The following is a 57671-nucleotide window of genomic DNA, read 5'->3' as shown; positions in this document are numbered from 1 at the left end:
AGCCACTTTATTGTGCTTTGATCATCAGCATGATTCTATTGATTTTGGGAATCGCAACCTATTATAAGAAATTCAAATTGGAAGATCAAAGAGACTGGCTGGCAGTACTTGTTATGTTACTCCCGTTGACGTACGTACTATCATTGATTTCCGCTGCTTCTCATTATCTCGCGATGAATATGGTAGTTGTGCAGTGCATCTATGCCTCATTATTCATCATTACATTGTACGCCTTACGGGATCGGTTGAGCAACCGCATCATCCAGACGGCCATTATGACCATAGCCTACCTTATTATAGGCTTTGGGTTCATTAACTGGTTCGGGCAGTGGGTATTGGCTGGACGCTTGGTGGGTTGGTTCGCTGCTTGGGTACTTAACAATCGTTACATTGATGCGATATGGGTAGATGCTAACGGTCCACGTCTCACATCTGTCTTCCAGTACGCGAATACATACGCGGCGTTTTTGATGGCGTTTTTGTTTGCGGCTGTCTTTTGTCTGATGAAGTCAAAGACATGGTATGGAAAAGGGATTCACGGCTTTATGTTGGTACCTATTTTTATATCGTTGTTCCTAACTCTCTCACGTGGTGGTCTCGTAATGCTGCCCGTAGTATTTGTCCTGTTACTTTTGTTTTTTAAACCTGCACGACAAATTTTATGGATTTTGCATTTCGCTATAGCAGGTTTGGCCTCTTTTGTTATTTTAAGCCCGATTACTAGCTGGGGATTACAACTTATTCAAACCTACAACGGTGCAAAAGCTGCTCAAGCCTGGGGGGTACTCCTTACCACTTCTGCCGTGACTACTCTTGTTTTATGGTTCGTACAAAGCTATCTGAGTCCGCGTCTAGAAAAGGGTCTTCAAGGTCTGGCTTCACGCAAACTGTCTAATCTGTGGCTACCTATAGGAGCTGTGGTAATTACTGGACTTTTCGCGTTCCTGCTGGTTGGCACGGGACTGAAATCCCTTCTTCCAGCTAACATGGAGTCACGTCTGGAAAATATCAACTTCCGACAGCATAGTGTACTGGAACGTATAACCTTTTATCGCGATGCTTCCAAACTAATTGCTGACTATCCGTTGATTGGTGCAGGTGGTGGCGGTTGGGCTACGCTGTATGAAAAATATCAAGACTATGGCTACACAAGCGCACAAGCTCATAACTTCTTCATGCAGTATCTGGTAGAGGTTGGTATCATTGGATTCGTTATTTTTATGGCGTTTATCCTTTATATTTTTTATAAATATATTAAAGGTTACATCAAAACCGACGATGAAAACCGAGATAGCTACTTCCTATACCTGATTTTGGCGATGTCCATTTTGCTCCATAGTCTATTGGACTTTAATATGAGTTATGTGTTCATGGGCATACTAGTATTTGTGAGTCTTGGTGGTATGGCCGCTGCTATGGACAGCAAGTCGCTTAAACGCCTGTCAATGAGTGCTTCCGGATTCCGAATTATGTATAGTTCAGTCATTGGCATTCTAAGCATCGTGGTGCTTTTTGCAGGTCTCCGCTTCTTGCAATCGGCTAATGCTGCCACATATGCTAAACGGATCATGGCGGTCAGCACATCATTTGAAGAAATCCAAAGTGCTATTAATAAAGATCTTGCACTTCGTCCTACACACCCGGATTCTGTTCTGAGACTGGCTGCACTGTATAAGAATGTTTATGAGCAAACGAAAAAAGAAGAATTTTATAATGCTGCAATAGAGGTGCTAAATACGGGTTTGAAAGCAGAGCCGTATAACAAAACTATGATCAACTCTAAAGTTTCCCTCTTACAAATGAAAGGCGAGAATGAGCAAGCCTTTAGTATTTTGGAAAATAACATTTCCAACTTTAACTGGGACAATGACTGGTACAATATGTTGATTACCCAAGCTTACACCATTGGTAATAAGGCACGTGAGCAAAAAGACACCACCAAAGAACAGAAGTATTTCCAAGCAGGTCTTGCTGCTTATCAGAAGGTTCTGGATGGGGTAGCTCATATTAAGACGGTTCCACCTGAAATTGAGTTGACACGTACTTTTGAAGTGACTCCAGGTATTGCGCTCAGTACTGGTAAAATAGAGTTCATGTCAGGTAAGCCTGCTGAGGCTGCAAGCATCCTCAAAAGCGGCTTGAAAGACGACCTGAGTGATGCTACAAATCGTGAGGTCGCTCGCTATTATATCGTCGCTCTGCAACAGCAGGGACAAGATGACAAAGCTTTGTACGATAAGCTGATTAAGGCTGATCCGAAGGAAAAAGAGCAAATTGAGCAGTTAAAGGCCTTAAAGCTCTAGGTATACGTTTAACATTGAACGCAAATACAAAAATGCACCCACCAAAAAAGGAACGCAGAAGTTTTTCACTTCTAGCGTTCCTTCCTTTATATCCTAAGTTTTACTTCCTTCCGCTATGTGATTAATAAGCTTCTTCCCCAAATACTTTCCTCGGACTCTAGAGTATCTAGTAAAGTCATAACAATGCCTGCAACCCCATCCAATACGCCTACGAAATCCAAATGTTTGACCGATTGAGTATCCTTTACGATATCCCAAAAACCGAATGCTGCCCCTCTATCGAACATGTTAACGACTTCTAAAAGCAAGCCCTGAGCATAATCACGCAACTCGGCATCTCCCGTATCCAGATACATCTGATGCGTGAGCTTTATTAATCCCGAATATCCATGACATACCGATGGAGAATATATGCTCCAACGTTCACGGGGACGTGCGTATATGGATTTGAAAGCATCCACAGCGAGCGCCTCTAATTTTTCGTTCTCCAGAGCCCTCCCTGCTAGCCATAAGCTCCTGGCAACCCCTGGAGTTCCATAACACCAGGCTTCACGTTCTGTTTCATCGAAAATAATTCCATTCATATATTCTCTATAGCTTATATTATTGGGCCAATACCACCCAAAATCATTCTGTTGCTTCCAATGACTCAACCATGAACCGAAGCGTTCTATTGCCTTTTTATGTCCTGACACTCTCACATCGTGATGCCAAGCTATTGATAGTAAGGCCAACGGTCCAGGAATTCCATGAGCCAACCCCATGTTGAAGTATCCTTCAGGATACCTCTGCTGCTCATGTGGGGGCAGATTGTGAACGGGGATATACCAGCCTGGTAGAACTTCACCATTCCAAGCCCTCTCTTCACTTAACATGACAAGATATTCAAGAACATCTTTAAGGAGATCTCTCATCTCAGGCACATCTTTGAACAATAACAGGTATCTACCTATCCCACTCCATCCCGAAATAACATCATAGTCATGAAAAATGACTCCCGCTTTTAGATTATTTCTTGAACTTTCCAACAGAGCAGCACCATAACGAAGGATTAAATGATTGATCTGTTCAATAAAACTTCGGTATTTGCGCAGATTGTCAGACAGTGCGTAGGCCGTAAATCCAATACCCGATAGCCCGCTCCACAGCGATAAAGATATGTTTTCCTTCAGCTTGAGTGCTTCTCTTGTATTCACAAGATACTGATGTGCGTATCGGGTAAACGTCTCCTCGCGGAATACAGTACCCAGCCTTCCGTATAGTAGACTCACCGCTGGATAGCCACTCGCAAGACTAATCTCATCCCATTTGTAATCCAATTGTAAATCTGTTCGATTCGAGTCCGATGAGCACATTGCCGTTACGTAATCCGAATCTGCCAATCTTCTTCCAACCTCATGTACAATCTCCAAAATAGTCTGACGCAAATCTTCTGATATTCCCGTTGTAATCATGCCTCAGCACTCCTTATAATTCATTCGCTTTGTATACTTCTGAGCATGGTTTAGATGATAAAGAGCGTGGCTTAATAGTGACATTATTTTCGCCTCCTTCATTCGATCCGTGCCTAGTAATCTGTTCAGATGCATGTGAATAAAACTTTCCATAATATCCAATAAAGGTCCGTCCCAGCATGTTTCCTTTTTTTTCTGAAAGAACCTCTCCTTATATTGTTTCAGTTTTTCCCTTCGAGGTTGAAAGCGTTCTATCATAAACTCACCATAATTACAAGCTCTCAATGAACTCCATCGATCGGAAACATCGCATATCGACATGTACCATGTACGATTCTTTTGGAACTCTTTGATATGATGGTTATGCCACTCTTTCTGTTGGGACCATTCAACCTGCTTAGCTAGTGAAGGCATCCATTGATTTAACATATCAATCACACTAATCAATGCAATGTCTTCTAATGGCATATTCCATTTTTTGTTGTAGTGCAAATAAATGAATTCAGAAGCGAGCTTGGAATCTGCAGCAAAAACTTCCTCAGCCAGTTGAATGAAGCTTCCCCCCCCATATCTTTCCACCTCTTGCTCGTATGTATCATACACAAGTTGGTTTAGCAGTCCTTCCTTCTTAAGCTTGTTCGCCCACGTCTGAATAGCAGGAATCAGTTGCGCACACAACATCGCTGCATCCCCATGAAATCTCACTCGTACATGATCATCAGGATCTTTATATCGAATAATAAAATGTTGATCGACTATTTTTTGTTTTTCTGCCAGTTCACAAAAAGGTCTGAGATAATTTCCAATAAACTCCTCCTTCCGTTCAGACATACCATATAATTTAACGTACAGCCATTCACTGCCTGGAAAATAAACATCCATCGAACGGGTACTGATAGGGTTTTGCATCATATCTGGTTGAATAAGGTCCTTTGATCTCGATTGGCCTACTTTATTCGTTTTCACCAAAGGAATGACATACTCTGCAATGTGGTGTCCTTTCGTGGACTCTCCCCATACTTCACTCCACTCAAAACCGCATTCAGTCAACCATATGGAGGCTGAATCTGTAAGCTTTTGATATTTATCATATAGTTCGGATATGCAAAAATCATGTGTAGTGTCAATTAACAATCTGTTATCTGCAATAGTTATATACACGTATCTCGGAATACTCCATTCTTTTTTCAGCCTTTCAAATGCATTGCGCCAATCACTCTTGGTATGACAATTCTGGAAAGCCTTCATATCTGCATTTAAAGACCACGACGCTAATGACAGAATGGTATTGCCGTATCTTATGCGGGGAAGAAAAGGCAACTCTGATAAGTGATTCCCCCACTGAAACATTGAAACATTCCTCTGTCCTTCCTGCTCCATTTCACGCAAAAATCGATAAACATTCGGCGCTTTGTAGTAATTCAACATATTTGTGGCTACCGGGATTACCCTTTTATTCAAAGAGCGTGACATTAGATAAAAAGAGTCATGGGTACAACCTACATATAAATCGGCTAAAGAAATAGTAGACGCACGGTCATCTGTATAATCATTGGTCCCAAGGATAATCTGATGAGAACAGGAACGATTCGTTATCACAACGTTGGAATGTCTACTATTAATCGTAAGATAGATAAGCTCCGCAAAAATCACATTTGGATTTTGATCTGACTGTATTTTATAAATACTGGAGATTTGTTTTTGTGCAGAACCATCTAGAATCGGACCGAATCTCCCAAATGTTTTACCTGCACCTGTGCCGCCTGAATTGGGGTTAACAATCAATTTATAGTCCCCACCTTCGAGAGCGGTGGCATCCGAAGTGGCGACGGTAACGTACATCTCCAGTGATGGTGGAGGAGAAAGCTCCGAAGGGGCACATTCTATTTTTCTGATTTTTTCATCTGTAAGCTCAATTTCGATACTACCTTGTTTGATAGCTTCTGCAACCCAGCGTGCTAAATGTTTATCTCTGTCTGCATTCGCAGTAGACTTTTCCCAGCTACGTTTGCTCATAGGATATTTATAATCAGGAGGGGCTCCTAATCCCATATCTTCATCCAACAGTTCTAACAAGGGAATCTGACGATGTACTCCGTACTTCTCAATAAAGGCGCCTCGATAGGTCGCAAGATGCGGATTGCATACATTATTCGATAGTCTCCATAAGACTTCGGCCGCTATTGCGACCTCTTCCGCTATTTCGTGACTTAAAGTCGCGTTTGTTATAGCTGTTTCCATGTCAATTTGAAGCGGATCTTTGCTGGGGAACATTTCATTGATGCTGCTGCATATGTTCGTATATAGCTCTTCCCCCTCACCTACAGAGGTTTGATTATATTGCTGAATGTAGTTATAAATCTTCTGAATTGAGGCTTTGAGATCGTCTATGCCTGTCATGGATGCGAGTTGCCCTTTTATATATTCAAATGGCAATTCAGAATTACGTATGGATAAGGGGGGTCTTAAATTACTTATTAAAAACTCTTGTTCTACTAACTTCAATAACAAACCAAATAGTTGCTCTTGATTTATAGTCGGGAACTCTTCTTTCATTTTGTCCATTAGCTTTAAGATAGGAACGGGCTGTTTCGCGCAGTGAATAACATAGTCTACAAATTTAGAAATTCGGATTGAGCTACTTTTCATTTCATCAGAGGAATCAAAATGATCTATATAATTGAGATAAGGTAACTTCACACGTGAGCCGGAAGTATAGAGGATCGAGTTCGTACGAACTTCGACTTGTTCAACGACGTGCCTTATACGTTCCAAACCCTTTACAAGATCCATTAACCATTGCATATCTGGGCGTGCTATTTTTCGATGAAAGCTCAAGTCTCCTATTACCAGCCTGCTTTCACTTTCAAAAGAACCCATGGCAACTCCAGCAAAAACACCGTAAGGGGTAGCGCGTGTTGAAAGCCTAATCATATAATGAGCTATTGCTTTGATAATTTTATCTGCTTTCTTTGAATTTGAATTGTCCAGTATTTGATTAACAGAGTGCATTAATGAGGGACTTGCAATTAAAAGCGCTTCGCAGACAATTGGCTCTTTTACCATATGAAGCAACTTGTTACGTAAATTTTCATATGAAGGCTCATAAAATAGTTCATTGTACATCTCTACAGGCAACAACGGAATTCTAACCAAAAAAAAATCTAACGCTCTAAACAAATTCCTATTTTCATTCCTGTGTCTTATACCCTTCATAGCTAGTAGCCCTCCTTCTTTACATAAGAAAACCCCAGATATACAAAGCATATCTGGGGTTAGTTTTAACACAATTAACAGCAGTTACAAGTTACATAAGTATCGTAGCAAGCAGAGACAGCACAAGTAACAGTACCAGTACATGCCATAGTAACCGGTTCAGATGAGAAAGCATTAACCTGTAAGTCCAAATCAAGAGTGTCTTCTTGTTCCAAAACGAATAGTTCTAAAGAGTTCATCTTTGTTCCTCCTTCGATAGAATAAGAGATTATTTGGAATATTACTCTCTCATTTTAAAAGAAGAACTAAAAAATCCAAAACTTCTTTTTATCGCATACAATTACAATTTTGTTATATTTTCATCAATCCCTTCAATAACCTGTCTCATATAAGCCAGTACTTCATCCTTTATCTCGTTATGCTGTAGAGCATAATGAATGGTCGTTTCAATGAATCCCAATTTCTCGCCAACATCGTGGCGATTGCCATCAAATTCGTAGGCCAGAATGGGGCTCTTTTCTCCCAGTTTGGACAATGCGTCCGTCAGTTGAATCTCCCCGCCTACTCCCGCAGATTGCTGACCCAGGATATCAAAAATATCAGGCGTCAAGATATAACGTCCCATAATCGCCAAGTTGGAGTTGGTTTCTTCCTTCTTTGGCTTTTCTACCAATCGTTCCGCCTCAGAGATTTTGGAAGTAAGTGCATGGCCTTCAACTATCCCGTAACGATGTACCTCGTTCCAATTTACTTGTTTTACACCTACAACAGAACGCTGATACTCATCGAACACGTCAATCATCTGTTTGAGGCATGGATTCTCAGACTCAACGATGTCATCCCCTAAAAGGACGGCAAAAGGTTCGTCACCGATAAACTTACGTGCACACCATATGGCATGCCCCAACCCTTTAGGTTCCTTTTGACGAATATAGTGGATATCTGCCATCTCTGATGGTTTACGCACTTCATTGAGCAGGTTCCATTTTTCCTTCGCAGTCAAATTATGCTCCAGCTCAAAGGAGTAGTCAAAATGATCCTCAATCGCCCTTTTGCCTTTACCAGTAACGATAATGATATCCTCTATACCAGATGCAACAGCTTCTTCAATAATATATTGAATTGTTGGTTTGTCTACAATGGGAAGCATCTCTTTAGGCATCGCTTTCGTAGCAGGAAGGAACCGGGTTCCTAATCCCGCAGCAGGAATAATCGCTTTACGGATTTTCATAGGTTAAACTCCTTTGTCATCAATATAACGGTAAGATATACTGTCTATGATTATAACAGGAAGGTCAATTATTGTAATAGATTAAAGAAGAAGACATCTTCCCTCAAAGAGAACATGTCTTCCAATCACTAGCTTTCTATATAAATATATTATGCTGCCGGAATCTTTCTGGCTCCCGAACAAATATACAGTTATTTACTTCACCAGCTGACCACGTGTAACACCCAACTGATTCGTCGCTTTCAGCGTCTTCCATACTTGTGTTCCGCTGATTTCTCCGCGCAGGGCACGGTTATAAAGATCAATAACCTCATGCACTTGCTCCGGTGTCTCCTCCAAAAATTCCACGCGGTAACGGGACACGCCCAGCTCCAGGAAGTTGGACAGATATTCCGCGCCGGATTGCTCAATCGCGTTGTACACCGTGTTGCGGCAGCCTTCGTCCACACGGACCGGATGAGACATACCAATTCGATCACGCAGGGATGCGCGATGGTCCTCACATGGACGTCCACAGTTAGTGTAGTCGGTGCCTTCACTCATAAAGGTGCAGTATACGCAATGTTCAGTATGGAACATGGGCATATGCTGCTGGATCACGATCTCCAGCTTATCGGTACGCGTACGTCTGAGCATATCGACCATTTGCTGGATGTTCAGATCGTACGAAGGCGTAACCAGGTCGCAGCCGGAATCCAGGAACAGATCAGCCGCTTTATGGTTGGCTATGTTCAGCGAGAAGTCACCAATCAATTGCGGGTGATGTGCGTCCGGGTTCTCCAACCGATGTCGCAAGTAGAAATACAGTGCCCCTGGATTGCGTACCAGCACAGCATCCGGCTTTAGGCGCAGGATGTTGTTGTGGTAGCCATTTTCACCCGGCATGTGAATACGCGGGGTCGCCAGTGCAATTTGGCGGCCTGCAGCGTGCACTGCCTCTACGGCTGCCGGGAATTGCTTGATGAACTCGAAGTCGGCGTAGATGAACTCCACGCCGGCCTCGAGCGCAGCCTCCACCTGAGGGAGGCTGCGGCACAACGCGGTCAGCTCTGCCTGACCGCGTGCCACAGACGATGCCGGAGTCGATGCATCGTCATACACCTCGACCGCCCGTTTCGTGTACACGGGCGGTTTGGGACGCTCGCCCGCGAGCAGTTCCACCGCCTGACGGCGGATACCGTTCAGCTCGCGCATCGGCACGATGACGTCCCCATGCAGATGGACGTCCAGCTCTTCCAGCTGGAACACCGTTCCGCCCAGTCGGCCGAACTGCTCTTCGAGCAGCTCGTGCGTCATCGGACGCTTCTGGGCAATTTCAAGTTCCAGCTCGGAGTCCACGCGGACCGTTGTGCCTTTCTGCACGTCGGTCCACCATGTCGACAGCGGTTGTCCTGGGGAGCCGCTGACCCGCACATGTACTGGGAAGACCCGGTACGGCTTGTCCGTGTCGTACGACTGGCGCAGACGCTTGTCCAGCGCCGGGTCGTTGGTCTTCCAAATGCGATCGCCCACGTGTACACGGCGCAGATCAACATCGTTGCGTCCCGCTACGATGTCAATGATCCAGCCTTCTCCGGCTTCGCCTTCAATCTTCACGCCCTTGCGACGGATATCGTATACGCGTCCGCCTTCTTCTTTTTGCGTGGGATCTCCCGCATCGAATACAATACCATCGCCACGCTTGAGCGGTGCATCAATACGGCACACTACGCCATCACGAAGGATTTGTTCCACTCGGCCCAGATACACCCCCCGGCTTTTCGGGAACGTCCCGTCAACCAGCTTCTTGTTATTGGTTCCTTCGAGAAAACCGTGCGTAAAGCCGCGTGAAAAGCTCTGCTGCAGCTCGCGGATATCTTCTTTGCTCGTCTTGGACGTATCGCCATCAAAATACTTATCAATGGCCTTGCGGTACTTGCTGACCACATTTGCCACATATTCAGGTGTTTTCAGTCGACCTTCAATTTTAAAAGAAACCACACCCGCGTCGATCAGTTCAGGCATCAAGTCAATCGCTGCTAGATCCTTAGGCGACAGTAGATACGTCACATCCGCCATTGGTTTCTGCTCTCCATCCACCATCAGATCGTAAGGCAAACGACATGCCTGTGCACACTCACCACGGTTAGCAGAGCGGCCGCCCCACATTTCTGAAGTCAGGCATTGGCCAGAATAAGATACGCATAATGCTCCATGTACGAATACCTCCATTGGAAGTCTCGCCTGATCGCCTATTTTTTGGATCTGTTTCAGGTTGTTTTCACGTCCAAGCACGACCCGTTCCATATTGTACGGCTTTGTAAACTCTACCGCTTCCGGCGAGGTAATCGTCATTTGGGTAGAACCATGAATCGGAAAATCCGGTGAAATGTCGCGGATCATTTTCACCAGGCCCATATCCTGGACAATTAAAGCATCGACTCCAGCATCAATACAGGCATCGACCAGCTCCTTAGCGTCCTCCAACTCGTTTTCAAATACCAATATATTGAATGTTAAAAAACCTTTAACCCCATAGCTATGCAAAAACGCCATAATTTCAGGCAGTTCCTCCATGCGGAAATTATTCGCCCGTGCCCGTGCGTTGAACTTTTCCACCCCGAAAAAGATCGCATCAGCCCCGTTTGCCACCGCCGCACGCATACAATCCCAGTCACCGGCTGGTGCCAGAAGCTCAACATCTTCTCTTCGTACTACTGATTTCATTTTTGTCCTCCCTATATGGAGAAATAACTGATTAACCTTGAGTTAAACGTTATTTTCCAGAGCAGCGATGCTGCTTATTTTATAGCCCTATGAATTATCATCCTATCCGATCATCCCCACTCTGAACCACTGGCTCGAGGGATAAATGGCATCAACTCAAAAAATCCGCATCACGAACATTTGCGGCATAGTTATTCTTATCTTGTAACTAATCTAGTGTACCAGACTGCGTCCCAAGCTTCTACACTTTCCAAGCGATTCCTCATAAAAATCCTCTTACTAAAACATAAAAAACACCCCCATTCCCGTCAAACGGTACTTTGGAGGTGAAGAATCCTATAAAACAAGAGGAACAACGAAGTAATCAGTACTATCGAGCAGGAAGCCAAATAGTGATGAAGATTAGGCACTTTAGCGCGCTAGTAAGCTACACCAGCCTTTTTAGAATACGGTATCCTCGTTGACGCTAACAGCGTACCAGACAATGAATCCGAGAAAAAGGGGTTCGTATTGGCTGATCTAAGTACCGTAAATATCTGCCTTTGCTCTTCCCTGCTTACCTCACTCATCAAAAGATTGGTGGTATTTGGCGGGCGCCAGCGAAGCAGGCCATTTGAATCCGTAGAAGCGTCAGCGTTCGCCTTTGACCCGGGATTCTTACATATTAAATCCTTATACAATCCAAGAATCCCGGGTCAACAGCGATCGTAGGATCAAATGGCACGCGTAGCGCTCTCACCATAACTCGCTAATCTCTTACCTACACCCTCTTACTTCACAAAATTAAACGAATTCAACGTCGAATCCAGTGCGTTAGACTGTACAGCCGTGTTGTTCGCATCATTCAATGTCGTTGTCACGGTATACGTTTTTCCATCACGTTCTAAAACCAATTGGTGGCCTGTGTAGCCAATGCCTTCCTCGATACGATGGAATGTAAAGGACACTGCCGGAACACCAGCAAATGTTACGTCCTTAACTTCCTCAACTTTGAGGTTTTTGTAGTTCTTTGCTTGCTTATCGTAGAAGTCCTTGAGCTGGGATACCGTTAGTTCAAATGATTGGTCGTTGTCGATTTTGATGGAAAAGCGTCCTCCGGTAAACTGGTACTCTACATCGCCCAATTCAAATTGATCGCTAATCGCGGTCCAATATCGTGGGATATTCACTGTATATTCATAGGCTTTTGACGTCTTTTTGACCGTTTTCGTTTTGTCTGTCAAATAGTCGTCTTCTTCCAACTGTCCAAAGTTACTCGCTACGGTTTGAAAATCGATTTGAAGCGAGGAAATGAGCGCGTTGAACTGATCATTTCCTTTGCTTACTTTTTCAGGCACTGCGTATTCAGCCAAGTAGCGGTATCCATTTTGCTGAATCAGCACATTGTACTCTTTGACCCATCCATCGCCAAAATTATAGCGGTACTCCTGTACTAACCCTTGAACGCCTGCAACCTCCAGCGGATACGTCTTCTGTGCCTCATAAGCCGTGGACACAAATGAATCGCTCAGCCATTTTTGCAGCTGCTGGCCCCAGTTCTCCAATTTTCCATCTGCTGGAGCTGAGGTTACTTTCACACGGAAGCTCGATCCATCATTACTTTCATATTGCATCCGTTGATCGTCCATTTTCCAGCCTGCGGGTATGCTGAGTGACACACCGTAGTCTGGATTCCCGGCCTCGCGTGTGCCTCCTACGACAGTAGACAAGTCTTTAATACTTTTATCCTGCGCATTAAAGGAGGTCTTGAAGGAATTTAAAAGTCCCGCATACTGGGCCAGATCTTTATAATTCGTTGCTTTAGCATCGGAAAAATAAACTACATACAATCGTCCGTTGTCATAGTACTGACGATTTTCCCACAGCACGCCGTCCCCATCCTTCGTAATGACACGAGCATAAGGTACCTTCGCTTTCGGGAAGGATTTTCGATCGATCACAGTTTCTCCCGTTTCCTTGGCTGCCTGCACCAATTGTTGCAGCAGATCGTCCGCATTCAGTGGAACCGGCTGTGACGCTGTGTGCACTTCCATATAATACGCACTGTTCTCGTCCATAAATGTGGAAATACTCTCATCTCCACCTCCCTGACCGATGACGAGCCCTGTTGGATAGTTCATAGACCAGTCATAGTAACTGTTCCCGATCTGTGTCTTACCCTCATCATTATCAATGTTCGGTGTCTCTTCAGCTACCGTGCCTGCCTCTTCTTGTGCTTCCATCCGAATAATGATTCCGGCACCATTCTTCTCCAACTTACCGCCAAGCCCTTCTGCTACTTGACGCAGAGGCACCATGAGAATACCTGATGACATTTCCGGTGGAGCTGGAAGTGTCACCTTGTGACCTCTCACCCACGCTGTACGGCTACCAATGGTTAGCGATACAACATGAGTTCCGCTAGTGATTTTAACCACATTATCTTCAGCTAATCGAATTTTGCTGTTAAATGCCTTTTTAAACACACCAGCCGGAACCATCAGTGCACCACTTTTGGAATACGGCTTCGTAATATTGGCATTATGACCGTTCACGATGGCTGTATTGCTGCCGCTTTGCAACCGTAATTCCAGCATGGTTTTATCATGATCTGCTGCAACTGCTGGCAAAGCGGAAAGCAGAAGGGACAATGCGACAGCGCCGACCCCCAGCTTACGCATCATTTTTCTTTGAATATGCTTCACAGTAAATCTCCCTTTAGCTTTATTTTATAGATTCAAGAGGCATTATTGTTCACTTTCCAGTAGTTGCTCCTTGAGCTGGCTCCGATGCTTCCTTAGAAGGCGCTACACCACCATCTTCAGCGGCTTCCGAACCGTTCGAATCTTCACTATCTTCTCCAGACTGAATGGACTCATAGATTTCACCATTATCCTGTGTCAGTACCAGCTTGCGCTTCACAATATCACCGTCAGACTGCATAAGTACACTCACCGTTTGACCTGGTTGATAGTTTTTAAGCAGTTCATTGACATCAATAGCGGAAGCTACACGCTTACCGTTAATACTATACAGCTCATCGCCTTCCTTGATTTTGGCCTGAACGGCATTGGCTGAAGTAATTTTCGTAACTTTCAAAGGATCCTCGGTAGGTAATCCGACGATAGCTGACCAGCTTTCTTCCAGCCCTAGACCAAGACTAGCGCGCCGAACCTCTCCGTATTTGAAAAATTGGCCGATGACATATTTCACCGTATCCGCCGGAATCGAAAAGCCCATATTTTCAATGCCGACCGCCGAGAATTTCATCGTATTGATCCCAATGACCTCACCCTTGAGATTGACCAGCGGACCGCCGCTGTTACCAGGATTGATCGCGGTATCACTTTGGATCAAACGATAAGCAGCGTTGACACCACGGTTCAGCCCGCTAACCACACCTGAGGTTGCCGAATTGCGAAGTGAAAAGGATATAGGCGTACCAATAGCCACTACCTGCTCCCCTACCTGTAGACTGTTCGTTGAAGCTGCCAAGGTAGCGGGTTTGAGGCCGCTTGCCTTGATTTTAACTAATGCCAAATCACTGATCGGATCGCTATAGCTGTCGGTGATTCCGTAAGATTTTCCGTCCGAGGTTACGACCACGGCATCACCTAATCCTTCGATAACATGCGCATTCGTCACAATCCATCCATCTGTACGAATGATGACACCCGTGCCGTGAGCCAGGTTGTATCGATCTCCTCCTGCTACGGTCTCTCCCGTGGCTGAACGGCCAATAATACCGACCACAGAAGGAGATACATTTTTAACCACCTGCGGCACACGACCGGCCGATAACGTATATGTACCATTTGCGCTGTTATATGCGCCGCTGGTTCCTAATGCCTTATTCATATCGCTTACGTTAACATAGACCCCACCATTAATGACTTTGGCCTTTAACGCAGTCCCACTGCTGGCTGCACCTGCCGTACCAGAAACACATAGAGCGCTGCCCAAAGCCAGAACAACTGCCCTTTTCCCCATCTTACGCATATACTCACCATTCCCTCTCTTACATGACCCTGTTCTATCAGTTAGTCCAAATCTACCATAGAGGGGACACGTATACAATCGCTTTAAGCCCTATCTTTTTCTAAAAGGCGCCGTTTGCTGCATCCCTGTCCTCTCATGCTATTTATATTATAAATTTTCCAAATCCTTATATCAAAAAAATAAGCAAAAACGATAAATAATCGTTATACCGTTTAGGTCATTCCTTCATTTACGGGCATAACCAACTATGATACCATCACATTATATCTTAGTTTTATTGTCGGAAATAAAGAATAAAATCATGAGTCCTCTATCCAAAACACTAAAGTATAAATAAGCACCTACAGGAGGTTAAAAGAATGGCCTACGAACCAATCTGGAACGCTCATCCCGATAAGCTTAACAAATTCGAGTTAGTCAAGCTGGAAAAGGACGGTCTCGACGTTATCCGTACCATTATTGAAAACTATGCCAACGAAGGCTATGACTCGATCTCTGCGGACGATATGGATCGTTTCAAATGGGCTGGGGTATATCAGCAAAAGCCCAAGGATGGTCATTTCATGATGCGAGTCCGCATCAACACAGGGATCATGACTTCAGCACAAGCACATGCACTGGCAGACATATCCGCGCTATACGGACGCGGTCTTGTGGACGTCACCACTCGCCAGGCGATTCAATTCCACTGGCTGACAGTCGAAAGCTTGCCCGATATTTTTGAAAGACTGGAAAAAGTCAACTTGTATTCCTTCGAAGCCTGTGGAGACTGCCCGCGTACCATTGTCGGTAATCCGCTGGCTGGTATTGATCCCAATGAATTGGTGGATACCCAAGAGATTGTAGATGAAGTAAACCGTTTTTTCTTATTAAATCGAGACTTCTCCAATCTGCCGCGTAAGTACAAAATGTCTATCTCCGGTAATACGTACAACAATGCACAGGCTGAAATTAACGACCTGTCCTTCACTCCGGCCACCAAGATCCTCGACGGAAAAGAAGTGATCGGCTTCCATGTGATGGTTGGTGGAGGTTTGTCCGCCAAGCCGCATATGGCACAGTCTCTGGATTTGTTTGTTCGTCCAGAGGAAGTGCTGAAGGTTGCTATTGCTGTCACCACCATTTTCCGTGATTACGGCTATCGGGAAAAGCGGCACCATGCTCGCTTGAAATTCCTCGTTGTCGATTGGGGCCCAGACAAATTTCTGGCTAAGCTCACCGAGTATATCGGTGAAATGCCCGGAAGAGGCGAGGACAAAACGATTGGCTGGCAAGCCGCCTATTTTGACGGTGTGCATCCTCAAGCCCAAAAAGGCCTGAACTATGTCGGTCTGAACGTGCCTGTCGGTCGCCTTAGCGCTGACGAGTTGCATGAACTGGCCGAACTGGCTGACCGCTATGGCGATGGTCAGATTCGTACCACGATGTCGCAAAATATTTTGCTGAGCGGCGTGCCGGATGAGCAAGTGGATGAACTACTGGAAGCTCCCGTGCTGCAACGCCTGACACCACGACCCAAGCATTTTATGAGTCGTACGGTATCGTGCACAGGAAATGAGTTTTGCAATCTGGCGATTGTGGAAACCAAAAAACGGGCGGTTGACGTTGCCGAGTATTTGGATCAGCACGTACAATTGGATGAAAAGGTGCGCATTCATTTTATCGGTTGCCCAAATTCCTGTGGTCAAAAGCATATTGCGGACATCGGTCTGCAAGGCTCGCTCATAAAGACACCGGAAGGCTTGGTCGACGCGTTCGACATCGCTGTCGGCGGAGCGCTTGGGGCAGGCGCCCAGTTTAACAAGGCGCTCAAAGGTCGCGTACGTGGGGATCAGGTTGGACCTGTGCTGGCGGAGCTCATTCTGTTCTACAAAGAAAACAGGAGCGCTGGCGAAAGCTTTTACGCATATGTACAGCGTGTAGGTATTCCGACTTTCCAGGAAAAGCTGTCTGCCATTTTACAGTCCAGCCACGTTGCATCCTAAATATAGAGCCTATTAACAGCCTGCTTGTATCCCATATACAAGCAGGCTGTTTCTTATCGCCATACAGCCCCGCAATATCGTCTCCCTCACTTTCACAAAAAAAAGACACCGGATTACTCCGGTATCAATATTTTTGCAAAATCAAGCACTGTCGGTTTATGAGCGCCTGTTGTAGATGTCACCACCGCGTAGCCTGAAGGTATCTTATATATCAATCCCGTATCATACCGGATGCCGAAGGAATTGTCCTCCTTATAATGAGTCCTCGTTTCCCACACCTTCGTACCGTTTTCTTTCAAGCCTGTAATGGTGATGCCATGCATCTTCGTCGTTTTCCCCAGTGGATCATATTGATCACTGAACTGGACATACAGCTGCTCCTCAGGCAGATACACCTGGTCAGCCCCGTAGTCCGCTGTATTGCTAAATAATTGCAGACTATTACTTAGCACCTGTGTACGCTTGCTGTTTCCTTTAAGCCCTGTTACAGCAATATGACCGCTCGGCAACTCACGTACTGCGGCAATTTCTTTACCTGATCCCAAGTCCAGATGGATGTCACGGATATCGCGACCATATACATCTGCTTGTACCCCCACGGGACCATCTGAGCTGTTCAAAAGCGCATAATATCCATTGTGACTGCCGACCAGCCAACCCGAGGTCACTCCGGCCGTCGTTCGATTCCATTGTATATCGCCAGTTTCAGTGTATTTGAGTACAGTGAAGGACTGTTCCGCAAGGTTCAGATAGGAGACCAGGAAACCGCCATCCTCCAGTGGCTCCAAGCCAACCTGAGAATCCTCCCCATGAGATATCAAGCCATCTGTGGGTAATGTTTTGGACCACAAGGTGTTTCCATCCTCGTCCAATCGTGAAGCCTGCAACTCTCGTATTCCGTTCGGTTTTGTATATTCAATCAGAAACAGCAAGCCACCATCCGACGTCTCCCGCTGGACTCCCCTGCTGCTTGTTCCAGGCTGTACGTTCAGATCCTGCTGATGTTTCCATACAGCCTCCACAGAACTGTCCAGCTTGCCATATGTGACGTGTACTACACTTGCTTCTGTATCGTCCTCGACGTTCAGCGTTAAAAACCCACCATTTGCTGTGGGTTGAATGTAATTGTGAGCGTTTCCTAAATCCTTAATACTGCCAATGGCCGCACTTGTTTCGATTTCGGCTTGTTTGGGCACAAACGCCTCGGACACCTCGGAGGCATAGGACGGTGCAGCACTATATCCCATCAAGCATGCCGCCAAAGCAGCTCCTGCTGCCCATGTATACACACGTGTACGTAAAACTCTACTTTGCTTAACCTTCAAGCGTTCCAGCTCCCTTCATGACTTCCTCAGAGATGTTGTATGAACCTTAGATGTGATAAAACTAGAGACGGTTTCGCTTCAACTTGTAATGGTGTCACGTGGGCACGGAACTTTGTATGATGCTATGACGATTTATATATTTACCTCTTCAAGTCCGAACCTAAACATCCAAAACTCCAAAATTTAGAGACTACTCAGAGACTTTCTGTCGATGAATATACGTATAGATTTATTATCCCAGCGCTTGGTAAACTACGTGTCACATGCTTTAACGCAGGAATTTGATAAAAGTTTTCTTTTTTTACAAAAAAAATAAAGCCCTGCCAAGGCGAAGGCATAAATACAGTAGTTCGTATTCTGCCTTCCTGCCTGTGCAGGGCTTTTAAAGCGTACGTTAAACGATATCTATAGATCGACTGTCTGAAGCGCTTGGCTACGCTCTGTATCCCGTTCAAGGATCGGCTTTAAGTATCGACCTGTATAGGATTCTTCGACTTTCACGAGTTGCTCCGGTGTCCCGGTAGCCAAGATCGTTCCACCGCCACTTCCGCCTTCCGGTCCCAAATCAATCAGATAATCGGCTGTTTTAATCACATCCAGATTATGCTCAATGACCAGCACCGTCTCTCCTGAATCAACCAAACGATGCAGCACCGTCAATAATCGATCAATATCGTGAACATGCAGACCAGTTGTCGGCTCATCCAAAATATAAATGGTTTTGCCTGTGCTGCGACGATACAATTCGGAGGCCAACTTCACACGCTGTGCTTCACCGCCAGACAAGGTAGTCGCAGGCTGACCCAGCTTGATATACCCCAAACCTACATCCATCAGCGTCTGGATCTTGCGATGAATCTTCGGAATATTTTCAAAAAACTCCGTCGCATCCTCTACCGTCATCTCCAGCACATCGGCAATACTTTTTCCTTTGTATTTAACCTCCAGGGTCTCCCGGTTGTAACGCTTGCCTTTGCACACTTCACATGGAACATACACATCTGGCAGAAAATGCATCTCAATCTTGATGATGCCGTCGCCTCTACAAGCTTCACAACGACCTCCCTTAACGTTAAAGCTAAAGCGGCCTTTCTTGTAGCCTCGTACTTTGGCCTCGTTCGTCTGCGAGAATAAGTCACGGATATCATCAAATACACCAGTATACGTTGCAGGATTGGAACGCGGTGTACGGCCAATTGGCGATTGATCGATCTCAACAACCTTTTCGATATGCTCTAGCCCGCGAATTTCTTTGTGCTGCCCTGGACGCACTCTCGCCCGGTTCAGATCACGCGCCAACGTTTTGTACAAAATTTCGTTGACCAGCGTCGATTTTCCAGAGCCGGATACACCAGTAACAGCCGAGAAAACACCCAACGGAATTTTGACATTCACATTTTTGAGATTGTTCTCCTTAGCTCCGCGAATCTCCAGCCACTTATCAGCAGGCTTGCGCCGCTCGGTATTGACCGGAATGAACTTGCGTCCGCTCAAATACTGCCCGGTTAAGGAATTCGGGTCTTCCATAACTTCCTGCGGGGTCCCCTGCGACATAATCATCCCACCGTGGATTCCAGCTCCCGGCCCGATATCAATGATATAGTCCGCCGCCATCATCGTATCTTCATCATGCTCCACCACGATCAAGGTATTGCCAAGATTCCGCATATGCTCCAAAGCACTAATCAGACGATCATTATCTCGCTGATGCAGCCCGATACTAGGCTCGTCCAAAATATAAAGCACACCCATCAGACTGGACCCGATCTGTGTCGCCAATCGGATACGCTGTGCCTCACCGCCTGACAACGTGCCTGCCGCACGGCTTAAAGTCAGGTATTCCAGACCCACGTTAACGAGGAATCCCAGTCGGCTGTTAATTTCTTTTAAAATGAGATTGGCAATCGACTTCTCCTTCTCACTCAGCTCCAGTGTATGGAAAAAGTTTGAGGCTTCACCGATAGACAGGGCTGTTACATAAGCAATATTGCGCTCTTGAATGGTTACCGACAGGCTTTCTTTTTTCAGTCGATGTCCCTTACAGGTGTTACATGGCTTTGCACTCATAAAGCCTTCAATAAATTCACGTATGCCCTCAGAAGCCGTATCACGATACCGACGCTCCAAGTTGGGGATAATCCCCTCAAAGGTCACATAGGCTTCCTTACGTTGACCAAAATCATTTTCATAGCGGAAACGGATCTTCTGCTCACCCGTTCCATGTAAAATGAGGTTCATTTGTTCTGTCGTCAATTGACTAACAGGAATGTCCTGTGGAATACCGTAGTGCTCGCATACTGACTGTAAAAATTGAGGATAATAAGTGGAAGTTCCCCCACTCCAAGCCTGAAACGCCCCATCTTCCACACTTTTTTCAGGATCGGGAATGAGCAAATCAGGGTCAACCACCATTTTAACTCCTAACCCATCGCAATCCGGGCAAGCGCCGAACGGACTATTAAAGGAAAACATCCGCGGAGACAGTTCATCTATGCTGAATCCACAAATAGGACATGCAAAGTTGGAGCTGAACCGCAACTCCTCTTGCCCCATAATGTCTACAAGCAACTGCCCGCCTGAAAGATTCAATGCCGTCTCAATAGAGTCAGACAGACGCGCACGCACATCTTCCTTGACAACGATGCGGTCTACGACCACTTCAATCGAGTGCTTCTTATTCTTTTCCAACTCAATCTTCTCAGACAATTCACGCAGTTCGCCATTCACACGTACCCGCACAAAGCCCTGCTTGGCTATATCCGTAAACAGTGTTTTATGCTCACCTTTGCGACCCGATACCAATGGAGCTAGGATTTGCAGTCGTGTCTTCTCAGGATACTGCAAAATGCGGTCTACCATCTGTTCGACGGTCTGTGACGTGATTTCAATGCCATGTTCAGGACAATGAGGATGACCCACCCGGGCAAACAACAACCGCAGGTAGTCATAGATTTCGGTAACTGTTCCGACAGTAGAACGCGGATTCCGACTTGTTGTTTTTTGGTCAATGGAAATGGCAGGAGACAGACCGTCAATCGAATCAACGTCCGGCTTCTCCATTTGCCCGAGAAATTGACGGGCATACGCAGATAAAGATTCCACATACCTCCGCTGCCCTTCCGCATAGATCGTATCGAAAGCCAGTGACGATTTACCTGAGCCGCTAAGCCCTGTCAGGACGACGAACTTGTCCCGTGGAATCGTCACGTCAATATTTTTGAGATTATGCGCGCGTGCGCCTTTGATGATGATGCTTTCATTCGCCAAATGTTTCATCTCCTTAGCCGTAGTTCACGTCATGCTATATCGCATTGGATTATCCCATGGAAGTGATATATCGCAAAGAGAACGACCACATAGGCCGCCCTCACTATTTTTAAAAGCAAAGCAATCAAACATTTTATTTTCATATGTTTTGCTTCTAGCTTATTCTCAATGTTTAATCAGCTCGCAACTCCAGCAAAGCATCACGCAGCTCGGCTGCCCGCTCGAACTGTAGGTTCTTGGCGGCGTCTTTCATCTCTGCTTCCAGACGCTGAATGAGTGATTGGCGCTCCTTCTTGGAAAGTTTACCCGTCTCATTAGGAAGGTAATCATTCTTCGATTCTGCCACCTTAGTTGCTTCAATAACATCACGAATCTTTTTACGTATGGTTTGCGGGGTAATCCCATGTTCTTCATTATACTGAATTTGAATCGCACGCCGACGTTCCGTTTCCTTTATCGCTTTATCCATAGAATCGGTAATCTTATCGCCGTACATAATAACACGACCGTCACTGTTCCGTGCTGCCCGTCCGATTGTCTGTATCAGAGAGCGCTCAGAACGCAGGAAGCCTTCTTTGTCTGCATCCAAAATCGTGACCAGAGATACTTCCGGCAAATCAAGACCCTCCCGCAAAAGATTGATCCCGATTAGCACGTCGAAGGTCCCTAGACGAAGATCCCGCAAAATAGCCATCCGCTCCAACGTCTTAATCTCGGAGTGCATATACCGGACCTTGATGCCTACTTCTTTTAAATAGTCAGTCAAATCTTCGGACATCTTCTTCGTAAGTGTGGTCACCAGCACCCGTTCTTCACGTTCTATGCGAAGCCGTATTTCATTAATAAGATCGTCAATCTGCCCCTTGCTCGGACGCACCTCAATAATCGGATCAAGAAGCCCGGTAGGACGAATAATCTGCTGCACCATCGTTTCGCACTTCTCCATCTCATAGGGTCCTGGAGTAGCTGATACATAGATAATCTGACTTACCTTGTCCTCAAACTCTTCAAACTTCAACGGGCGATTATCCAATGCAGACGGCAAACGAAAACCATGATCCACCAGTACATTCTTACGTGCTTGGTCACCGTTATACATGGCACGAATCTGCGGCAATGTAACATGGGACTCGTCAATGACGATCAGCATATCATCCGGGAAATAATCCATTAGCGTATATGGTGTTGCTCCTCGCTCACGGAATGTCAGTGGACCTGAATAATTCTCGACACCGGAACAAAAACCAACCTCTTTCATCATCTCGATATCATAGCGGGTACGTTGCTCCAAACGTTGCGCTTCTAACAGCTTCCCTTGCTCCTTCAACTCTGCTAACCGCTCTTCAAGCTCACGTTCAATGTTGACCAATGCTACCTTCATCGTATCCTCATGAGTAACGAAGTGAGATGCCGGGAAAATAGCAATATGATCACGTTCACCGATCAATTCACCTGTAAGCACATTAATCTCGGTAATTCGTTCAATTTCATCCCCGAATAGTTCTACACGTATAGCATGTTCCCCATGGGAAGCCGGGAATATTTCAACAACATCCCCCCGTACACGGAAAGTACCCCGCACGAAGTTGATATCGTTCCGCTGATATTGAATATCGACCAAGCGGGACAAAATCTGATTGCGGGGTTTCTCCATGCCAACTCTAAGCGAAAGCAGCAGACTTGAATATTCTTTCGGCGAACCCAAACCATAAATGCAGGAGACACTCGCTACAATAATAACGTCACGACGCTCAAACAGAGAGCTTGTCGCTGAGTGGCGAAGTTTATCAATCTCCTCATTGATGCTGGAATCCTTCTCAATATACGTATCGGAAGACGGGATGTATGCTTCCGGTTGATAGTAATCATAGTAGCTGACAAAATAATCGACGGAGTTATTCGGAAAGAATTCTTTAAACTCACTCGCCAGTTGAGCAGCCAAAGTCTTATTATGTGCAATAACCAGCGTAGGCCGATTTAACTTGGCAATGGTTTGTGCGATGGTAAACGTCTTACCTGTTCCCGTAGCACCCAATAGCGTTTGATGCTTCTTTCCTTCTGCAATTCCCTCTACCAATTCAAAAATGGCCTGGGGCTGATCGCCTTGAGGTTGGAATTCCGACTGAATTTCAAAAGTCTTATCGCTAACAACGATATCACTCATTGCCCTGCATCACCCTTATCGTCTAAAATGGAAACATCATGATTTTACACCAGTCGAGCTTTAACGTCTTTACCTGTAACTCTATGTCGATATTTCCCGAGCAATGATACTTGGGAAATATGGTTGGATAAGAATGTTTGTTCCCGTATTATACCTCTTTCTTACTGCGGATGCAAACGATAAGTCTTGAATAGGAGTGAATTAAATTTTGGATATCACCATCGTATTGGGCATCATCGCAGGAATCATAGCATTAATCGGTGGCTTCTTATGGGAAGGCGGCGAATTTACCGGGCTGCTTCAAGGTACATCGGCTCTCATTGTATTTGGGGGAACTTTCGCCGCAGTTGTGATCAGCTACCCCGCTTCCAAGCTGAAGACGATCCCCACCGCTCTACGGATGGCATTTAGCCGTGAGGACAATCCTACGGAGCAATATATAGAAGATTTGGTTTCCATGGCTGCCACCTCACGCCGATCCGGTGTGCTTGCGCTAGAGCGTATTTCGTCAGAGCATCCGAATGCATTTTTGCGCGAAGGTCTTCAGTTGGTCATCGACGGCACCGAGCAGGAACAGATCAAACAGATTTTAGAGCTTGAGTTAGATGCCATTGAACACAAACATGAGGGGTACGCCAAAATATTTGAATCCGCAGGCGGTTATGCCCCTACGATGGGGATTATCGGTACTGTCATGGGCCTGATCCATGTACTGGGCAGCCTGACCGAGCCTACTGCGCTTGGTCCGTCCATTGCTGTTGCCTTTATCGCAACCCTATACGGCGTTGCTAGCGCCAATCTGATCTTTCTGCCCATCGCATCCAAAATAAGAGCAGCCAGTGAGAGTGAAATTATCACGATGGATTTACTGCTGCAAGGTATTCTGGCTATCCAAAACGGAGAGAATCCAAAGCTTGTACGCAAAAAGTTGGAGTTCTTTATCCGCTCAGAGCAAAATATAGATCGCAAACCGCCTCGTCGCTCACGCACTGAGGACGCATCTCCAAAGGAGGACTTCCATGAGAACGCGCGGTAAGCGCCGTGGGGGTCAAGGAGGCGGCGGAGACCATCGTGACCGCTGGATGATTACCTATGCCGATCTAATCACCCTGCTGCTCATATTTTTCGTTGTGATGTATGCCATGAGTAGTTTGGATGCTAAAAAATACGATGTCGTTGTTCAATCCCTTCAGGATACGTTCCACAAGGGAGATTCTATTTTGGAGCAAGGCTCGGGCATTACAGGTACTGCCGATCGTTATACCAGCAAGAATCCACCCACGACCAAGCAACCAGCAGCCGATAAAAAGGAAACTGGATCGACAAAGCTTACCGAACGTGAACAAGCATTCCGCACGCAGGAAAAAGAGCTGCAAAATTTAATGGGTGTCATTCAAGAATATATTACGGACAACAAACTGGAAAATCAGATTTTTGTGTCAGACCAGCCGCGTGGTATTGTCATTACGCTGAATGACCGCTTTTTATTCGATCAAGGTAGAGCTGCACTCAAGCAAGGCTCTGCCAACACACTATCCAAGTTGGCCAGTCTATTTCGAGATTTGAAAACACCGATTAGCATTGAGGGCCATACGGACAACATTCCGTTCACGCGCTCATCGAACTCATCGATGTATAAGGATAACTGGGAGCTTTCCGGCGCACGGGCACTGTCTGTACTCCGATTCTTTCTCGACCGAGAGCAACTTTCACCCTCAGGATTTCAGTATGCAGGTTATGCAGATACCCGACCGGTTGGTGACAATAGCACCGAAGCTGGACGACAAAAAAACCGCCGTGTCGAAATCACCGTACTACGCCAACTTCAACAGTAAAACCCAAAAACCTCCTGAGTCACGTAATAACGTGAATCGGGAGGTTTTTTTGATACATATTCATCATTAATACATGGCTTCCGCCTGATGTAGACGCAGAACAATAAACCGTACGAACAACGTGGATAAGAGCAGCGTACGAGATGCAATAGAGATTATTTTGTTTATTCTATATCCCACTATGTATTAGAAGCCCTGGTGAAGTTAGATTCTATCTTGTCATGATGCTTGAAGATTAATAAGATAGGACAAGCTCGTGTTGCTTCTCTTGTATTTGTGAACTTTGGGGGATGCTCTGTTGTCTACGATAGCTATATTTCCAGTCGCTGTATTTATTAAGAAGTCGATCTAACTCCATGGACTTGATTAACACCCGCCGATCCTTCAATCCCACCTCATTCGCCAAATCATTTAGTTCCTTCCGCTTTTCTTCGATGCATTCCTCCAATTGTTTCCATTTCACATCAATAAACCTCCTGTTCGGTGTGGTATTTACATTAGTTTACAAGCTGATACCTTCCCCACAGGTTAAAAATATAATAAAACCCAATTCATCCCTTTAACGGGATAAATCAAAAAAGCCAATCCATAGGAATTGGCTTCGAGAACGGTGGTTCTCTTCTATGAATTATACACATCTATACAAATTCAACCCATGCCATGATTAAATAATATAATTTCATTAGAACTTTCTACACTGCTTGGATTATAGAAAGGGAATATACTAAAAAATAGAATACCTAAGGCTAGTACCACTAAATAACCTTTTTTCATAGATATTCACCTCCTTAATTATATTTTCGTATCTCTTTGTTTGTTCATAAGTAGCAAATTCTCTGTAAACCTCAAACAACGCAACACATTGTTTAAAGTCACTATCATTCCGACTAATCAATGAAAGTGCAAGACAGTCTAGAACATAGTTTGTTCCTTTCTCCAAGCTATTACTTCTATACTCATAAATTGCCCTTTGATATAAAAAACAACAATAATAGTTTCTATTCTTTACATCATCAAGAAACTTGAACTGATCAATCTCTGCTGAAAAACTTTCAAGTACATAATCTACCGAGAAGTTATATTTGTTAGCTGATTCCAAGATAGTTAAAAGACCAGATAATTTTTCTTCCGGATGTTGATTGAGAAAAGAAATATATTCTACTAAAACATCTCTTTTTCCTAAAAGCATATCAAGTGTATAAGAGTTTGCCTTTGCCCAAAGGCTGAACATCTTTACATATTGCTCACCTTCTGAGTTAAGTCCTTTGAACCAACTTAAATCCGCGTAATATTTAATATAAGATTGTGCTTCCTCAAATTTCTCCATTTTTTGGAGAGCTGTAGATTTAGATAAATATCCGTAGCCGTAATAGAAAACAAGATTTTTCTCTGTTTTAAATTCGTCCTTAACACGTCTTTTAGTATTATTATTTTCATATCGATTTAAATAAACAGTTTTGGCGAGAGTACACAACTCATCTCCATACTTCTTAACGCTGTCCCATTTATGTAGATAAAAATATATATTGATAATTTTTAAAAGCCCATCTAGCTGATAACTCTCTGGTAAGCGATTACGATAAGGAATAAATCTCAGAACAGATTCCAAATTTTTCTCCAGATCTTGACCCACAGAAGCAACAAACAATTTATAATGGCTTATCGCCAATCTCTCAGAATGCTGATACTTTTCATTTTCAATGACACATTCATAGAAAGGAATTGCCTCTTGCAGCTTCCCCCCTTCGTATAACTCCTCTGCCAAAGCAAAGATCGTTGGAATGTGGTTAAGATCTTCCATTAAGCGTGAAAGCACTTTCTCAACACATCGCAAGTTCCCCACTTCAACACAACGAATCAGGAACGGCTTGACCCTTTTCCAATGTGGTCTTCCATCATAAAAACATTCATCCACATACAGGTCGTATAACCAGCCCTCTGGATAATTAAAGGCTTTGGTAATCAAGTCCATTTGTCTCACAGAAATAGGTTTAGGTGGATTTCCGTTAAGCATCGCACTAAATATGCCCCGGTTAAGCCCCGTAGCTTGTCCAAAACTATTAAACGTGTAGCCACCAAGTTTTAATTCTTTCTCAATTTCCGAACGAATCGTGGTTGCATTTTCCAATAAAAACACCCCCGGCATATTCAGATGATTTTAAAAAATCACCCTCCTCGATAATCAATTACAATATACTAGAAATTATATGAATAAATTGGATGATGGTCAACCCCTTTTCTACACTGTTTTATTATATTATGGTATTTGATGCTTTTTAAATAGTCCTCACAGAGACTAAATATATATTAATTTAGGCAATTTAATTACCTCCACGCCTGATCTAGCTTTGTCTACACTCATACTATAGGAGTGTGGAGGTCTATGGAAACGACGAAACTTATAGGAACGAAGATTCGCCAATTTCGAAAATTGCGTGATATTACTCAAGAACAACTGGCAGAAGCATCCGATTCAACAGGCTCCTACATAGGGAAGTTGGAACGCGGTGAAGTCAATGTACAGATTAAAACATTAGAGAAAATAGCAGAGGCGCTGAACACAAACGTATTTGCATTTTTTAACTTTAATTCATATGAAGAACTCAAAAGCCAGCCCTGGATATGGGGATGTATTCATATTCTTTCCCAGCAGAGTGAAGCGGAACAGAATAAAGCTTATCGCATTCTAAAGGAGCTTTTCTCAACAGAGAATGAGCTTTCTGAAAATAACTCTGATGATTCCAAAGGAAAAGGATAAGTTTAATATTGTTCTCTATTAGCCATCTAGGCTAAGAAAAATTAAAAAAGGCTACGCTGTTCTGCTCAATTAAGTAGCAAAATACGTAGCCTTTTTGTAGTTCAAGGAAGCATGTGTTTCGCATTATACTGTACTTCTTCAAGCAATTTTCCATATTCCTCCTGTTGTTCGTATGTGGAATGATCTTTATACTTTTCAAATAATAATGTAATAGACTTGATATAGTACGCTTTATCATTCAATTGAGAAGATGCTTTGAAGCTCTTCAGCATACCGTCCATAGCTTTCGAATAAGCTCCTGTATTGAAATAGTAGCGACTAAGCTCAAGAAAAAAACGAGAATAAGTGACCAGATTATAATTCGTATGATAGTAAGAAATATTTACATTTAGTTCTCTGAATTCATCAATTTTTTCAGCAAAGAGAATTAAAATATCATCTATTGGATAATTGTAAATATTAGCTGACTCAACAATAGTCAGTAGCCCATGTAATATCTCCTGGGAATTATCTCTAAGAAGCTCAACATAGGCAGGCAAGCTTTCCATATTCCCCATTAAGATTTCCATACTCAACTGATTTGCTTTTGCCCACACTTTAAATTTTTGTGCCTCTATTTTTCCTATATCGTCCAGTCCTTCAAAATCAGTTAAATCTGCATAGTAGGGGATAAATTCCATAGCTTTTTTATATTGCCCTTGTATCTCGTAGGCATTCCCTTTCAGTAAAAAGGACTGACCATAATAAACGATTAGACGTCTTTCTGTATTTAGAGGCTTAACTTCACGATTTTTTAATTTTCCTCTAACCTGCTGTTGATAGATACTCGTAGCTAGTACTCTTAGTTCTTCAGCATACTGTATAACCGTCTCACAATCATAAAGTTGAAAATAGGCATTAGCCAGTTTTAATAAAGCGTCTAATTGGTAATTTTCAGGAAGATTCCTTCGAAACGGGGCAAATTTTATAGCTGCTTGACGATTATTATCCAAATCAGTATTTAGAGAATAACAAAACAAACGATATTGGCTGATCGCCAGCCTCTCCGAGTGGTAATATCTTTCGTTCTCTACCACACATTCGTAAAAAGGGACAGCTTCTTTTTCCTTACCTGCTTCGTGTAGTTCTTCTGCAAGCTCAAATATCATCGACACATAGGACAAATCCTCGGTCAGTCTCGACAATACCTTTTGAATACAGTCTACCTTTCCTAACTCTACACAACGCAATAAAAAAGGCTTAATCCGTTTCCAGTGCCCTTTTCCCTCGTAAAAGCATTCATCTATGTACAACTCATACAGCCAGCCCTCGGGATATTCCAATGCCTTGGTAATCAGGTCCATCTGCCGAACGGAGATTGGCTTGGGTGGGTTACTGTTCAGCATGGTACTGAATGTACCACGGTTAATACCGGATATTTTACTGAAGCTGCTAAATGTATAGCCTCTCTGCTTGAGTTCGGTCTCTATCGTCGAGCGGATCGTAGGTGTATGTTCCATTTCAATCCCCCTCAATATAGTTACAGATATATCGTAAGTCATACTTAACATGTGATTTCGACCATAAGAACTTCATTACATTACAAAATAATTAAAATAGTGAAATATATGGTCTATAAAGTCATTTTATTTTATGATGCCTTAGAAAGAAGTCTTTTTTTAATGAATTCCGTGATAATTGAAAAGTTGAATGAAGTACATCTGGAGAAGCATAAAAGCAAACTCCAAGTTTTTTTATTTGAGTGTCACAAATGTATATCTTTTTCAGTTATATAGGCAGAAAGGGGGGACGTTAATGGAAAAACTAAATGCAAATAATCAAAACGCAGATATCAATCTTGTCATAGAGCAGGTCCAAGCAGGCGACAAACAAGCATACACACATATCATACGACGTTATCAACAACAGATTTTTTTATACTGCTACTACCTACTTAAAAATCGGGAAGAAGCAGAAGATGCAGCTCAAGAAATATTCATTAGAGGGCTTGAACATATACATCATTTTGTACCTACCGTCTCTTTTTCAGCTTGGCTTTACAAAATCGCTCAAAATCACTGTACTGACTTATTAAAAAGAAGCGCTAGAACATTCAAGTCCTTCATTCAGTACAAACTGAATCTAAAGCAACAGCCAATACACGAATATACAAATTTAATTCACGAGTTACTGGATCAGCTAACATTAAAAGATCGTCAAATTTTATTATTACGTTCACTTGAGGATTACAACTACGAAGAGATTGCTACAATTATGGGGCTGAAATCATCCACGATCCGAAAAAGATATGAGCGACTCCGTAAAAAGCTAATCAACTACAATGAAAAGGGAGGAAAACAAATTGAGCACTCATTTAAACCCGGAAGATAAAGAAATTGAGCACTTACAAAAGCTTATTCGGAATACTCCATTACAAGTGGATTTAATTGATAGAACCATGGAACGCTATAGTACAATGAAAACAAGACGCTATAAGCGCTCTAACTCCCGTTCGAAAAGGGTTCGCAATACCTTTCTCGGAACCTCCGCCGCACTTGTAATGGCGTTTGCACTTGTCGTTAGTACTGGATTTATTTCACCAACAATGGCTGCTTCCTTGAAACAAATTCCAGGTATAGATTCTATATTCCAGCTTGCTGGTGATCTTGGTTTACAAACAGCGGATGAAAAAGGGCTAGTATCCAAACCAAATCTTAGTGACACTCACGATGGCCTGACTCTCAGCGTACCGGAAGTTATGTTTGATGGAACACGTATATCCATTGCCTTAGAACGACAAACCACTGACAAAAGATTTTTAAACACTGAATTACCCTTATTACTTGATGATTTAATACTTTCCATTAATGGAGAAGACATACACTCTTATGCACCTGCTAACACTAGCAACTCCATTGATCCTTATACGATACCTGGGAAAAATTCTAATTCAACAATTATACAATTTTCAGATTTACGTAACCAGGGAGGGAAGCCTTTCCCAGATAAGTTTAATTTAACAGTCTCCATGCCTGTCTCCGGCATTAAGCAACCATTTAAAATAGAAATTCCTGTGGAAAAGAACACCAAGAATAACTTTGTTTTTACACCGTCTCTTAAGCGAAAGTATTCAAACATTGACTATACCCTAGAAAAAGTTGAGCTCACACCGATTACAACCAGCATCACAACTCGCATAAAGCTACCTACTAATTCGAAAATTTCGTCACTTCCTTTTTTGGAGTATGAAATTTACGATGATAAAGGAAAACAACTGAAATCTATTAGCAGCAATGGTTGGAGTGCTACGGATGGCAACGTTCTGATAACTGATTCAAGATTTGAACCTTTCACCTCTCTCCCCAAATCAATTACTATAAAGGTCGACAAGGTTATCTTAAGAAAAGATGATAAGAGCAAATTTGAATTAGACAAAGATGGAAATCCAAAAATAGAGTATTTCCCTGATCTAGAGATTACTTACCCAATCAATCCATGATAATAAATAAGTGAAGGAAGTGAAGCGTACTTCACCTCCTTCACTGCATATAAATACTATCTTTCAACCTTAAAAGTATAAACTCCAAGTTTGTCTCCATTAGATTTAAAGGCTTCAACCTGAGCTGAACCATAGCCAATCATCTTAGCTTTATTTCCATGAAGTTCGACAACATCACTTCCATACAAAATCATCCAGTTAGAACCTTCCATAGCATATGAGCTACCTATACCTAATTTAAGTGTGGTATCCTGCTTTGTAATAGGTGGCTTTTCTCCGTTAGCAGGACTAAAGGTTACAGTTACTTTTGCTGGAGTTACAGCTGATGCCGTTGAGCTTACCGGTGAAGCGGAAGCTACTCCCCCTAAAGATAAAGCTAACGCGGAAATTGATAGTGCTAAGATCGCTCTTTTCATTTGTCATTTCTCCTCTTTAAGTATTTTACTGATTAAACATTAGACTTCCAAGCAATTGTAGACAGTAGACATCACCAAAATACTAGTTATTTCATTTCTTTCATCTCCTTCCTTCTAATTAATTCCATTCTAATTCTTGATGTGTTACAAAAAGAATAGAAATAAACATATCATTTCATTTTTTACAAAATAATCACATAAAGGTTTTCTCGTATAAAAAAATGAGCAGGTAGGATACTAAATCCCCCTGCTTATTTCAGCGATAGTATTTATATCATTTTAATTAGCTGTCGGTTCGGTTCCCCAGACAAGTACGCCATTGTGATACAACGTAGCTTTCGTATGATGGGCGAATGAAGTCTGCGTGCCTTTATACGAGTAATCGTCACTTTCGTTATAGTTCGACCAGTCTGTTTTATGAATACGGGTTTGAATTTCGCCCGTGCTTCCTCCAGGTGCTAACACGCCTGCATCCGGGTTGAAGCTGACTTCCAAATAATAATCAGCGCCGGTGACGGCCTTATCCATTTTAACCAGTTTACCATTCAGCTTTGAGCAGCTCAGCATTGCATAGTCGCAGTTGAATGTCTGCTCACGGTCACCGTCGATCGTGTAGTAGTAGCGAAGTTTCAACTCGTTGATCGGTACGGAGGTTGTACCTTTGTTTACAATTTGGAAATGCGGGTTCAAGTGATTGTCGTTCACATTTGTATCCGCTGCGCGATACTGGAGCACCAGTCCCGTTGTCGGCTGCTGAGTATCCGCTTTCGGTGCTGCGCTAGCCGTGTTCGAAACCGTTTGACCTGCATCGTTCTTCGCTACGACTTGGTAATAGTATATTGTGTCTGCCGTTACGGCTGTGTCGGTGTAGCTGCTTCCGTATACATCGCTCGCTACGGTGGCGAACGCGCCGTTTTCAGCCGTCGAACGCTTCACTTCATAGCTTGCCGCATTCGCTGATGCTGTCCAGCTCAGCTTTACTTTCGCCGTTTCGCCCGCTGCGTTCAGCGTGAAGCTGCCCGGTACTGATGGTTGCTCGGTAATGCCATACTTTTTTAAGTTAGTCGGGAGCTTTTCAAGCGTAATGACGTTCGGATGATTATACACTTTTTTCAGATGCTCCAGACTGTTTTGTTTGCCGTCTCTCAGGAAATCCCCATACCATGTAGCGAACCAGCTCCAATGGGCTTGATATGCCTTCATCAGATCAGGATCCGGGATAGGCCCATTTTCGCTCATAGCAACTAACTTTTTGTCCTTGCCCAATGTAACTAGGTCTTCGTATTTTGCAATTTGCGGACTGTAGTCGCCTGCCTGCGGATAAGAGTCAAAGCTCAAAATATCCACATACTCGTCTCCCGGATACCAATCAGGCGCTACAGAATTCCAGACCCAAATCAAATTGTTCAGTTTGTGCACATTCGTCAAACGGTCATGCATCAAAATATACAATTTTTTAACAGGCTCAGGGCCTTTGGCGCCCCACCAGAACCATTTGCCTTCCGCTTCGTGCAAAGGACGGAACAGGACAGGAACTTTCGCATCCTGCAACTTCTTCAATTGCCCCGCAATTACATCGATGTCGCGAATAAGCAATGTATAATCTTCGGACTCTGGATGATTCATCGCATATTCGATATCGAATGTAGTTGAATCGGCATAAAAGCCTCTCCACCATTCTTTTCCCTGCGTATCGATCAGACCTTTCGGCGCGTTCCAATGCCATGCAAAGGTAACAATGCCCCCTTGCTTATCCCATGCAATCGCTTTTTCCGTCTCTGTGGAACTAAGACCGTGTTCCGCTCTGCTTGGCGAATAGTCGATCAGGTCAAGCGCTGCAATTGCTGGTTTTTTACCTACATTGGCTTGAAGCCAATCAATTTCGTTTATCTCCTCCTGACCAGAGAGCATATTCTTCCCGTATTGATCAACCAGGTAGTTCATCAATGCTCTTGCTTCTACCGTCGCATTCGGATTAATGAGCGTTTTGGTTACCGCATGCGGTGGACGGTCAGTAGCTGGCTCCAGCTTGACATAGTCGATATCATACCAGCCCCAGCCTGTTTCAAAACCGATCGTATTGGCCCCTGCATTCAACAGAACCTTACCACCGGACGTCTCTTTAAAATCAGCCGTTTTCCAAAGTACCAGCTCGCCAGACGCTTTGCCGTTTAAAGAGAAGTTCGTGCGTTTGTCATCATGAGGCGAACGGTAGCCGATTGTAAGATTGTACAAGCCTGCCGCCTCTGCCTGAATCGTCATCGTCAGGGAATCCCCCGGATTGTGGAAATTAGTTACATAACCAGTACCTGAGAAGCCGGTTCCGCTGGATTCCACAATGGTTCCCTTCAGCGTGCCTTCTTCGGCTTCATAGCGATCCGGTCCGTCTACAGGCGTTCGAGGAACCGCTTTCAAAACGTTGGATTCGCTCGTTCCCGCCTTTGTTTGTGCGGTTATTTTATAATAATAAGAAGTGTCGTTCGTTACGTTCGTATCCGTATAAGACGTTTCGACCAAGTTGGATGCTACAGCAGTAAAAGGACCGTTTTCATACGTAGCCCGCTGTACACTGTACCCTACAGCTCCGCTGGAAGCGTCCCAAGATAAATCGACTTTCCCATCGCCAGCCTCAGCCCTCAGCGCAAAGCTTTCAGGACCTTCCACAGGTGGCACAGACGTATCATTGCCAGCAGTCAAGACGATATGATAAGCCGTCAATGGTGGTACTGTATAAGTAAAGCGGTTGCCTGAAATTTGCGTGATTGGTGCGGATCCCTTAATTTGCGAGCTATTTTTGTCGAAGCCCCATACTTTACCGGAACCGTAAGTCGTCTCGCCGGAAAGATCAAATTGGGCGTCGAATGCGCTGTCCATGCTTTTATTCATGACAACGAGGTGCAGTTCTTTGTAGGATGCATCTGTTACGGAAGCATGCACCGAGCTATTAACAATATCCGACGTTTGCGCGTTAACGCTGATATCACCGAAAGTAGAGCTTTTTCCGTCATAATTGCGATAAAGCTTGTAAGCGGCACTAACGTAGTTGTTGGCACCCTCCTTTAACTTCCAGTAGTTTGCCATATAAACGTCGTTTTTGCCCAAGATGCCCAACACATCGGCCATAGCGATACCGCCAGAAATATCATTTTCGCCGCCATAGCTATACTCAGTCAAAGCCAGCTTGGTTCCTGAATAATATTTATCCACCGACTGCTTTAATCGAGGCAGTAAAGGCAAGAATTCGCTGTTCCATTGAGCGATCCAGCTATCTTCCTTGTAGGTCGGATCCCACAAAGTACGAGGCGCCTGCATTCTGGCTTTCTTCGTTTCGTCATTGCCTACCTCATTCGTAATTCGTATGCCTCCGCCCATCGCTTCGGGATACCAGTGGACGTCGAAAACATCCAGCAATCTCTTGCCTTCAGCTTGCGAGCTAAGGCGCATTTGATCCAGGTAATAGTCCACGAACCAGCTGTAGTTGCCTTTTACAGAGTTCCAATCAGGTGCGGTTTGAAGATCTGTATAGGCGCCAAAACCGTAAAGAACGGGCCCAAAAATTTCCGCACCCGCGTCAACCGCTTTAACAGCTTTGGATAAACTTACCGACCGGTCTACCAACTCTTTGGCTCCGACCTTTTCACCATGAATGCGCGGATGCGTGTGCGACCAGAGAGCGGGTTCATTGTCGAGCGCATATCCTTTCACGCCCGTCTTTGTTGAAGCAACGCCGTACTTTTTCACTAAAAAGTTGACGAATTCATCCGCATAAACCTGATTGTCATTCAGATCAGGCTGTAGTTGAAACGGCGCATTTTTAGCGTTTACGACCTGATTCCAACGAGCAGAAGGGGCCTTTTCACTTTCCTGCACACTTCCGTTTCCATCCTTGGCCACATAACCAGCCATCGGCAGCGTGACTAAAGAATATGTGCCCTGCTTCAGCGATTGATCGTGAAACGAGGTTGCCACCGCACCTGGCTTTTCACATTCGGCTTTTGTCAATCCGGCGTTGTCGCATAAATAGCTATCGCTGGACTGCATCCAGTCACTTCCTGCATTGGACATATTGTTTTCCCAGTTATATCCGGTCATTCGATTGCCACCAAGTCGTCTGGCAGTCAGATTCTCATCGCCTGTCAATTCCTGATTCGTACCGTAAATATAAGGGCTAATCGGCTTACGATCCTTGGATGTATCGACTTTAATGGTAACGGTCTTTGCCGTTTGACCGTGAACTACAGTTGGAGTCGGTAGAGCCCCCCCTACTATAATCGTGCATGCCATGACGACCGGCAGCCATTTGGAACGTTTGGACCAAATACCACTACTATTTTTCTCCTTCATGCCGCTTTCCTCCTTTAAGTTTGAAAAGAGCGGCACCCATACGAGTGCCGCTCTACAAGGCTTTAAGGCTCCTGATTCCAAACGAGTTTATCGTTCTGGTACAGCGTCATATCCCTGCTTGAAATGTTCCAGCCGAAGACAACACCCTCTTTCTTTGAAACTGGATTTATAATATTACCTTAACACAAAGGTATATTGACATTTTTAACTATTGTTTTAATTAGCTAGTATTAATTTCTTAAATAACCATATTGCTTGAGTATCCCAATAGCTCTTGCTTATCCACACTCGTCTTTCCTACCGTACTTTATCCTTTTGAATAAGCTTATAATAGATGCGCGCAGGCTCTGATTCTCCAGTGGATAAAATGTATTCTGCCAAAGGTGCGCACAGCTTTTGGAGGTAAAAGGAGTATAGTAGCTCGGCCGTGTCAAAATGGATTTTCAACACCTGCTTCATCAAACCTTCGAATTTGGAGTAATCCAGTTCTTCCGGGGTAATATCAAACGGGTACTCAGGAAAGGTTTTTTTCTGAATTTCAACAAACTGCTCCCTAAGCTTCGGTTGATTGCCTGAACGGGCAGCCGAGAAATTCATCATAAAAAAAGATACAAAGTCCGTCTCACGATCACTTAACTTATAGTACTCACACCAACGCATGAATATCAGTGGTTTTACCATATATAAATCTCCTTTAACAAAAGTTCAGATTTATCATGAATCTTACAAAAATCTAGTGGGTTCCATCTTATGTAATATATAGGTTAAGCCCCATTTTAAAATATGATTCCTTAAATGAATTTTGCTTTTTAACATATCCCCTTCTTATATATCTATGAAAGTGGACAACAAAAAAAGACCGTTTCAGTATCTTAATGACGCTGACCAAGTCTTCTCATAATCATCCGTATAATCGCATTCGTATTTATTCTAATCTTCTACATAGCTGCAAGGTTACAGGCTGCACGTGAACACATAAGCGGGCGGGACATTGCAGTTTACCTTTTTAATCTGAATGTCAGCAAAAAAGGTGCGGAAAAAATTGTGTTTGACCTTGCTGTACTGGAACGTAATAAATTTGCCTTCCTGGCCCAAAACCTCAGCCGTTTGTCCCAAAATAAGGCTAGATAACGCGCCTGGCAGGCTGGTGAAAGGGAGCCCTGATACGACATAATCCACTTTTGGAACCTCATACTGTCGTATATACTGCGCTACATGCTCAGCCGATCCATGAATGATGTGTACCTTCTCCAAGTGTCCGTACTTGCTTTGTAGCGTTTTGTAAAACGATTCATTAGCTTCAATCACTAAAAGTAGCGTTTCTGGACGCTTGTTCAAAATCAGCTCTTGCGTAAACACACCGGTCCCTGCACCATATTCAATAATGCACGATGCTTTGTCAAAGTAAATCGGTGTGGCAATTTGTTTGGCCAACTGTCTTGAGCTGGGTATAACAGCGCCTACGCTGCGTGGATGCCTGATGTACTCTCGAATAAAGTGAATCGCGTTCATCTTTTCCTCTCCCTGCTTGACACACATGATAGACATTCGGTTCATCGACGCTTCTTATTACATATTCATTGTATACCGATCAGAATATTGATTTCAAGCAGGCTACTGTCGGCATATAAAAAGAGCGTAGCCTTATTCGACTCTAATCAAATAATGACTACCCTCTTATTGTAACATCTATTTGTTCATGGTATCCAACTGTGTACCCTCTGCCTGCGATGCCTGTCCAGCTTTACGTCGCCGTGCGCCTATATGCATGGCAACAATCCGATAGATGGAGGCCGGCTGTAGGGATACGGCCCAGCTCGCGTCTGCATCCGGTGCAAGCACGACCCCTAGCTGGTGATGATCGCCATCGTACATGCCTCGCTGCACAAACTTGCTCTCGCCTTGCAGATTGCGTACTTCCAGCTTGCAAAAGGCAGAATTGATCCGCAAGGCCTGGTGTAACTCGGCACGGGTATTCACAATAACTCCATTCACGCGGTAAATGGCCTCGCCCGGCAGTATGCCCATGGCTGTCGCCGGACTGTCTGGCAGCACAGCGAGCACACGCATCCCTTGCTCCGGATGGACAAACATCGGGCTAAGACGACTTTCCTCCATATTACCATACCAGATCAGTGCCTCATGAGCCAGAAAAGAGAATAACGCTGCTAACAATATCAGCGGACTCCACCATGCAGCCAGCAAGCTCAGCAGAAGTAAAGCCACACTGTACAGAAGCAAGCGGTTCGAAGTGAGTACCGCCTTCTGTCGTGGTAGCTGGCCTAGCGTCACGCTGCTGAAGCCCATCAGGACTGGTAAGGCTGCCAGCATATACCCGGTTCCGGCATCGCCGCCGAATAACGGTGTCCAGGGAAGCATGAATCCTCCCTGAGTGGGTACCAGCAATAACAACGGAATGGGCCAGAGATCTTCCATCCGATAGCCGCCAACCAATCTCCCCCGTTTGCCCTCGACAAACAGTGGAGTGGCAGCTTTCCCCCCTTGCCAGCAAACCAACAGCGCCTCAGCCACATGCAGCACGGCGACCAACACCAACAGTGCTGGAATATCCAATCCGCGGATAGCCGTTACTGAAGTTCCAAGCGCTCCCACAGGTTGCCAGCCACTGGCCACATTTAGGAAAAATTGAACCACACCTAGCAGACCTACCGAATAAGCGAGACACAGGTAACGGACGCGTACCAGCATGAGCAGTAATGTTGCTACCCACAGGCACACGATGGAAGCCGGGTTCAGATGCACGCTGACGAACATTCCCAGAGCGGATAGCGCCATTCCAGCAAGCAAACCACTCCATACGACACGCCAGGTCTCTGAGGCCCAGCTATGCATTTTAGTATGAAATAGCTTGCGCTCCAGCAGCATTTGCCGACGATAACCAAGTGCGACAATGAGTATTGAGATATAATAAAACGGCTGCATAAGCAGGTATAAGCAAGCATTCAAGACGCTCCATCCCCATTGTAATGCCCATTCCAAGTCCATTCACACTCCCTTATGCCCCTGGCCCGCTGTATAGCGGATCACGTACACTTCATATCCATTTATTCTATATGAAATTGCCAACGTAGGGAAGACAAACCGACAGACTGCAAATAAATCCCAATATAAAAGGAGGCTGTTTCCAGCCCCCTTGTTGTAGCCTCACTATTATTTCGCTACGCTTGTCTTCATTTCCTTCCGAATCTCTTCAATCCCCTGCTTGAGTTGATTATCATTTTTCGGATCACGAATTTTCTCAATCAGCTTGGCTTCCATCGCTGCTGCTGTCTTCGCATCAATGATGCCACTAGCCGTCAGCTTCGCTTGTTTTTGAAAAGCAATAACAGAGCTTTCAGTTACTTTGTCAAAATAGCCATCCTCGCGACCTGGTTTGTAACCCAAACCTTGCAGAATGATTTGTGCATTTTTCACATCACTGCTATTCATATTGTATTTCAAGGACTTTTCCTTGTTCAGCGGTGCTGCTGTGAAGTATTCAGGCTGTTCCACCGCGATGTTCGGCTTAATCCCTTTTTTATGAATCCACGTTCCATTTGGCGTTAACCATTTGGCAATCGTGATTTTGAGCAGGCTACCGTCACCCATTTGCTTGTCATAGCTGGTTTGTACAGTACCTTTACCAAAGGAGTTTTCCCCGATCAACACAGCACCTGCTGATTGCTGGAGAGCACCTGCCAGAATTTCGGACGCACTTGCGCTACCTTTATTCATTAGCAAAGTCACAGGGTAATTTTTACGTGAACCTTTGGATTTCTCTTCTTCACGCTTCTGATTCTTGTCTTCCACTTGTACAATCGTTTTGCCGGAAGGTACAAATTGCTGCGCAATCTCAATGACAACGGAAAGCACGCCGCCCGGGTTATTACGCACGTCAATGACGAGCCCTTTTAGCCCTTGCTTCTCGAGCTTCGCCAACTCTTCCTTGAATCGTTCTGCTGTATTCAAGGAGAACTGGGTGATCGTGATGACGCCTACACCGTCGCTTTCCATATGAGCTGTTACAGTTTCCATATCAATATTGTCACGGGTAATCGTGTATTCGAGCGGATCAGGAGAGCCACTGCGCTGAATTTTGACTTTCGCCTGACTGCCTTTAGGTCCACGGATTTTGGAAACGGCCTTGTTCAGATCCAATCCGTCCAGTGTTTCACCATTAACAGACAAAATAATATCCTTAGAGCGTAGCCCTGCCTTTTCAGCCGGCGAGCCTTTAATTGGCGTGACTACAACTACTTTTCCGTTTTCAGCCGCTACTTCAGCTCCGATCCCGGTAAAAGAGCCTTCTATAGATTGCTCGAACTGTTGTGCAGTTTCTTTACCCATATAAGAGGAATACGGGTCGCCGAGCGACTCCATCATACCATTGATGGCGCCATCCACCAGCTTGGTACGATCCACATCCTGATAATATTGTCCCTGAATCAGGTCCATCGCCGTTTCGATTTTGCGGATATCACTTCTGGAAGTAGAACTGCTACCTGTCACACTCGCCAGCAGTCCTTCGCCCAGAGCGCTGTTCCCTACTGTAGTCGTTCCAGTATAGGCAAAAGTGAGCAGACTGCCGCCAAGCAGCCCGATCACCATCAAGAGTATCGCTGTACTTTTTTTCAACATCTAATCGTCCACCGCCTTCTCATTATCTTGTATCCTATTGCCTTACAACGCATATCCATCCACGAAGTATACGTCTAGCTTGTACGGAATATGTTAATTGTATCCTACTCCGTGTCTCAATGCACATGTTCTTCATCGGATATTAACCATTACAGCAAAGCCCTATCTACAACCGTAATGGCTATAAATAGGGCTTACCTTTTTTACTATAAATAGTTCATCGGATTTACAGGTTTATTATTTTCGCGCACCTCAAAATGACAGTGAGGTCCCGTGGAATTGCCCGTCGAACCAACTTCTGCAATTTTTTGACCACGTTTCACAGTCTGCCCCGTATGAACCACCGTACCGCCATTGCGAATGTGTCCGTATAGGGTCCATAGTCCGTCTCCATGGTCAATTACAACTGTGTTTCCATAACCACTCCACCACTCGGCAACAATGACAACACCGTCTTCAGCTGCATGAATATCAGTTCCCTGCGGAGCCGCCATATCAATACCTGTGTGGCCTTTAAGCTTGCCAGTAATCGGATGTACCCGCATGCCAAAAGTAGATGAGAGTCTGTAATGAGATACAGGTAAAGCCAACGTACCTGATCCACCCGTATACGTACTGGCTGCCGCATGGCTGGAATTCGAGGCAGCGCCTGAGGAAGAAGATGCATATCGTTTGGCTTCAGCCGCACGTGCAGCCGCTCTGGCGCGTGCTGCTTTGGCAGCCTGCTCCGCTCTGAGCTTGTTCTTCTCCTGCACCAGACCCACACGTTTGTTCGCGAGGGCTACCAGCATGTCATTTTGCTCTTCGCTGATTTCATCTGACTCCGCAATATCATGATCATAATTGGAAATCAGTCTTTGCTTCTCTTTCTCCTTCGAATTCAGTTCTGCTTTGGCGCCCTGCTTGAGCGCATACAGCTTCTTGGCATTTTTATATTCCGTATCCAGCTGCTTCTTCTTACTTACGACCAGAGCCTTGTCCTTTTTATGCTCGTCCAACAGGATTTGATCCTGCTCCACGATCGTTTTCAGGGAATCTACCCGGCTAAGAAAGTCACTAAAACTGGACGAAGACATCAGCACGTCCATATATGAGACGGTTCCATCCGTATACATCAAACGCACACGAGTTTCCAGCATTTTTTCCCGTGACTGGATACGATCAATGGCCTCAGCTAAATCTTTTTTAGTCGCACGCAGATTATCTTCCGTTTGATCAATCTGAACCGCAACACGAGTCAGCTGATCACTGACACTGTTAATCTGAGCAAGCACAATTTTTAGGTTTTGCACGGTTTTATTTTTGTAATGTTGGGCATACTGTTTATCTTGAGCAGCCTTTTCCTGTTGTTGCTTGGCAGATTGGGCCTGCTTTTCCAATTTGTTCAGCTGCGAATTGATCTCACTCATGCTTTTGGCATATCCGTCAGAAGGCTGGATTAGCAATGCGGCTACCAAGGTAGCGGCCAACACAGATCCTGTTTTTTTCAACTTGCACTCCCCATCCTTTATCGCAAAATAACACCGGGCTTCCCCGTTCTATTAAATCGACCACGACGTCCAACCAGCGCTTCTTATACTTTTAAGAACTTGCGCATGGACAGGGTACTGCCAACAATTCCGACCAGCATCCCCAAAATAATCAGCAATGCACTCAACTGAATCCAAATGCCTTCAAGTGGCATAAGCTTCAACATATTCAGAGCTATATCGCCCTGAACGGCTGTGAGCAAACGCTGATAGCCAGTAAATAAAATACCTACGGTAATCAAGGAACCAATGAGACCGATAAGCGCTCCTTCAATAAAAAACGGCCAGCGTATAAAAAAGTTGGTCGCACCGACCAGCTTCATAATGCCAATCTCTCTTCGTCGTGCCAATATGGTCACGCGAATCGTATTCGAGATGAGGAACATGGACATGATCGCCAGTCCAGCGACGAATATAAAGCCTACATTACGAATGAGCTTCGTAATCGTAAAGAGCGTCTCTACGGTGCCTTTTCCATAACGAACCTTTAAAATCGGTTTCTCTGGATGCAACGTATTCAGCTTCTCAATCTTTTCGGCCACAAATGGAACCGTTGTTGGTTCAATAACCTCTACCACAATTTTGTCCGGCAGTGGATTGCTGTCCTTGTCAAAACCCTCCAGCAGCTCCTTGCCGCTGTCACCCAAATCTTTGCGCAGCTCTTCCAAACCCTGAGCTTTAGTCACAAAGGTCGTTTTGCTGATTTCTGGCATCGCCGCGATTTCCTTTTGCAGTGTTTCACGCATGTTTTGCTCTACATTCAGCTCCAGAAATACGTTAACCTCCACCTGACTATCTGCCTGATCAGCCAGGGAATTGACGTTGAGCACCAGCATGATAAATACGCCCAATATGAGCAGTGACACAATAATCGAGGTGACGGATGCCACGGACATCCAGCCATTGCGGAATATGTTTTTGAAACCTTCCCGCACATGACGTAAGAAGGTGTTAAAAGTCATATCCGTACTCCCCTCTTACCTGATCCCTTACGATGTTGCCATTTTCAATGGCAATCACGCGTTTACGCATAGAGTTCACGATGTCCTTATTGTGGGTCGCCATCACAATGGTCGTGCCTCGAAAATTAATTTCGTCCAGCAACTGCATGATCTCCCACGATGTTTCCGGATCCAGATTTCCCGTAGGTTCATCGGCAATGATCACGGAAGGATTGTTTACGATGGCCCGTGCAATCGCTACACGCTGTTGCTCCCCACCGGAAAGCTGGGCAGGCTCACGATTCATTTTTGTTTTCAAGCCAACCAGTTCAAGCACTTCGGGTACCCGTTTGCGAATCAGCTTCTTGGGAGCTTCAATAACTTCCATAGCAAAAGCCACATTCTCATAAGCCGTCAAACGCGGCAAAAGCCGGAAATCCTGAAAAATGACTCCGATGTTACGACGAACGTAGGGAATTTTACGCTGCTTGAGCTTCCCGATATTAAAACCATTGACTGAAATTTGCCCCTTGGTAGGTACTTCTTCTCTATAAATAAGCTTCATAAAAGTCGATTTCCCCGCTCCAGACGGGCCGACTACGTATACAAATTCATTGCGGTCAATTCTGACCGATACTCCTTGAAGTGCGTGGGTTCCGTTAGTATAGGTCTTCCACACATCCTGCATTTCAATCACTCGATCACTTCCCGTTGCTTAATCATATTACGCATAACCTAATATCCATTCGACATATTCCATGCATTTCCTTTAAAAACTTCTCTATTTCATCATACCGTTTATCATTGTAACAAATTTGTTACCTAAATAGTACCGAAAGTTTTCTGCTTTTGGCACATATATATGAATATTATGGCACACGAGTACGCTATCAAGCTTATCAGACAGGAGACATCTGCATTATGAAAAAAATTCATTTATCTGTCATTTGGATATGGTCTGGTGTTCTGGCGCTAGCCATGTTGTGGGGAGGACTTCATCTGTACGCCGACAGACAAACACTGCCGGAGGGAGTGAGGGTCGGAGGAATTAACGTAGGAAGCATGGATCACACAGCCGCTCTTCGGCTGGTGGATAAAAAATTGGATGCATTGAAGCAACGTCCACTACTTCTGACGGACAGTGACAGCAGTGCACAGGATATAAAAATTACACTCGGGGAAGCAGGAATTCATTATAAAGCGGAGGCATTTCGGAATGCCGTGACGGCACTCAGCTCGGAGCATCTATGGACTCGTGTGCAGACACGTTTTAGCTTCGAGAAGGAATGGTCTATCACATCTTTCCGACAGGAGGAGATATTAAGGGCCCAATTCGGAGCCGATTGGGAGGAGCAACGATATGGCATGCCTATCAATGCTGTGCGACAGATTGACGGGAATGATCAGGTTCGTTATATTCCGGGGCGCTCTGCCCGACGCCTAGATTGGCCCAGATTGGACGCCGCACTAGATAAGGCGCTGCCCAAGGATTTTACCGCTTCGGAAGAGCCCGTACGAGTGGAATTACCTTTCCGTCAGCTGGAACCGAAAATTTCGGTGGACAGTCTACGTAACGAAGGGATTGAGCGCAAAATTGTCCAGTTCTCCACCAGTCTGGGCAGCAGCTCGGAAGGACGCGTGTACAACGTTAACTCAGCGGCAAGCACCGTTGATGGTTTAATTCTCAAGCCGGGTGACATTTTTGACTATGGCCAATTGATTGCCAAGGCTGAGCGCACTCATGGCTTTCGTGAAGCTCCAGTGATCGTGAACGGTCAGTTGGAGTCCGGTATAGGCGGGGGGATTTGTCAGGTATCCAGCACGGTGTATAATGCAGCGCTGCGAGTCGGTTTGGACATTGTTGAGCGCCGCAACCATTCCTTGCCGGTCAGCTATCTGCCCAAAGGTCAGGATGCGACTTTCGCTACGGGGTCCATTAATTTCCGTTTTAAAAACAATACAGGCAAGCATTTGTTACTTCGTGCGGCTGTCCAAAACCGAACACTTATTGTTAAATTTTTTGGTACATTTCCGTCCAATGTTTCGTATGAACTGGAATCCCATACGGTTCGCGTACTTCCCATACCGGAGAAGAGGCTGCGTAATGACTCACTTTCCCCTGGCTTCTATCAAGTACTTCGGCAGGGCAAAGAAGGGTATGTGGTAGAAACATTTCGGGTAAAAAAGGTAGACGGAAAAGCCGTAGATCGCACCCGAATCAGCCGCGATACGTATCGAGCGCAGCAACGCATTATAGCTAGTTATGGCGGTGGCACATCGTCTGAGCCACAAACACGTGAACCCGAGAAGTCTATTGTCGAGGATGGTATAAGCGAATAAACGAAAAATCCCCCTTCCATTGTCGGCTGGACTTGTTCCAGACAGAATGAAAGGGGGATTTTAGCTATAAATTACTCGCTGCGTTTACCCAAAACAGAAATTTCTACAGGCTCACTTTCGTTACCGTCTGCATCTTTAGCTTTGATTACCAGTCTAACCGTTGCTTTTTGAGTAAGCACACTGATACTAAATGTGCCATCATCTTTGGCTACTGCACTACCGATAGGCAGTTCGTTGGAATAGGCGGTTACTGTGGAACCTGCTTTAGCTGTCCCCGTAATTGTACTTTCTCCGTCATACACATCGTTGACTTTCAGTACTCCCGTAGTTGCAACTGTGTCTGTAGTGCTATCTGTAGTCGTATCCGTAGTTGTGTCTGCATCTGTGTTGGTATCTATTGTTGTAGAGTTGTTCGTAGTCGTGCTATCTGTGCTGGTATTTGTGCTGCTATCTTCTGTTTCGCTGCCAGAAGTAGTCGACGTGTTACCATAAGTGGAATCTGTCACGTTGCTGTATGTGGAATCCGTTACCGTTCCACCAGGAGTCGTCGTCAGATTATCAACAGGGCTCAGGTTGTAGCCGGAAGCAGCGTCCAGAATAGCAATTGCCTCTGCACGAGTCAGCGACTTCAGTGGCTGAAATTTACCATCCGGATAACCGTTGATGATTTTTTGCTCCGCAGCTGCCGCTACACTTTTCTTTGCCCAAGATCCAATTTTGTCGGAGTCAATAAATTTAGTAACATCTGCTGCGTTACCCGCAGTGAGTCCAATAGCTTTGCCTACGATAGCCGCAGCCTCTTGACGTGTTACCTTACCATTTGGTTTGAGCTTGTTACCTGCATAGCCGCTTATGTAACCTGCATTCACGGCACTTGTCAGCTCGTTGTATGCCCAGTGAGAAGCTGGTACATCTGTGAACGTTCTGCCTCCATTACCGTTTACTTTTACACTGTCCGCATACGTTACGTCTGTCACAGCTGGAGTATCCTGCGTGAACGTACCCAAGCTGCGGTTCAGAAGAACAATAAATTCTGCACGTGTGATTGCCGCATCCGGTTTTACCGCGCCGTCCAATTGTCCTGTGGCTGACCAGCGTTGCACCTGATCTCCTGCCCAATGTCCATTTGTAGTTTGAGGAGCAGCTGCCGCTGCGCTGAATGCGCTAAGAATAAGACCTGTACTCAATACACCTGTAACTGTATTTCTTAACTTTTTTCCCATGCTATAAATTCCTCCTCTGATTGGATTCATCATTCTTTTTTAAACACTTTACCAGAAATCAAACCCAAATAACCCCCAAATTAAAAAAATCGTCCCATATAACCATACCCCCTCCTAATGTAGGATAAATAAGAAACGGGACTTAATACCTAGTCGCTCACTTGGATATGTATATTTAGACAGGCTAAGGTATACTGAATGAATACTCAGTCATATGCTGAACACCGCAATGAGGTCACAAACCCCTAGGAAAAGAGGTCTTCTTATGGCTCTTATTCAATGTCAGTTTTATTCGGAAGTTCTTGGTCTGAGCACATCCATGAATGTTATTCTTCCTCAGGCAACCCGTTCACAAATTGGACTAGAGGGCAAGCAAGGAACCGGGCCACATCCGACGCTGTATTTGCTGCATGGCCTATCGGACGATGATTCAACCTGGTTGCGTCGAACCTCCATTGAACGCTATGTGGCCTCATTGGGCCTGGCTGTCGTTATGCCCCAAGTACATCGGAGTTTCTATACGAATATGGAGCAAGGAGCGGCTTATTGGAGCTTTATCAGTGAAGAATTGCCGGCTTTGGCACGTTCATTCTTTCCTCTATCCGACAAGCGTGAGGATAATTTTGTAGCCGGACTTTCTATGGGTGGATATGGTGCTTTCAAACTGGCACTCCAGCATCCAGAGCGGTTTGCAGCCGCTGCCAGTCTTTCGGGAGTCATGGATTTACACGCATCACGCACCGATCCTATGCAAAATGCGATGAGTCCAGCGGAATGGCTTAACATTTTTGGGCCAGATGAAATACGCGGAACAGATCACGACTTGCTAGAGTTGCTACAACGTCATGCTGCCTTGGGGACCTCACTCCCCCGACTCTACCAATGCTGCGGTACGGAGGATTTCTTATATAAGGGGAATCAGACTTTTCGTGAAACATGTAGTACCGTCGGGGTTCCGCTGACCTACGAAGAAGGTCCTGGAGCGCATGAATGGGGATACTGGGACGCGAAAATTCAGGATGTTCTGGCATGGCTACCGCTCAAAGAGCACTAAACAGGTTAAAAAAATCCCCGTAGCTTCTCTCATCGCACCATGGCGAAGGGATAGGCTCGGGGATTTATTATATGCACATTAGGGATTTGTTGTGGTCTCCGTTGATGGAGATTCTTTAGTTAGTGACTTAGGCAGTACTTTATACAGGCGCCACTCGCCATTAAACTCACGTTCAAGCTGAACCCATGGGGCACCATGTTCATATAAGTTCGGATATACCATATTGATCTTACTCAGTGGCATGCCTGACATGATCTTAGGTACAAGGATATAATCCACATGGTGATCCTGCGGATAACTTAATGCCTTATTGAACGAATAATCGCTGGTGATCAGGAAGCGTTTAGGATGTTGGCTGTAAACAATCATGGTGTAGGCTGAAGCCGAATCGGTCATAATGGTAGACTTCGGCAGATGCTCATCCAACCAAACGGCAATCCTACGATCTGACTCCTGTCTCACATAGTTCACATTACCTGTCCGTGTGAGAAAGCTGTTCTCATCCGGTGCAATATCCGGGCGAGTCAACGCATAGGAAAGTAATCCAGCGGTAAGCAGCAGACTGACGGATACCAGGCCAAAGGCTGCCCTCCGCCATCGTCCCTGAAGCTGGCTCAACTCATAAGGCAACCAGGCTATGGTAATTGGGAATACATACATAAAATAACGAAACCATCCATACGAAGATTGCTTCATCATAAGTAAAAACTGCAATCCCGGCACTGATAGGAACAGCAGCAAAATAATCAGTGTTCCCCATCGGAACAAGCGTCCACTCAACAGACGAATGAACAGAATAGCAAACAACGGTACCGAATACCAAAGTGTTTTGGAAGCAATAAATTTCAAGGCCACCAGCGGATTGGAGAAAATCTCTACAAACTTATCATCATTCAGCAGCTCTGCCGATTGGGCCGTGTTCGAATACTCCGAATTCAGGAAGTAAAAAGCATTCCCCATAATGAGATAGTTAAAGAAAATCCATAACAGCCCGGAAAAGACCACGGGGATCAGAAGCAGTAACCACGTTGCCTCGACCTTGTGCAGTTTTTCTCGCAAGGCCAGCTCGCGTCTGCCCATGTTTCGATGGAGAAACAAAACCGCCAAGACCACGCCACCTGCCATTGCCACGCCCAGAGGAACCGCTTCATAACGAGTCCAGAACGCCATGGCAAGCGCTAATCCAGAAACAATCAGACTTGCCGTCATGCGATCCTTGAGCCACAATGCAAACTCAATCACCGTCATCATAATGAAATATATGTATAGCGAATCACTCAGCCCATTGGCACCAAACAGTAAAATAAACGGATTCAGTGCATACAACAAAGCCAGCAGCAAGCTCATACTAGAGCTAAGCCCTGTTCTGACACCCGCCCGATATAGCAACATAGCGGTCAAAGCAGAAAAGGTAGCACTCAAAATAACAGCAGCCAATCCATAGGTGGCTAATGCCGGAAAGATTGGATACAGCAGTAGAATCACCATTTCCAGAAGACTGGGTAGTGGATTCCAGATAAATCCGATGGCGCCCAGATGCGGGTCGCGGCTGTACAGCACGTAAAATGCGTTAGCTACGCGACTGAGCGCGTCTGTGTGCATATATCCCAGAACATAGCTGAAATAGATGCCCGCAGAAAGTTCCAATGCAAGTATAAATACAAACAGACCTATAGCCATCCATCTGCTTGCAGACCATTTGCGAAAGGACATTCCTCTCGTTCCCCCTCAAACTTCTTGCGGTGATACAGCTGTAGCCCACTCACACCCTACAGCTGTATTCTTCCCTCCGCTACGATGCACTAAAATATAATAATTATTTCGATTCTTCATGCTCTATTTTGTACAGTCGCCACTGCCCGTCAAAGTCATGTACCAACGAGGCCCACGGCGCTCCCTTTTCGAACAAATCAGGATAGCTCCGGTTTACCTGATCCAGCGGTACCCCATCCACCAAGCGCGTGACCAAGACATAATCCACCTTGGAAGCAGGCAGATCTATTAAAGATTCCCCAAAATCATAATCACTCGTAATCATAAACTTCTTCGGAATTTTGCTGCTCAAAATGATCGGATAGGCGGCATAAGAATCTGTCAAAATAAGAGATGAACCATAATACTCATCCAGCCACGACGCTATTTTCCGCTCAATAATTTGACGTTCGTAGCTTTCATTACCACTATGCGTCAAATAGCTGTGTTCATCTGCTGCAATCGCGGGGTTCGTCAGTGCGTAGGATAACAAGCCTGCTGTTACCAACATCCCTGCCGTTACCAGTGAGATTCCGATCTCCCGCATTTTCCCCTTCAACAGACTAAGCTCATACGGCAGCCAAGCAACCGTAATCGGGAATACATACATAAAATATCGGAACCAGCCAAATGAGGAATGCTTAAACATCAGTAAAAGCTGAAGCCCGGGTACCGATAAAAAGATTGCTAATAGCGTAAGCGTGCTCCAACTCCACAGACGTTTGTCCAATAGGCGTATAAGCAAAATGGAAATTAACGGAGCCGCATACCATAAGGTTCGTTGCCCGACAAACTTTAGCATCAGCACAGGGTGAGCAAACATTTCTACAAAGCGCTGATCCTCTAACAAAGCCGCTGATTGTGTGGAATTGGAATATTGCGAGCGTAAAAAGTAAAGCGGGTCGCCCATGATAATCCAGTTAAAAAAGAGCCACAGCAAACCGGAAAAGACAAGCGGCAGCAACAATAGAAGCCATGTCGCTTCTACCTTGTACAGGCGCTCTTTTAAAGACAATTGCGTTCTAACGCTCTCTCTGTTTGTACGCCACCGATGCAGAAAAAAGATCGTCAGCAATACACCCAAAGCCATCGCAACGCCAAGCGGAACCGCTTCATAGCGCACCCAAAAAGCGAGTGCAAGTGCAAAACCGGATACGATCAAATTCGCCGCCTTGCGATCCTTCAACCACATACAAAATCGACTCACTGTCAACAGGATGAAAAAGATATATGGCGAGTCACTTAAGCCGTTGAAGCCAAACAGAAACATAAATGGATTCAGTGAAAATAATAGCGCAATCAGCAAGCTGGTTGCACCGTGAAGCCCCAACTGTTTGCCCGTCGCATACAATAATGCCGCGCTCGCCCCTGCAAACAGGCTGCTCACAATCACTGCCGCCAGCCCGTGGGAAGCGAGTACTGGAAATAAAGGATAAAACAACAGCACGATCAGTTCCATCAAACTGGGCAGCGGATTCCATACAAACCCGATAGCACCCAAGTGTGGATCACGACTGTATAGCACATAAAATGCATTAGCCACTCGACTAAGCGCATCGGTATGCATATAGCCAAGATGCCATGCAAAATACACACCCACCGCCAGTTCAAGAGCAGCAATAAAAACAAACAATGACAGCAATTTTCCGTGTTTTCTTAAAATCATGAAACCTCTTTCTGACGCTGTTGCGGAACGGAGAAGATCCAGTAGCGGTTCCAGAAATAATTATGAACAGGCACGATGATGGTAGTTAGTACTTCACCGATCAGATACGACCAACCGATCCAGTGAATGGTCACGTACATCAGGGCGGCATTTAAGAGTAAGCCACAGGTACAGACCAATAAATATTTAAGAAACTGGGTGCGGCTTCCCTCACCGGTAGGCTCGAACGTCCAGTTTCGGTTCAGCACATAGGAAACGAGCAGCGTAACCACGAATCCTATTGTAGTAGCCATTACTGCAGGTACCGTAAACAGCTCCACCAGCAGCACAAGTACACCAACATGGATACCTGTACCCAGCAGTCCTACAATACCGTATTTAATGATTGGATACTTTAGATATGAACGTCTGATCATGTTGATTAAACTCCCTGTCCACCCACAATCGGTCAGCATTCGCCCGTTTATCTGCTATCAGATAGCGAGGTCTAGCTTTGACTTCGTGATATATGGCGGCAATATATTCTCCTACTACTCCGATCGACAGCATGAGTACACTGCCGATAATCAAGAGCAGCAAAATGACAGTGGTAAAACCGGTCACAGCGTCACCCATTAATTTACGCATTAACGTCTGAATCCCCAATACGACTGAAATCAGCATAAAAATGAGGCCCATCAGACTTACAACCCGCAATGGTACTGTCGAAAACGAAACGATCGCTTCTGCTGCCAGTCGAGTCAGCCCTAACGGACTCCAGCGGCTTGGACCCTCTTCGCGTGGAGCCACTCGGAATGAAATCTGGGTTTTACGGAAACCGAGCCAGGCCGTCATTCCGCGAAAAAACGGCATCCGCTCTGGCATCGCCATCCAGGCATCCACCACTCGTCGATCCAGTAGCTTATAATCGGAGGCATCCTTGAGATTAAAGCCCGTCAAGCGGTTCAAGGTCGCGTAGAACAAAGAAGCTCCAAGCTTTTTGCCCACCGACTCTTCTCCCCGGAATTCTTTCACACATTCGACCAAATCATAACCTTCATTTTGCCATAAACGCACCATTTCTCCAATCATCTCAGGAGGGTGCTGCAAATCACCGTCCATGACAATGATTGCATCGCCAGAGGCATTTTCCAGACCTGCGCACAACGCCAGTTCCTTACCGAAGTTCCGACTCAACCGGAGCGCGAGCAAAGAGGGCATTCGATGGGATAATTCAGACAATTTAAGCCACGTATCGTCCTTGGAACCATCATCTACAATGATGAGTTCATAGCGTGAGGTGACAACAGACAGTACCCCATCAATCACCTTAAGCGAACGCTCAAGATGCGAGCTTTCATTGTACATGGGAATGACGACGGATAAAAAAGGTGTTTTTGTCTCCATTCTTGCTCCTTCTTTCTTCATATTCAGGAGGACTGTGCCGGGGTATCATCCAAGTCGTGCATATCGGTCAGACCATGTGTCGTCTTTTCCCAATAGAACGGCTTGGTAATGAGCTGCCAAGCTGCTTTCACCGCAGCTATACTCATTAGTACCCAATATAACGGCGAGAGTAGCCCATATTTGACCATCGCGTATGAAAATGTTCGTTCACCGCGCTCTTCCAGTTCCCCGATGACCCAATACATTCCGGCCACGTTACTGAATACGAACAGAAAGTTACCGATATAAAATTCCGCGCTGGCCAGGTAATACACATATCCCGGGAACAGCTTGGGAATAAAGGACAATTCCCAGCCAAACCATAAAATAAGCAAGCCCCAAAAAATCGGATTCAGCAACGGCAACATTGGAGTTGCCAAAATCATCACCTGAAAGCCGAAAAAACCTTTCCAGCCCACTTCGCGCACCAGCTTCACCGGATTGCGCATATGAACCAGCCACGTCTGCATATACCCCTTGATCCAGCGTGACCGCTGACGAATCCAGTTGCCCACGCGGCTGTTAGCTTCCTCCCATGTACGGGAATCGACAATAGCAGTTTTGTAGCCGCCTTTATACAGACGTATGCCCAGATCGGCATCCTCGGTTACATTATAGGGGTCCCACGCATTAATATCTTTCAATACAGATACCCGAAAATGATTGGATGTGCCACCTAAAGGAATTGGGGTATCTAACTGCATAATACCCGGCAGCAGTAGCTCGAACCACATACTGTATTCTTGAGTGAACCAGCGGGTCAGCAAATTTTGTGTACTATTAAAATAGTTGAGCTTCGCCTGAATACACGCATAATGCTCAGGGAGTGAATCGAACGCTGCAATGACCTTTTTAAGCTGATCAGCGTCGGGACGATCCTCAGCATCGTAAATCACGACAAACTCGCCACGTGCCCGAATAAGTCCATAATTACATGCCTTCGGCTTGGTTTTCGGCAAACCGTCTGGAACGACCAGTGTCGTGTAATAGGCCGGCAGCTTCATTTCCCGAAGTAGCTCGATCGTCTCAATGTCATCCTCTTCAATCAGCAGCCGCACGTCCAGCTTGGACTTGGGATAATCCAGCTGCTCCAAATTTCGCAACAACATCGGAAGCACGCCCGCTTCCTTATACATAGGTACAAGAATGGTATAGATCGGCAGTTTCTTTTCATCCATGGCGTCAACCTCTTCCTTCGTAAAACGAAGCTGCGCCCCACGCCGGGAACCAAGATAAATAATGCCAAATTTAAATAGCGTCATCGCAAAATAAAACAGCTGAATCATCATATTGATGATCAACACCGTTTTCCAACTGTTCCAGAAGAGACCGAGCAGTGTAATCATACCCATGGCTGCGAACACCCAAAGTTGTCCCTTTGTAAAAGTCGTCCGCGCCGAATTGTGCGGTTCTTTTTCCAACAGCCCGGTCGTGCTCTCCTGCATCATTTCTTCACCGTAGATTTTACCCCAGAGCTGCTCCATCTCTTCCTTCGTAGCAAGCACCTGCTCTACCGGCATACCCAGAATTTCCTCCAGCTTCAAGCGTCGCTCTTCTGGCAGCGGATCGCTGACCGCCACAATATATCGGTTCATATATTGATGGATAACGACCACGCCATAAGCCATTGCCACTTGCTCGGGTAGTTTGTACGCCGCATCCAGCGCGAGTTCCTCACCAATACGCCCGATCCGGTTCTGTGTAGCAATCGCGCGGTACAAATCCGCAGGTTCCAGCATTTGCAATGACAGCAAGATGTCGCCCAGCAGCCCGCCGCTCTTCGCCTGGAACTCCAGTGCGCGTTCCAGTTGTTCCGGCAATATATAACCGGAACGAACCAGCATATCGCCTAGGCGCTCCTTGGACTCGTCGCCGCCAACCTGTTCCTGTAGCTGCTCGGCTGTAATGAAGCCCATTTCTACAAGAATATCGCCCAGCCTACCACCGTAGCGCTTCTGGTTGCGGATGGCATCTGTCAGCTGATCGCGGGTGATCATCCCGTTCTCCACCAGTTGATCCCCCAGACGGGCCTTGCCGTTTCGGCCGCTCCGCGTTCCTGTTGCGGCCTCTTCGCCTTCCGTACCAGGGATACTGGAAGCAGTGACCATAGCAGCTCCTGCTGCTGTCTGTTCCTGGCCAGATGCATATTGGACTTGAGCCTCCTGCGCCTGTCCATCCTGTATCCCTTCATCCAGCAATTGTTCCACAGCTGCTGCTGTATCATTGGCGTTCCGTATAGCCTCGATACGAAGTTCTGTATCCTGAAGTCGCCGTTCCAACTCTTCGATATGAAAATCAAGCTTGTACAGCACCGGAGCCTGCTCTGCCCGCTGAGCCTCTAGCTGTTGTTGCAGTTGTTCGATTCGCTGACGCTCTTCTTTTATTCTTCTCTTGGTTTGGCGAATTGAAACTCCTCCAACCTGCCACCTAAGCTTGTCACCCATGAATTCCCGCCCTTTCAATCCAGCGCCGCTCTTCCGCAAGCGCATCTGCAAGCAGCTGCTTTAACTCCGCATCCCGCTGCTTTTTCCGTTCCAGCGCCGCGTGAAAAAGTTCCCGCTCCTCGCGCAGTAACTCCTCCGCTTGTATCCGTTCCTCATGCAATGAAGATATCAGTTGATCGGCTTCAGAAGCGCGATAACCGATCCAAGCGCTCTTTAACTGACGCGCCGTCCTTTTAGTTCTCATAATACCTCCCTGAATCATCCCGACTCTGCCTTTTGCTACGTCACTACTTTAAAGCATATACATGCCGTTCTCCCAAAACCAGGACATACCTCTATTCTCATTCAAGCCCTTCATTTACACATTTATGAAATTCACTTGACCAAAAGAGCCCCTAGTAACTTGACATTTATTTATTGAATATAGTTCTTGTCCTATTGAATTGGTAATTCAATGAAAAACTTAGTGCTATTCTACCATAATCACCGTAGACGTAGTATACAAAAATGTAAATTCTAGAAACTTTCACACTAGTGTAGTAATAGGTATTTGGAACTATGAATTAATGCCCCAAAAAGCACAAAAGACACCGCGAACGGTGCCTTAGAATCTTTGATTGCTAATTCCTTAAAATTTGATTTTACACAGTATACCGCTACTGTGCAAGAGAATAATATCTTTCTTTACTGATTAATTTTTCGGCTTGTGCCCTTCAAACCATGTTGATGTATTCGCCAGGAGCTGTTCACTGCGCCCAATGGCTGCCTGTACCTGACCGGTAGCGGTTCCACCATATACATTCCGTGCATTCACTACCGCTTCCGGTTGAAGTACCTCATAGATACGCTCATCAAACAGATCCGAAAACTGCTGAAATTCGTCCAGTGTGAGATCAAGCAAATATTTTCCATGCTGGATGCAATACAGTACGGTTTTGCCAATGACCTCATGCGCCTGACGGAACGGAAGCCCTTTGCCGACCAAGAAGTCCGCAATATCCGTTGCATTGGAGAAGTCCTGGTTGACCGCTTGACGCATGCGATCCTTGTTCACCTTCATCGTGGCGATCATCGGTGCGAACAGTTGCAAGGCTCCTTCCAGCGTGGCAACGGTATCGAACATCCCTTCCTTGTCTTCCTGCATGTCCTTGTTGTATGCCAGCGGCAAGGATTTCAATACAGTCAACAAGCCCACGAGGTTTCCATAGACACGTCCGGTTTTACCACGTACCAACTCCGGTACGTCCGGATTTTTCTTCTGCGGCATAATGCTGCTGCCTGTACAAAAAGCATCATCCAGCTCGACAAAACCAAACTCCGTGCTGCTCCATAGCACCAATTCTTCGCTCAGACGAGACAAATGCGTCATAATCAGCGAGGCGCCAGCCAGGAACTCTACGATAAAATCCCGATCGCTGACGGCATCGAGGCTATTTTCATATACGCCATCAAATCCCAGTTGCTCGGCTACAAAATGACGGTCGATCGGAAAAGTGGTCCCGGCCAAAGCACCCGCGCCAAGCGGCAACACGTTAATCCGCTTGTAGCTGTCTTTGAGTCGGTCAATATCACGCTCCAGCATAGACACATACGCCAGCAGATGATGTGCAAATAAAATAGGCTGCGCACGCTGCAAGTGTGTGTATCCAGGTACAATCGTGTCCAGATTATCCTTTGCTTGGCCGATTAATGCAGATTGTACATCATGCAGCATACCCACCAGCGATACCACACGTCCACGCAAATACAAGTGCATATCCGTTGCTACCTGATCGTTACGGCTACGCCCAGTGTGTAGTTTACCCCCCACTGGACCAATAGCCTCGATTAGATTTTTTTCGATATTCATGTGAATATCCTCATCCGAAACGGAAAATTCAATTTCCCCACGGCGGATACGCTCCAGAACGGTGTGCAGTCCTTCCTTGATCGTGTCTGCATCCTCCTGCGGAATAATTCCACATTTTCCTAGCATGGCCACATGAGCCAAACTGCCTTGAATATCTTCTTCCGCCAACGCCTGATCAAACCCGATAGAAGCCGTATATTCCTCTACCAGCTTGTTCGTTTGCTTCGTAAACCGTCCGCCCCATAGCTTACTCATTGTATGATCCCCTCTCTGCAATACAAGCCGCCCTCGTCGTTTGGACAAGAACGGCCCGCATCCCGTACATTTTTTAGGTTACATCATTATTTATG

General features: G+C 45.2%; 40 protein-coding genes (2 of these 40 only partly in view). 9 read left to right on the top strand and 31 right to left on the bottom strand.

The window, feature by feature from the left end:
* Nucleotides 1-2303 carry the 3' portion of an O-antigen ligase family protein gene (locus JOD82_RS05530; RefSeq protein WP_069010700.1) on the top strand. Its footprint begins 157 nt before the window's first position, so the window shows 2303 of its 2460 coding nt (coding positions 158-2460); the start codon falls outside the window, past its left edge; its stop codon occupies nucleotides 2301-2303.
* 113 nt (nucleotides 2304-2416) lie between these two features.
* On the opposite strand, the gene JOD82_RS05525 is transcribed toward JOD82_RS05530, so the two are convergent.
* The 7 genes from JOD82_RS05525 to JOD82_RS05495 all read right to left on the bottom strand — a co-directional run bounded on the left by JOD82_RS05525 (nucleotide 2417) and on the right by JOD82_RS05495 (nucleotide 14888).
* The gene (locus JOD82_RS05525) at nucleotides 2417-3757 is read right to left on the bottom strand and encodes a lanthionine synthetase C family protein (protein WP_069010699.1); all 1341 of its coding nucleotides are present in this window, start codon (nucleotides 3755-3757) and stop codon (nucleotides 2417-2419) included.
* Nucleotides 3758-3760: 3 nt separating this feature from the next.
* Nucleotides 3761-6973 (bottom strand): lantibiotic dehydratase, encoded by a 3213-nt coding sequence (locus JOD82_RS05520; RefSeq protein WP_069010698.1) that lies wholly within the window; start codon nucleotides 6971-6973, stop codon nucleotides 3761-3763.
* Between the two features lie 74 nt (nucleotides 6974-7047).
* Nucleotides 7048-7212 carry an FDLD family class I lanthipeptide gene (locus JOD82_RS05515; RefSeq protein ID WP_176715693.1) on the bottom strand — a complete coding sequence of 55 codons (165 nt, stop codon included), beginning with the start codon at nucleotides 7210-7212 and terminating at the stop codon, nucleotides 7048-7050.
* Nucleotides 7213-7313: 101 nt separating this feature from the next.
* Nucleotides 7314-8204 carry a UTP--glucose-1-phosphate uridylyltransferase GalU gene (gene galU / locus JOD82_RS05510; RefSeq protein ID WP_069010697.1) on the bottom strand — a complete coding sequence of 297 codons (891 nt, stop codon included), beginning with the start codon at nucleotides 8202-8204 and terminating at the stop codon, nucleotides 7314-7316.
* Between the two features lie 195 nt (nucleotides 8205-8399).
* On the bottom strand, nucleotides 8400-10910 hold the full coding sequence (locus tag JOD82_RS05505) for a U32 family peptidase (RefSeq protein ID WP_209947885.1): 2511 nt from the start codon (nucleotides 10908-10910) through the stop codon (nucleotides 8400-8402).
* Between the two features lie 770 nt (nucleotides 10911-11680).
* Nucleotides 11681-13594, bottom strand: a complete 1914-nt coding sequence (locus JOD82_RS05500) for a stalk domain-containing protein (protein WP_165146332.1) — start codon at nucleotides 13592-13594, stop codon at nucleotides 11681-11683.
* Nucleotides 13595-13643: 49 nt separating this feature from the next.
* On the bottom strand, nucleotides 13644-14888 hold the full coding sequence (locus JOD82_RS05495) for a S1C family serine protease (RefSeq protein WP_029514532.1): 1245 nt from the start codon (nucleotides 14886-14888) through the stop codon (nucleotides 13644-13646).
* 359 nt (nucleotides 14889-15247) lie between these two features.
* On the opposite strand from JOD82_RS05495, the gene JOD82_RS29825 reads away from it, so the two are divergent.
* Nucleotides 15248-16873, top strand: a complete 1626-nt coding sequence (locus JOD82_RS29825; RefSeq protein WP_039271414.1) for a nitrite/sulfite reductase — start codon at nucleotides 15248-15250, stop codon at nucleotides 16871-16873.
* A gap of 113 nt (nucleotides 16874-16986) precedes the next feature.
* Here the strand turns inward: JOD82_RS29825 and JOD82_RS05485 are convergent, their stop codons facing one another.
* The 3 genes from JOD82_RS05485 to uvrB all read right to left on the bottom strand — a co-directional run bounded on the left by JOD82_RS05485 (nucleotide 16987) and on the right by uvrB (nucleotide 23629).
* Nucleotides 16987-18198 (bottom strand): hypothetical protein, encoded by a 1212-nt coding sequence (locus JOD82_RS05485; protein WP_029514534.1) that lies wholly within the window; start codon nucleotides 18196-18198, stop codon nucleotides 16987-16989.
* Between the two features lie 405 nt (nucleotides 18199-18603).
* Nucleotides 18604-21465 (bottom strand): excinuclease ABC subunit UvrA, encoded by a 2862-nt coding sequence (uvrA, locus tag JOD82_RS05480; RefSeq protein ID WP_029514535.1) that lies wholly within the window; start codon nucleotides 21463-21465, stop codon nucleotides 18604-18606.
* Nucleotides 21466-21637: 172 nt separating this feature from the next.
* Nucleotides 21638-23629 carry an excinuclease ABC subunit UvrB gene (uvrB, locus tag JOD82_RS05475; RefSeq protein WP_029514536.1) on the bottom strand — a complete coding sequence of 664 codons (1992 nt, stop codon included), beginning with the start codon at nucleotides 23627-23629 and terminating at the stop codon, nucleotides 21638-21640.
* A gap of 208 nt (nucleotides 23630-23837) precedes the next feature.
* Here uvrB and JOD82_RS05470 point away from each other — a divergent pair, with 208 nt between their 5' ends.
* A complete protein-coding gene (locus JOD82_RS05470) occupies nucleotides 23838-24665 on the top strand; it encodes a flagellar motor protein (RefSeq protein ID WP_029514537.1) in 828 nt (275 codons plus the stop codon).
* Entirely contained in the window at nucleotides 24649-25464 is an 816-nt protein-coding gene (locus tag JOD82_RS05465) for a flagellar motor protein MotB (protein WP_039271420.1), read from the top strand. The genes JOD82_RS05470 and JOD82_RS05465 overlap by 17 nt, the downstream gene beginning before the upstream one ends.
* Before the next feature lie 235 nt (nucleotides 25465-25699).
* On the opposite strand, the gene JOD82_RS05460 is transcribed toward JOD82_RS05465, so the two are convergent.
* Both JOD82_RS05460 and JOD82_RS05455 read right to left on the bottom strand, forming a co-directional pair.
* Nucleotides 25700-25927 (bottom strand): aspartyl-phosphate phosphatase Spo0E family protein, encoded by a 228-nt coding sequence (locus JOD82_RS05460; protein WP_023990607.1) that lies wholly within the window; start codon nucleotides 25925-25927, stop codon nucleotides 25700-25702.
* A 261-nt stretch (nucleotides 25928-26188) separates the two neighbouring features.
* The gene (locus tag JOD82_RS05455; RefSeq protein ID WP_185156346.1) at nucleotides 26189-27592 is read right to left on the bottom strand and encodes a DNA-binding protein; all 1404 of its coding nucleotides are present in this window, start codon (nucleotides 27590-27592) and stop codon (nucleotides 26189-26191) included.
* A gap of 255 nt (nucleotides 27593-27847) precedes the next feature.
* On the opposite strand from JOD82_RS05455, the gene JOD82_RS05450 reads away from it, so the two are divergent.
* Nucleotides 27848-28222, top strand: a complete 375-nt coding sequence (locus JOD82_RS05450; RefSeq protein ID WP_165146326.1) for a helix-turn-helix domain-containing protein — start codon at nucleotides 27848-27850, stop codon at nucleotides 28220-28222.
* A gap of 101 nt (nucleotides 28223-28323) precedes the next feature.
* Here JOD82_RS05450 and JOD82_RS05445 read toward each other — a convergent pair whose 3' ends face one another.
* Nucleotides 28324-29721, bottom strand: coding sequence for a helix-turn-helix domain-containing protein (locus JOD82_RS05445; RefSeq protein ID WP_209947883.1), 1398 nt, complete (start codon nucleotides 29719-29721; stop codon nucleotides 28324-28326).
* Between the two features lie 295 nt (nucleotides 29722-30016).
* Between JOD82_RS05445 and JOD82_RS05440 the strand changes: the two genes are divergently transcribed.
* Together JOD82_RS05440 and JOD82_RS05435 are read left to right on the top strand one after the other, a co-directional pair.
* On the top strand, nucleotides 30017-30592 hold the full coding sequence (locus tag JOD82_RS05440; protein WP_209947881.1) for an RNA polymerase sigma factor: 576 nt from the start codon (nucleotides 30017-30019) through the stop codon (nucleotides 30590-30592).
* A complete protein-coding gene (locus JOD82_RS05435; RefSeq protein WP_209947879.1) occupies nucleotides 30564-31700 on the top strand; it encodes a DUF4179 domain-containing protein in 1137 nt (378 codons plus the stop codon). Before JOD82_RS05440 ends, JOD82_RS05435 begins: the two co-directional genes overlap by 29 nt.
* 56 nt (nucleotides 31701-31756) lie before the next feature.
* Here the strand turns inward: JOD82_RS05435 and JOD82_RS05430 are convergent, their stop codons facing one another.
* From JOD82_RS05430 to ftsE, 9 genes are all read right to left on the bottom strand, one after another.
* A complete protein-coding gene (locus tag JOD82_RS05430) occupies nucleotides 31757-32116 on the bottom strand; it encodes a BLB8/JUQZ-1 family protein (protein WP_209947877.1) in 360 nt (119 codons plus the stop codon).
* 279 nt (nucleotides 32117-32395) lie between these two features.
* Nucleotides 32396-36460, bottom strand: coding sequence for a glycosyl hydrolase (locus JOD82_RS05425; RefSeq protein ID WP_209947875.1), 4065 nt, complete (start codon nucleotides 36458-36460; stop codon nucleotides 32396-32398).
* A 297-nt stretch (nucleotides 36461-36757) separates the two neighbouring features.
* Nucleotides 36758-37141 carry a hypothetical protein gene (locus JOD82_RS05420; protein WP_029514546.1) on the bottom strand — a complete coding sequence of 128 codons (384 nt, stop codon included), beginning with the start codon at nucleotides 37139-37141 and terminating at the stop codon, nucleotides 36758-36760.
* Between the two features lie 273 nt (nucleotides 37142-37414).
* Nucleotides 37415-37972, bottom strand: a complete 558-nt coding sequence (locus JOD82_RS05415) for a class I SAM-dependent methyltransferase (protein ID WP_029514547.1) — start codon at nucleotides 37970-37972, stop codon at nucleotides 37415-37417.
* A gap of 177 nt (nucleotides 37973-38149) precedes the next feature.
* On the bottom strand, nucleotides 38150-39466 hold the full coding sequence (locus JOD82_RS05410; RefSeq protein ID WP_209947873.1) for a PDZ domain-containing protein: 1317 nt from the start codon (nucleotides 39464-39466) through the stop codon (nucleotides 38150-38152).
* Between the two features lie 165 nt (nucleotides 39467-39631).
* Complete coding sequence (locus JOD82_RS05405) at nucleotides 39632-41098, bottom strand: S41 family peptidase (RefSeq protein ID WP_029514549.1); 1467 nt, start codon at nucleotides 41096-41098, stop codon at nucleotides 39632-39634.
* A gap of 206 nt (nucleotides 41099-41304) precedes the next feature.
* Nucleotides 41305-42588: a M23 family metallopeptidase gene (locus JOD82_RS05400; RefSeq protein ID WP_029514550.1), complete on the bottom strand. Its 1284-nt coding sequence runs from the start codon at nucleotides 42586-42588 to the stop codon at nucleotides 41305-41307.
* A gap of 83 nt (nucleotides 42589-42671) precedes the next feature.
* Nucleotides 42672-43589: a permease-like cell division protein FtsX gene (ftsX, locus tag JOD82_RS05395; protein WP_013312238.1), complete on the bottom strand. Its 918-nt coding sequence runs from the start codon at nucleotides 43587-43589 to the stop codon at nucleotides 42672-42674.
* Nucleotides 43579-44265, bottom strand: coding sequence for a cell division ATP-binding protein FtsE (ftsE, locus tag JOD82_RS05390; protein WP_023990620.1), 687 nt, complete (start codon nucleotides 44263-44265; stop codon nucleotides 43579-43581). Before ftsE ends, ftsX begins: the two co-directional genes overlap by 11 nt.
* Before the next feature lie 224 nt (nucleotides 44266-44489).
* On the opposite strand from ftsE, the gene JOD82_RS05385 reads away from it, so the two are divergent.
* On the top strand, nucleotides 44490-45908 hold the full coding sequence (locus tag JOD82_RS05385) for a VanW family protein (RefSeq protein WP_069010687.1): 1419 nt from the start codon (nucleotides 44490-44492) through the stop codon (nucleotides 45906-45908).
* Nucleotides 45909-45979: 71 nt separating this feature from the next.
* On the opposite strand, the gene JOD82_RS05380 is transcribed toward JOD82_RS05385, so the two are convergent.
* Nucleotides 45980-47131, bottom strand: coding sequence for an S-layer homology domain-containing protein (locus JOD82_RS05380; protein WP_069010686.1), 1152 nt, complete (start codon nucleotides 47129-47131; stop codon nucleotides 45980-45982).
* A gap of 265 nt (nucleotides 47132-47396) precedes the next feature.
* On the opposite strand from JOD82_RS05380, the gene JOD82_RS05375 reads away from it, so the two are divergent.
* Entirely contained in the window at nucleotides 47397-48185 is a 789-nt protein-coding gene (locus tag JOD82_RS05375) for an alpha/beta hydrolase (RefSeq protein WP_209947871.1), read from the top strand.
* 78 nt (nucleotides 48186-48263) lie between these two features.
* Here the strand turns inward: JOD82_RS05375 and JOD82_RS05370 are convergent, their stop codons facing one another.
* From JOD82_RS05370 to JOD82_RS05335, 8 genes are all read right to left on the bottom strand, one after another.
* Nucleotides 48264-49898 (bottom strand): glycosyltransferase family 39 protein, encoded by a 1635-nt coding sequence (locus JOD82_RS05370; protein ID WP_209947869.1) that lies wholly within the window; start codon nucleotides 49896-49898, stop codon nucleotides 48264-48266.
* A 103-nt stretch (nucleotides 49899-50001) separates the two neighbouring features.
* Nucleotides 50002-51603: an ArnT family glycosyltransferase gene (locus JOD82_RS05365; RefSeq protein WP_209947867.1), complete on the bottom strand. Its 1602-nt coding sequence runs from the start codon at nucleotides 51601-51603 to the stop codon at nucleotides 50002-50004.
* Nucleotides 51600-52019 (bottom strand): GtrA family protein, encoded by a 420-nt coding sequence (locus JOD82_RS05360; RefSeq protein ID WP_029514556.1) that lies wholly within the window; start codon nucleotides 52017-52019, stop codon nucleotides 51600-51602. Before JOD82_RS05360 ends, JOD82_RS05365 begins: the two co-directional genes overlap by 4 nt.
* The gene (locus JOD82_RS05355) at nucleotides 51982-52989 is read right to left on the bottom strand and encodes a glycosyltransferase family 2 protein (RefSeq protein WP_029514557.1); all 1008 of its coding nucleotides are present in this window, start codon (nucleotides 52987-52989) and stop codon (nucleotides 51982-51984) included. The genes JOD82_RS05360 and JOD82_RS05355 overlap by 38 nt, the downstream gene beginning before the upstream one ends.
* A 23-nt stretch (nucleotides 52990-53012) precedes the next feature.
* A complete protein-coding gene (locus JOD82_RS05350) occupies nucleotides 53013-55472 on the bottom strand; it encodes a cyclic di-GMP-binding domain-containing protein, MshE-related (protein WP_069010682.1) in 2460 nt (819 codons plus the stop codon).
* On the bottom strand, nucleotides 55465-55716 hold the full coding sequence (locus JOD82_RS05345) for a hypothetical protein (protein WP_029514559.1): 252 nt from the start codon (nucleotides 55714-55716) through the stop codon (nucleotides 55465-55467). Before JOD82_RS05345 ends, JOD82_RS05350 begins: the two co-directional genes overlap by 8 nt.
* 447 nt (nucleotides 55717-56163) lie before the next feature.
* On the bottom strand, nucleotides 56164-57576 hold the full coding sequence (gene argH, locus JOD82_RS05340) for an argininosuccinate lyase (RefSeq protein WP_069010681.1): 1413 nt from the start codon (nucleotides 57574-57576) through the stop codon (nucleotides 56164-56166).
* A gap of 86 nt (nucleotides 57577-57662) precedes the next feature.
* A protein-coding gene (locus JOD82_RS05335; RefSeq protein WP_069010680.1) for an argininosuccinate synthase crosses the window boundary here: on the bottom strand, nucleotides 57663-57671 show its final stretch. It continues 1227 nt past the right edge of the window; only the last 9 of its 1236 coding nucleotides appear in the window; the start codon falls outside the window, past its right edge — the gene reads right to left on this strand; the stop codon is at nucleotides 57663-57665.

The organism is Paenibacillus sp. 1182 (genome assembly GCF_017833915.1).
GTDB classification, from domain to species: Bacteria; Bacillota; Bacilli; order Paenibacillales; family Paenibacillaceae; genus Paenibacillus; species Paenibacillus polymyxa_D.
This window is presented reverse-complemented; position numbering and strand designations above follow the sequence as displayed.

What these genes read in the sequence shown, in the direction of transcription:
- JOD82_RS05525 (WP_069010699.1), bottom strand. Translation starts at nt 3,757, where the DNA reads ATGATTACAACGGGAATATCAGAAGATTTGCGTCAGACTATTTTGGAG.
- JOD82_RS05520 (WP_069010698.1), bottom strand. Translation starts at nt 6,973, where the DNA reads ATGAAGGGTATAAGACACAGGAATGAAAATAGGAATTTGTTTAGAGCG.
- JOD82_RS05515 (WP_176715693.1), bottom strand. Translation starts at nt 7,212, where the DNA reads ATGAACTCTTTAGAACTATTCGTTTTGGAACAAGAAGACACTCTTGAT.
- galU (WP_069010697.1), bottom strand. Translation starts at nt 8,204, where the DNA reads ATGAAAATCCGTAAAGCGATTATTCCTGCTGCGGGATTAGGAACCCGG.
- JOD82_RS05505 (WP_209947885.1), bottom strand. Translation starts at nt 10,910, where the DNA reads ATGAAATCAGTAGTACGAAGAGAAGATGTTGAGCTTCTGGCACCAGCC.
- JOD82_RS05495 (WP_029514532.1), bottom strand. Translation starts at nt 14,888, where the DNA reads ATGCGTAAGATGGGGAAAAGGGCAGTTGTTCTGGCTTTGGGCAGCGCT.
- JOD82_RS29825 (WP_039271414.1), top strand. Translation starts at nt 15,248, where the DNA reads ATGGCCTACGAACCAATCTGGAACGCTCATCCCGATAAGCTTAACAAA.
- uvrB (WP_029514536.1), bottom strand. Translation starts at nt 23,629, where the DNA reads ATGAGTGATATCGTTGTTAGCGATAAGACTTTTGAAATTCAGTCGGAA.
- JOD82_RS05465 (WP_039271420.1), top strand. Translation starts at nt 24,649, where the DNA reads ATGAGAACGCGCGGTAAGCGCCGTGGGGGTCAAGGAGGCGGCGGAGAC.
- JOD82_RS05450 (WP_165146326.1), top strand. Translation starts at nt 27,848, where the DNA reads ATGGAAACGACGAAACTTATAGGAACGAAGATTCGCCAATTTCGAAAA.
- JOD82_RS05445 (WP_209947883.1), bottom strand. Translation starts at nt 29,721, where the DNA reads ATGGAACATACACCTACGATCCGCTCGACGATAGAGACCGAACTCAAG.
- JOD82_RS05440 (WP_209947881.1), top strand. Translation starts at nt 30,017, where the DNA reads ATGGAAAAACTAAATGCAAATAATCAAAACGCAGATATCAATCTTGTC.
- JOD82_RS05430 (WP_209947877.1), bottom strand. Translation starts at nt 32,116, where the DNA reads ATGAAAAGAGCGATCTTAGCACTATCAATTTCCGCGTTAGCTTTATCT.
- JOD82_RS05425 (WP_209947875.1), bottom strand. Translation starts at nt 36,460, where the DNA reads ATGAAGGAGAAAAATAGTAGTGGTATTTGGTCCAAACGTTCCAAATGG.
- JOD82_RS05420 (WP_029514546.1), bottom strand. Translation starts at nt 37,141, where the DNA reads ATGGTAAAACCACTGATATTCATGCGTTGGTGTGAGTACTATAAGTTA.
- JOD82_RS05415 (WP_029514547.1), bottom strand. Translation starts at nt 37,972, where the DNA reads ATGAACGCGATTCACTTTATTCGAGAGTACATCAGGCATCCACGCAGC.
- JOD82_RS05410 (WP_209947873.1), bottom strand. Translation starts at nt 39,466, where the DNA reads ATGGACTTGGAATGGGCATTACAATGGGGATGGAGCGTCTTGAATGCT.
- JOD82_RS05405 (WP_029514549.1), bottom strand. Translation starts at nt 41,098, where the DNA reads ATGTTGAAAAAAAGTACAGCGATACTCTTGATGGTGATCGGGCTGCTT.
- ftsX (WP_013312238.1), bottom strand. Translation starts at nt 43,589, where the DNA reads ATGACTTTTAACACCTTCTTACGTCATGTGCGGGAAGGTTTCAAAAAC.
- JOD82_RS05385 (WP_069010687.1), top strand. Translation starts at nt 44,490, where the DNA reads ATGAAAAAAATTCATTTATCTGTCATTTGGATATGGTCTGGTGTTCTG.
- JOD82_RS05380 (WP_069010686.1), bottom strand. Translation starts at nt 47,131, where the DNA reads ATGGGAAAAAAGTTAAGAAATACAGTTACAGGTGTATTGAGTACAGGT.
- JOD82_RS05375 (WP_209947871.1), top strand. Translation starts at nt 47,397, where the DNA reads ATGGCTCTTATTCAATGTCAGTTTTATTCGGAAGTTCTTGGTCTGAGC.
- JOD82_RS05370 (WP_209947869.1), bottom strand. Translation starts at nt 49,898, where the DNA reads ATGTCCTTTCGCAAATGGTCTGCAAGCAGATGGATGGCTATAGGTCTG.
- JOD82_RS05365 (WP_209947867.1), bottom strand. Translation starts at nt 51,603, where the DNA reads ATGATTTTAAGAAAACACGGAAAATTGCTGTCATTGTTTGTTTTTATT.
- JOD82_RS05360 (WP_029514556.1), bottom strand. Translation starts at nt 52,019, where the DNA reads ATGATCAGACGTTCATATCTAAAGTATCCAATCATTAAATACGGTATT.
- JOD82_RS05355 (WP_029514557.1), bottom strand. Translation starts at nt 52,989, where the DNA reads ATGGAGACAAAAACACCTTTTTTATCCGTCGTCATTCCCATGTACAAT.
- JOD82_RS05350 (WP_069010682.1), bottom strand. Translation starts at nt 55,472, where the DNA reads ATGGGTGACAAGCTTAGGTGGCAGGTTGGAGGAGTTTCAATTCGCCAA.
- JOD82_RS05345 (WP_029514559.1), bottom strand. Translation starts at nt 55,716, where the DNA reads ATGAGAACTAAAAGGACGGCGCGTCAGTTAAAGAGCGCTTGGATCGGT.
- argH (WP_069010681.1), bottom strand. Translation starts at nt 57,576, where the DNA reads ATGAGTAAGCTATGGGGCGGACGGTTTACGAAGCAAACGAACAAGCTG.